This is a genomic window from Salinicola sp. RZ23, from assembly GCF_003206675.1.
Classification (GTDB): Bacteria; Pseudomonadota; Gammaproteobacteria; order Pseudomonadales; family Halomonadaceae; genus Salinicola; species Salinicola endophyticus.
This window is the reverse complement of record NZ_PZJK01000004.1, coordinates 172,237-229,685: the sequence shown is the minus strand read 5'-3', so window position 1 is coordinate 229,685 and position 57,449 is coordinate 172,237. Positions and strand designations below refer to the sequence as shown.

At 68.2% G+C, this 57,449-nt stretch carries 48 protein-coding genes (2 of these 48 only partly in view); 41 read left to right on the top strand and 7 right to left on the bottom strand.

Translation table 11 applies throughout. The annotated features are described in order from the left end of the window. The 12 genes from DOM67_RS03785 to DOM67_RS03730 form a co-directional block, all read left to right on the top strand. Nucleotides 1–200: the 3' end of an NAD(P)H-dependent glycerol-3-phosphate dehydrogenase gene (locus DOM67_RS03785; protein WP_110674334.1), read on the top strand. Its footprint begins 853 nt before the window's first position; 200 of the gene's 1,053 nt are visible here — the last part of the coding sequence; its start codon lies off the left edge, out of view; it ends in the stop codon at nucleotides 198–200. Next, a complete protein-coding gene (sixA, locus tag DOM67_RS03780) occupies nucleotides 197–670 on the top strand; it encodes a phosphohistidine phosphatase SixA (protein ID WP_110674333.1) in 474 nt (157 codons plus the stop codon). Before DOM67_RS03785 ends, sixA begins: the two co-directional genes overlap by 4 nt. 15 nt (nucleotides 671–685) lie before the next feature. Continuing rightward, entirely contained in the window at nucleotides 686–1,717 is a 1,032-nt protein-coding gene (locus DOM67_RS03775) for a LacI family DNA-binding transcriptional regulator (RefSeq protein ID WP_198651717.1), read from the top strand. Between the two features lie 268 nt (nucleotides 1,718–1,985). Then, on the top strand, nucleotides 1,986–3,116 hold the full coding sequence (locus DOM67_RS03770) for a mandelate racemase/muconate lactonizing enzyme family protein (RefSeq protein WP_188115143.1): 1,131 nt from the start codon (nucleotides 1,986–1,988) through the stop codon (nucleotides 3,114–3,116). A 169-nt stretch (nucleotides 3,117–3,285) separates the two neighbouring features. Further along, nucleotides 3,286–4,614: an enolase C-terminal domain-like protein gene (locus tag DOM67_RS03765; RefSeq protein WP_110674331.1), complete on the top strand. Its 1,329-nt coding sequence runs from the start codon at nucleotides 3,286–3,288 to the stop codon at nucleotides 4,612–4,614. Nucleotides 4,615–4,839: 225 nt separating this feature from the next. After that, nucleotides 4,840–6,693: a GGDEF domain-containing protein gene (locus tag DOM67_RS03760; RefSeq protein ID WP_110674330.1), complete on the top strand. Its 1,854-nt coding sequence runs from the start codon at nucleotides 4,840–4,842 to the stop codon at nucleotides 6,691–6,693. Nucleotides 6,694–6,912: 219 nt separating this feature from the next. Next, on the top strand, nucleotides 6,913–7,914 hold the full coding sequence (locus DOM67_RS03755; protein WP_110674329.1) for a TRAP transporter substrate-binding protein: 1,002 nt from the start codon (nucleotides 6,913–6,915) through the stop codon (nucleotides 7,912–7,914). Between the two features lie 77 nt (nucleotides 7,915–7,991). Then, nucleotides 7,992–8,510, top strand: a complete 519-nt coding sequence (locus DOM67_RS03750; RefSeq protein ID WP_232825122.1) for a TRAP transporter small permease — start codon at nucleotides 7,992–7,994, stop codon at nucleotides 8,508–8,510. 2 nt (nucleotides 8,511–8,512) lie between these two features. Further along, nucleotides 8,513–9,793, top strand: a complete 1,281-nt coding sequence (locus tag DOM67_RS03745) for a TRAP transporter large permease (protein WP_110674328.1) — start codon at nucleotides 8,513–8,515, stop codon at nucleotides 9,791–9,793. 60 nt (nucleotides 9,794–9,853) lie between these two features. After that, the gene (locus DOM67_RS03740) at nucleotides 9,854–10,654 is read left to right on the top strand and encodes an NAD(P)-dependent oxidoreductase (protein WP_110674327.1); all 801 of its coding nucleotides are present in this window, start codon (nucleotides 9,854–9,856) and stop codon (nucleotides 10,652–10,654) included. A gap of 126 nt (nucleotides 10,655–10,780) precedes the next feature. After that, nucleotides 10,781–11,524 carry a FadR/GntR family transcriptional regulator gene (locus DOM67_RS03735; RefSeq protein WP_110674326.1) on the top strand — a complete coding sequence of 248 codons (744 nt, stop codon included), beginning with the start codon at nucleotides 10,781–10,783 and terminating at the stop codon, nucleotides 11,522–11,524. Nucleotides 11,525–11,653: 129 nt separating this feature from the next. Next, on the top strand, nucleotides 11,654–13,234 hold the full coding sequence (locus tag DOM67_RS03730) for an aldehyde dehydrogenase (NADP(+)) (protein WP_110674325.1): 1,581 nt from the start codon (nucleotides 11,654–11,656) through the stop codon (nucleotides 13,232–13,234). Nucleotides 13,235–13,331: 97 nt separating this feature from the next. Here the strand turns inward: DOM67_RS03730 and DOM67_RS03725 are convergent, their stop codons facing one another. Further along, on the bottom strand, nucleotides 13,332–14,279 hold the full coding sequence (locus tag DOM67_RS03725) for an AEC family transporter (RefSeq protein ID WP_188115142.1): 948 nt from the start codon (nucleotides 14,277–14,279) through the stop codon (nucleotides 13,332–13,334). Between the two features lie 369 nt (nucleotides 14,280–14,648). Between DOM67_RS03725 and DOM67_RS03720 the strand changes: the two genes are divergently transcribed. The 3 genes from DOM67_RS03720 to DOM67_RS03710 all read left to right on the top strand — a co-directional run bounded on the left by DOM67_RS03720 (nucleotide 14,649) and on the right by DOM67_RS03710 (nucleotide 17,499). Beyond that, the gene (locus tag DOM67_RS03720; RefSeq protein WP_110674324.1) at nucleotides 14,649–15,458 is read left to right on the top strand and encodes an alpha/beta hydrolase; all 810 of its coding nucleotides are present in this window, start codon (nucleotides 14,649–14,651) and stop codon (nucleotides 15,456–15,458) included. Beyond that, a complete protein-coding gene (locus DOM67_RS03715; protein WP_110674323.1) occupies nucleotides 15,442–16,347 on the top strand; it encodes an alpha/beta fold hydrolase in 906 nt (301 codons plus the stop codon). The genes DOM67_RS03720 and DOM67_RS03715 overlap by 17 nt, the downstream gene beginning before the upstream one ends. A gap of 78 nt (nucleotides 16,348–16,425) precedes the next feature. Continuing rightward, nucleotides 16,426–17,499 (top strand): patatin-like phospholipase family protein, encoded by a 1,074-nt coding sequence (locus DOM67_RS03710; protein ID WP_110674322.1) that lies wholly within the window; start codon nucleotides 16,426–16,428, stop codon nucleotides 17,497–17,499. 64 nt (nucleotides 17,500–17,563) lie between these two features. On the opposite strand, the gene DOM67_RS03705 is transcribed toward DOM67_RS03710, so the two are convergent. Then, nucleotides 17,564–18,160, bottom strand: a complete 597-nt coding sequence (locus DOM67_RS03705; protein WP_110674321.1) for a Smr/MutS family protein — start codon at nucleotides 18,158–18,160, stop codon at nucleotides 17,564–17,566. Between the two features lie 189 nt (nucleotides 18,161–18,349). Here DOM67_RS03705 and prmB point away from each other — a divergent pair, with 189 nt between their 5' ends. Next, a complete protein-coding gene (gene prmB / locus DOM67_RS03700; protein WP_110674320.1) occupies nucleotides 18,350–19,297 on the top strand; it encodes a 50S ribosomal protein L3 N(5)-glutamine methyltransferase in 948 nt (315 codons plus the stop codon). A gap of 38 nt (nucleotides 19,298–19,335) precedes the next feature. Beyond that, nucleotides 19,336–20,427, top strand: a complete 1,092-nt coding sequence (gene aroC, locus DOM67_RS03695; RefSeq protein WP_110674319.1) for a chorismate synthase — start codon at nucleotides 19,336–19,338, stop codon at nucleotides 20,425–20,427. A 25-nt stretch (nucleotides 20,428–20,452) separates the two neighbouring features. Here the strand turns inward: aroC and DOM67_RS03690 are convergent, their stop codons facing one another. Further along, the gene (locus DOM67_RS03690; RefSeq protein ID WP_110674318.1) at nucleotides 20,453–22,069 is read right to left on the bottom strand and encodes a hypothetical protein; all 1,617 of its coding nucleotides are present in this window, start codon (nucleotides 22,067–22,069) and stop codon (nucleotides 20,453–20,455) included. 48 nt (nucleotides 22,070–22,117) lie between these two features. Further along, on the bottom strand, nucleotides 22,118–23,017 hold the full coding sequence (locus DOM67_RS03685) for a LysR family transcriptional regulator (protein ID WP_110674317.1): 900 nt from the start codon (nucleotides 23,015–23,017) through the stop codon (nucleotides 22,118–22,120). Nucleotides 23,018–23,217: 200 nt separating this feature from the next. On the opposite strand from DOM67_RS03685, the gene leuC reads away from it, so the two are divergent. From leuC to DOM67_RS03600, 17 genes are all read left to right on the top strand, one after another. Continuing rightward, a complete protein-coding gene (gene leuC, locus DOM67_RS03680) occupies nucleotides 23,218–24,678 on the top strand; it encodes a 3-isopropylmalate dehydratase large subunit (protein WP_110674316.1) in 1,461 nt (486 codons plus the stop codon). A 31-nt stretch (nucleotides 24,679–24,709) separates the two neighbouring features. Then, the gene (gene leuD / locus DOM67_RS03675) at nucleotides 24,710–25,354 is read left to right on the top strand and encodes a 3-isopropylmalate dehydratase small subunit (protein ID WP_110674315.1); all 645 of its coding nucleotides are present in this window, start codon (nucleotides 24,710–24,712) and stop codon (nucleotides 25,352–25,354) included. Between the two features lie 54 nt (nucleotides 25,355–25,408). Beyond that, the gene (gene leuB, locus DOM67_RS03670; RefSeq protein ID WP_110674314.1) at nucleotides 25,409–26,488 is read left to right on the top strand and encodes a 3-isopropylmalate dehydrogenase; all 1,080 of its coding nucleotides are present in this window, start codon (nucleotides 25,409–25,411) and stop codon (nucleotides 26,486–26,488) included. A 204-nt stretch (nucleotides 26,489–26,692) separates the two neighbouring features. Next, nucleotides 26,693–27,808 carry an aspartate-semialdehyde dehydrogenase gene (gene asd / locus DOM67_RS03665; protein ID WP_110674313.1) on the top strand — a complete coding sequence of 372 codons (1,116 nt, stop codon included), beginning with the start codon at nucleotides 26,693–26,695 and terminating at the stop codon, nucleotides 27,806–27,808. 271 nt (nucleotides 27,809–28,079) lie between these two features. Then, nucleotides 28,080–30,917, top strand: a complete 2,838-nt coding sequence (locus DOM67_RS03660; protein WP_198651716.1) for a FimV/HubP family polar landmark protein — start codon at nucleotides 28,080–28,082, stop codon at nucleotides 30,915–30,917. Between the two features lie 23 nt (nucleotides 30,918–30,940). Then, nucleotides 30,941–31,909, top strand: coding sequence for a tRNA pseudouridine(38-40) synthase TruA (gene truA, locus DOM67_RS03655; protein ID WP_110674311.1), 969 nt, complete (start codon nucleotides 30,941–30,943; stop codon nucleotides 31,907–31,909). Nucleotides 31,910–31,969: 60 nt separating this feature from the next. After that, entirely contained in the window at nucleotides 31,970–32,635 is a 666-nt protein-coding gene (locus tag DOM67_RS03650) for a phosphoribosylanthranilate isomerase (RefSeq protein ID WP_110674310.1), read from the top strand. Continuing rightward, nucleotides 32,589–33,860: a tryptophan synthase subunit beta gene (gene trpB / locus DOM67_RS03645; protein ID WP_110674309.1), complete on the top strand. Its 1,272-nt coding sequence runs from the start codon at nucleotides 32,589–32,591 to the stop codon at nucleotides 33,858–33,860. Before DOM67_RS03650 ends, trpB begins: the two co-directional genes overlap by 47 nt. A 14-nt stretch (nucleotides 33,861–33,874) precedes the next feature. Next, on the top strand, nucleotides 33,875–34,702 hold the full coding sequence (trpA, locus tag DOM67_RS03640) for a tryptophan synthase subunit alpha (RefSeq protein ID WP_110674308.1): 828 nt from the start codon (nucleotides 33,875–33,877) through the stop codon (nucleotides 34,700–34,702). Between the two features lie 106 nt (nucleotides 34,703–34,808). After that, entirely contained in the window at nucleotides 34,809–35,738 is a 930-nt protein-coding gene (gene accD / locus DOM67_RS03635; RefSeq protein ID WP_110674307.1) for an acetyl-CoA carboxylase, carboxyltransferase subunit beta, read from the top strand. Between the two features lies 1 nt (nucleotide 35,739). After that, on the top strand, nucleotides 35,740–37,011 hold the full coding sequence (locus tag DOM67_RS03630; protein WP_110674306.1) for a folylpolyglutamate synthase/dihydrofolate synthase family protein: 1,272 nt from the start codon (nucleotides 35,740–35,742) through the stop codon (nucleotides 37,009–37,011). Nucleotides 37,012–37,096: 85 nt separating this feature from the next. Beyond that, nucleotides 37,097–37,807, top strand: coding sequence for an SPOR domain-containing protein (locus tag DOM67_RS03625; RefSeq protein ID WP_110674305.1), 711 nt, complete (start codon nucleotides 37,097–37,099; stop codon nucleotides 37,805–37,807). Further along, nucleotides 37,807–38,418, top strand: coding sequence for a CvpA family protein (locus DOM67_RS03620; protein ID WP_110674304.1), 612 nt, complete (start codon nucleotides 37,807–37,809; stop codon nucleotides 38,416–38,418). The genes DOM67_RS03625 and DOM67_RS03620 overlap by 1 nt, the downstream gene beginning before the upstream one ends. A 28-nt stretch (nucleotides 38,419–38,446) precedes the next feature. Further along, complete coding sequence (purF, locus tag DOM67_RS03615) at nucleotides 38,447–39,976, top strand: amidophosphoribosyltransferase (RefSeq protein ID WP_110674303.1); 1,530 nt, start codon at nucleotides 38,447–38,449, stop codon at nucleotides 39,974–39,976. A 257-nt stretch (nucleotides 39,977–40,233) separates the two neighbouring features. Next, the gene (locus DOM67_RS03610) at nucleotides 40,234–41,424 is read left to right on the top strand and encodes an O-succinylhomoserine sulfhydrylase (RefSeq protein ID WP_110674302.1); all 1,191 of its coding nucleotides are present in this window, start codon (nucleotides 40,234–40,236) and stop codon (nucleotides 41,422–41,424) included. 151 nt (nucleotides 41,425–41,575) lie between these two features. Continuing rightward, nucleotides 41,576–42,130: a cytochrome b gene (locus DOM67_RS03605; RefSeq protein ID WP_110674301.1), complete on the top strand. Its 555-nt coding sequence runs from the start codon at nucleotides 41,576–41,578 to the stop codon at nucleotides 42,128–42,130. Nucleotides 42,131–42,201: 71 nt separating this feature from the next. Continuing rightward, a complete protein-coding gene (locus DOM67_RS03600; protein WP_110674351.1) occupies nucleotides 42,202–42,783 on the top strand; it encodes a YceI family protein in 582 nt (193 codons plus the stop codon). 111 nt (nucleotides 42,784–42,894) lie between these two features. On the opposite strand, the gene DOM67_RS03595 is transcribed toward DOM67_RS03600, so the two are convergent. Then, a complete protein-coding gene (locus DOM67_RS03595; RefSeq protein WP_157958786.1) occupies nucleotides 42,895–44,016 on the bottom strand; it encodes an FAD-dependent oxidoreductase in 1,122 nt (373 codons plus the stop codon). Between the two features lie 128 nt (nucleotides 44,017–44,144). On the opposite strand from DOM67_RS03595, the gene dkgB reads away from it, so the two are divergent. Beyond that, a complete protein-coding gene (gene dkgB / locus DOM67_RS03590; RefSeq protein WP_110674299.1) occupies nucleotides 44,145–44,957 on the top strand; it encodes a 2,5-didehydrogluconate reductase DkgB in 813 nt (270 codons plus the stop codon). Between the two features lie 114 nt (nucleotides 44,958–45,071). After that, nucleotides 45,072–45,521, top strand: coding sequence for an EF-hand domain-containing protein (locus DOM67_RS03585; protein ID WP_110674298.1), 450 nt, complete (start codon nucleotides 45,072–45,074; stop codon nucleotides 45,519–45,521). A gap of 99 nt (nucleotides 45,522–45,620) precedes the next feature. Here DOM67_RS03585 and DOM67_RS03580 read toward each other — a convergent pair whose 3' ends face one another. Both DOM67_RS03580 and DOM67_RS03575 read right to left on the bottom strand, forming a co-directional pair. Continuing rightward, nucleotides 45,621–46,811 carry an amino acid aminotransferase gene (locus tag DOM67_RS03580; RefSeq protein WP_110674297.1) on the bottom strand — a complete coding sequence of 397 codons (1,191 nt, stop codon included), beginning with the start codon at nucleotides 46,809–46,811 and terminating at the stop codon, nucleotides 45,621–45,623. Nucleotides 46,812–47,051: 240 nt separating this feature from the next. Further along, nucleotides 47,052–48,038, bottom strand: coding sequence for an aldo/keto reductase (locus tag DOM67_RS03575; RefSeq protein ID WP_110674296.1), 987 nt, complete (start codon nucleotides 48,036–48,038; stop codon nucleotides 47,052–47,054). A 223-nt stretch (nucleotides 48,039–48,261) separates the two neighbouring features. On the opposite strand from DOM67_RS03575, the gene DOM67_RS03570 reads away from it, so the two are divergent. The 5 genes from DOM67_RS03570 to DOM67_RS03550 form a co-directional block, all read left to right on the top strand. After that, nucleotides 48,262–48,522 (top strand): helix-turn-helix transcriptional regulator, encoded by a 261-nt coding sequence (locus DOM67_RS03570; protein ID WP_110674295.1) that lies wholly within the window; start codon nucleotides 48,262–48,264, stop codon nucleotides 48,520–48,522. A 48-nt stretch (nucleotides 48,523–48,570) separates the two neighbouring features. Further along, the gene (locus DOM67_RS03565; RefSeq protein WP_110674294.1) at nucleotides 48,571–50,271 is read left to right on the top strand and encodes a SulP family inorganic anion transporter; all 1,701 of its coding nucleotides are present in this window, start codon (nucleotides 48,571–48,573) and stop codon (nucleotides 50,269–50,271) included. Nucleotides 50,272–50,515: 244 nt separating this feature from the next. Beyond that, on the top strand, nucleotides 50,516–51,928 hold the full coding sequence (locus DOM67_RS03560) for a hypothetical protein (RefSeq protein WP_110674293.1): 1,413 nt from the start codon (nucleotides 50,516–50,518) through the stop codon (nucleotides 51,926–51,928). A 2-nt stretch (nucleotides 51,929–51,930) separates the two neighbouring features. After that, nucleotides 51,931–52,890, top strand: coding sequence for a hypothetical protein (locus DOM67_RS03555; RefSeq protein WP_232825121.1), 960 nt, complete (start codon nucleotides 51,931–51,933; stop codon nucleotides 52,888–52,890). Next, a protein-coding gene (locus DOM67_RS03550; protein ID WP_110674292.1) for a hypothetical protein crosses the window boundary here: on the top strand, nucleotides 52,887–57,449 show its 5' portion. 336 nt of this gene lie beyond the right edge of the window; 4,563 of the gene's 4,899 nt are visible here — the first part of the coding sequence; its start codon is at nucleotides 52,887–52,889; its stop codon lies off the right edge, out of view. The genes DOM67_RS03555 and DOM67_RS03550 overlap by 4 nt, the downstream gene beginning before the upstream one ends.

The window sequence follows — 57,449 nt, the reverse complement described above, 5'->3', positions numbered from 1 at the left end:
TGGTGTGTGCCAAGGCGCGTGAGGAGGGGATCTACATGCCGCTGGCCCAGGGGCTCCACCACGTGATGTTCGACGACGTGCCGGCACGTGACATGGCGCGGGCGCTGATGGAGAACGAGCAGAGCAGCGACGTCGAGTTCATGCTCTCGCGCGAGGCGGTGTCGCAGGCGCATCAGTTGGCGCCGGACGGTGACGCATGAGCTGGCTGGCGATCGTTCGACACGGTGAGGCGGGGCCCGGCATGCCCGACGCCGAACGCAGCCTGACCGCCCAAGGCGAGCTTGAGGCGCAGTCGGCGGCGCGCTGGCTCGCCGGCCGCCCGGAGCTGGCCGCGGCGACCCTGTGGGCGAGCCCGTTCCGGCGCGCCCAGCAGACCGCGATGCCGGTCGCCGCGGCGCTCGGCATCGCCCTCGATACCGCTGATGGCATGACCCCGGAGGATGACGTCGACGCCTTGATCGAGCGACTCAGTGCCCTGGGCGCCTCGCCGGCGCCGCTGATCCTGGTCAGTCACATGCCGCTGGTCGGCACCCTGGCCGGGCGTCTGGTCGATGGCGGGCCGCTTGCCGCCATGGGCTTCCCCACCGCCGGCGTGGCGCTGCTCGAAGCCGAGGTGTGGGCGGCGGGCTGCGCCAGGCTCGGCGCCTTCGTCGCACCTCCCCATGGCTGAGGCGCACACCCCGCAGTGAGTGATCATGACGCCAAGCCGCGCTCGGCCCGCGCCACCGGCAGTGCCCGTCTGACCGATGTGGCGCGGGTCGCTGGCGTGGCGCCGATGACGGTGTCGCGGGCGCTCAATCGCCCCGAGCTGGTCAGCGAGGCCACCCGGGAGCGGGTGCGTCGTGCGGTGCGCGAGACCGGTTACGTGCCCAATCAGGTCGCCGGCGCGCTGGCCTCCAGCCGCAGCCGAGTTGTCGCACTGCTGGTGCCGACGGTGGCCCACGCGCTGTTCGCCGAAGTCGTGCAGACGGTCATGGGCGTTCTGGTGCCGCGTGGCTACCAGGTGCTGCTGGGGCTGGTCGGCTACACCCCGACCGAGGAGGAGGGGGTGATCGAGACGGTGCTCAGCCGCCGCCCGGACGGTATCGTGCTCACCGGCTGCCACCACTCGGCCCTGACCCATCAGCGCCTGGCGGCCAGTCGGGTGCCGCTGGTCGAGATCTGGGACATGCACGAGGCGCCCATCGACATGCTGGTGGGCTTCTCCCATCACGCGGTGGGGCGCGCCGTGGCCGAACATCTGCTCGCCCGCGGCTATCGTCGGCTGGGGGTGATCAGCGCAGACGACGCCCGCGCCGAGCGGCGCATCGACGGCCTGCGCGAGCGCCTGGCGGAGGCAGGGCAGGAGGCGCTGCCGCTGCGCCGGGTGGGGACTCCCTCGAGCATGCCCTGGGGGCGCGAGATGGCGGCCGAGCTGCTCGATCATCACGCCCTCGAGGCGATCGTCTGCAGCTCCGACATCCTCGCCTTGGGGGTGATCGCCGAGGCCCAGAGTCGGGGGCTATCGATCCCCCATGATCTGGCCATCATGGGGTTCGGCGACAGCAGCTACGCCGCGGCCAGCTTCCCCGCCCTGAGCACGGTGCGCATCGATGGCGCCACCATCGGCCGCCGCGCCGCCGAGCAGCTGCTCGAACGCATGGCGCGGCCCCAGTTCGAGCGTAGCGGGGCGGTGGAGGACGTCGGCTTCAGCCTGGTCGATCGTGCCACCACCTGAGCGCTCGCTGGGCCGATAACCGCGGGAATCCATCACCTAACGGGGACGTTGCAGGCGCGTCTCGTGTCCGGAGCATCACCTAGTGCTTTGGTCGTAATTTACCCTCTGCCATCTTTGTCATACAAATGTGCCGCGCTACTATCCTTGGCCAGTGACCTCTGACGGCGCCTGAATGATAGCGCAATCATTGCTGGTTTCGATGACCCCGATAAATCCCGCCGCGGCCCTGTTCTTGGCCTGCGACGATGCCACAAGACAAGGTGACGCGATGAACAACGACGCCATCAGCTGGATCCGTTTCTCCCATGTGCTGTTGCCCCTGGCGACGCCGATCAGCGATGCCAAGGTGCTGACCGGGCGCCAGAAGCCGATGACCGAGGTGTCTTTTCTGTTCGCCGAGATCGAGACCCGTGATGGCCATCGTGGAATCGGCTTCAGCTATTCCAAGCGGGCCGGGGGCTACGGCCAGTTCGCCCATGCCAAGGAGATCGCGCCGGCGATCCTCGGCGAGGACCCCAACGACACCGACAAGCTGTGGCACAAGCTGGTGTGGGCCGGCGCCTCGGTAGGGCGCAGTGGCCTCTCGACCCAGACCATCGCCGCCGTCGACGTCGGCCTGTGGGATCTCAAGGCCAAGCGCGCGGGGCTGCCGCTGGCCAAGCTGATCGGTGCCCATCGCGACTCGGTGCAGTGCTACAACACCTCCGGGGGCTTCCTGCATACGCCGATAGAGGAGGTCAAGGAGAACGCCAGCCGGTCGCTGGAGAACGGGATCAAGGGGGTCAAGATCAAGGTCGGCCAGCCCGACATGAAGGCCGACCTGCAGCGCGTCGAGGCGGTGCGCCGCCACCTGGGTGACGACGTGCCGCTGATGATCGACGCCAACCAGCAGTGGGATCGCGCCACCGCACTGCGTTTCGGCCGTGCCATGGAGCCCTACCACCTGGTGTGGATCGAGGAGCCCCTCGACGCCTACGACGTCGAAGGGCACGCCGCGCTGGCCAGCGCCCTGGATACGCCCATCGCCACCGGCGAGATGCTCGCCAGCGTCGCCGAGCACCGCGCGCTGATCGAGCATCGCAGTGCCGACATCATCCAGCCGGATGCGCCGCGCATCGGCGGCATCACGCCGTTTCTGAAGCTGGCCACCCTGGCCAGCAGCGCCGGCCTGCAGCTGGCGCCGCACTTCGCCATGGAGATTCACCTGCACCTGGCGGCGACCTATCCCAGCGAACCCTGGGTCGAGCACTTCGACTGGCTGGAGCCGCTGTTCAACGAACGTCTCGAGACCCGCGATGGGCGCATGCTGGTGCCGGACCGCCCGGGGCTCGGCTTCACCCTGACCGAGCAGGCACGCCAGTGGACAGTGGATAGCGCAGAATTCGGCAAACGCGGCTAGGAAACACTGAATCAATGGCTGCGCAGATGAATCGCTGCGTTGCCCGGTGCGCGGAATCCTCACCTATACCCCATAGGCTCCGGATCCTGTGCGCCGGGCGCCTTGAGCTTCATCTTGCTCGCCGGTGCCTTCAGCGTCCCCGCAACGATCACATACCGAGGAGTGCGAGATGAGTTTTCCCAAGATCACCAAGATGTCGGTCGTGCCGGTGGCCGGCTATGACAGTTTCCTGCTCAACCTGAGCGGCGGCCATGCGCCCTGGTTCATTCGCTGTGTGCTGATCCTGGAGGATGACAGCGGCCAGCGCGGGGTGGGGGAGATCCCCTCCAGCGAGGGCATTCTCCAGGGGCTGGAAACGTGCCGGGCGCTGGTCGAGGGGGCGCGGATCGACCAGGTCAAGCAGGTCCTCAACCAGGCGCGGCTGGCACTGGCCAGTAACGGCCGTGAGGAGCGCGGGCAGCAGACCTTCGATCTGCGCGTGGCGGTGCACGTACTGACGGCCATCGAGTCGGCGCTCTACGATCTCTACGGGCAGGCGCTGGGCCAGCCGGTGGCGGATCTGCTGGGGCGTTTCGGCCGCCAGCGCGACGAGGTCGAGGCGCTGGGCTATCTGTTCCTGCTCGGCGATCCGGCCAAGACCGATCTGCCCTACCCGAAAGCCGACAACCCGGTGGACGCCTGGGACGAAGTGCGACGCCGCGAGGCGCTGACGCCGGAGTCGGTCGCCGATCTGGCCAAGGCTGCCCATGCCCGCTATGGCTTCAAGGATTTCAAACTCAAGGGGGGGGTGCTGCGCGGCGAGGAGGAGGCGGAGTGTATTCGCGCTCTGCACGACGCCTTCCCCGAGGCGCGGCTGACCCTCGACCCCAACGGCGCCTGGACGCTCGACGAAGCGGTGCGCGTGCTCGAGCCGATCAAGCATCTGCTCAGCTACGCCGAGGACCCCTGTGGTCAGGAGGCGGGCTGGTCCGGCCGCGAGACCATGGCCGAGTTCAAGAAACGCACAGGCCTGAAGACCGCCACCAACATGATCGCCACCGACTTCAAGCAGCTGCAGTACGCGGTGGCGCTCAACGCGGTCGACATTCCGCTGGCGGATTGCCACTTCTGGACAATGCAAGGGGCGGTGATGGTCGGCGAGCTGTGTCACGAGTGGGGCATGACCTGGGGCTCGCACTCCAACAACCACTTCGATATCTCACTGGCGATGATGACCCATGTCGCTGCCGCCTGCCCGGGGGAGATCACCGCCATCGATACCCACTGGATCTGGCAGGATGGCCAGCGCCTCACCCGCGAGCCGTTGGCGATCCGCGATGGCAAGCTGCGTGTGCCCACCACGCCGGGGCTGGGCGTCGAGCTGGACATGGCGCAGCTCGAGCAGGCCCACGCGCTCTACCGCTCCCTCGATGTGCGCAGCCGCAACGACGCCATGGCGATGCAGTATCTGATCGACGGCTGGCGCTTCGACCCCAAGCGTCCGGCACTGGTGCGCTGAGCCGGGCGTGACTGCGAGCGGCGGGCGAGCACCCGCCGCGATGCGTGCATGACCTAGGAGGCGTCAGCAGGATGGGGCATCAGGTGGCATAAGGGGGGCATGACCAGGAAGTCAGAATAGGGCACCGGAGGAGCAGCAATAGACTAGTTAAATCACCTTTGGATACTTATCTTGACACTTGGTTTCATGACACTATGAGCTTCCTTGAGCGAGGGGGAGCTCATAATGCGCGTGATCGGTGCCTTGACCGGCCTGTGCGTACTGCTGATCGGCATGTTCGTGGCCTGGAACTGGACCATGCGCGAACCCGAGGGCGAGGTACCGAGCGTCGAGCCCCGCGGCTGGGAGTATCGCTGGGGCGATTCGCCGCTGGATAGCGACGGGCTGCCGGTCTGGCTACACGCTGCTGGCTCCGGGTGGCAGCCGATTGCGTTTCCGGCCAATCCGCCGGACCGTGACGGCCGCGACAAGGTGTGGTTTCGCCTGCGCCTGCCGGACAATCAATGGCACGATCCGGTGCTGTTCATCCCCAGCATCGATCTGATCGCCCAGGTCTATCTCGGTGGCCGGCTGATCTACCAGTACGGCGACTTCGACGCGGGTGACAGGATCGCCTTTGCCGGCTGGCCCTGGCACATGATCGCGCTGCCCCGCGACTTCGCCGGCAAGACGCTCTGTCTGCGTGTCTTCTCCGATTACACCAGCATCGGCCTGTGGGGCCAGGTACGCCTGATTGATCGCGGGGAGGCCTACAGTCAGATCATCCGACGCTCGGCCTGGGACGTGGCGGTGAGCGCGCTGGCCCTGGCGCTCGCGGTATTCGCCGCGATCTTCGCCGTCAGCGGGGTCGAGCGGCGCAGCTTCGGTGCCATTGCGCTGTTCGGTGGCGCCTCGGGACTGATGCTGCTGGCGGAGGCGCCGGCGCGGCAGTTGATCGCCGACAATCCGCTGGGGTGGGATCTGCTGCGGGCCTTCAGCTACTACATGCTGCCGGTGGCGACCGGGCTGATCCTGGCCCACTGGCTCAAGGGGAGCGCGCGGCGCTGGATGCGGCGGCTGTGGGCGCTGCATCTCGGCTATGTGGTGCTGGTGGTGGGGCTGGTGCAGGGTGGCGTGATCAACCTGTCGCTGACCTTTCCCATCTTCGATGGGCTGCTGGTGGCAACGCTGCCGGCGATGCTGGCACTGGCGCTATGGCAGTGGCGCGCCCTGGATGGTTCCCAGCGTACCGTTGTGCTCTGCTTCGCGGTGTTCGCGCCGCTGCTGCTGGCCGATATGCTGGTGGCCCACGGCTTCCTCCCGTGGCAACCGATACCCCTTAGCTTCGGCTCGCTGGCTTTCTCGCTCTCCTGTGTGGCGATCTCGCTGCACCGCTACCATCGGGTCCATCGCGAGCTGGCACGCTCCCACGACACGCTGGAGCACCAGGTGGCGCTGCGCACCGCGGAGCTGGCGCAACTGGTCGAGGAACTCGAGGGGTTGTCCTATCGCGATGCGCTGACCGGGCTCTACAACCGGCGTCACTTCGATGCCGCCTACGCCCAGGCGTGCCGGCGGGCGGTATCCCGTGGCGAGTGTCTGACGCTGGCGATTCTCGATCTCGACCACTTCAAGCGTATCAACGACCGCTTCGGACATGACGCCGGCGACAGCGTGCTGGTGACCCTGGCCGGGCTGCTCAAGGCGCACCAGAACACCGGTGAGAGCGTCTGCCGCCTGGGTGGCGAGGAGTTTGCGCTGTTCTCCCACACCTCGCCGGCGGCGCTGGCCGCGCGTCTCGAACGGCTGCTGGGGCGGCTCTGTGCGACGCCGATCACGCGTGGCGAAGTGTGCCTGGGGCGCGTCACTTTCTCGGCCGGTATCGCCAGCTACCCGATGCACAGTGCAAGCCCCGACGGCCTGCTGCGACTGGCCGACGAAGCGCTCTACTGTGCCAAGCGCGGCGGGCGCAGTACGGTGGCGATCTATTCGGCCTCGGTCGAGCCCTGCCTGCAGCAGGCGCCGGCCGGGCCGGGCACCCGCCACGCGCCGCGCAGCGTGGGCGGTGACGCAGCCACGCCAGACGAAAGGCGCCAGTGAGCGCAGACGCCGGCAGCGTGGGGGCTTGGCACGGATGCCGATGGCTGAGGCCAAGGCGCGGTGTATCGAGAATGCCAAAGTCTAATGTCTGGATAAGTATGATGTATGGCAATGTTGCTGGCGACAACAACATTGCGGCCTGCACGGCGTCGCGATCGGTCTGGTGGAAATGCCAGGCGACGCCCTCGAAGGCTGCGCCCATTCAACATGGAGCGCGTCATGACCTCTCTCTTCTCTCCGCGAGTCTCGCGTACCTGTCTCTCCCTGGCGGCGGCCGGCGTGCTGCTGGGCGCCAGCCTGAGTGCCCAGGCGGCGACCTGGCGCGGGTGGAACGTGCACCCCGATGGCTACCCCAACTCGCTGGCGCTGAAATCGTTCGCCGAGGAGGTCGCCAAGACCACCGATGGCCGCGTCGAGCCCAAGGTCTACAACAATGGGGTTCTCGGCGATCAGCCGGATGCGATCGAACAGGCCCGCAGCGGCGCGCTCGACTTCGGTAACTTCAACATGGGGCCGATGGGCCCGGTGGTGCCGGAGACCGACGTGCTCTCGCTGCCGTTTCTGTTCAAGAACGTCGAGCAGATGTATCGGGTCATGGATGGTGACATCGGCAAGCGCTTCGCCGCCGCCCTGGCCGAGAAGAATCTGATCGCGCTCTCCTGGTTCGGCTCCGGCGCGCGCAGCTTCTACGACACCAAGCGACCCATCGAGACCCCCGACGACGTCAAGGGGCTCAAGCTGCGGGTGATGAACAACGATCTCTACGTGCAGATGGTCGATGCCCTGGGCGGCAACGCCACGCCGATGGCCTACAGCGAGGTGTTCCAGTCGCTCAAGACCGGGGTCATCGACGGTGCCGAGAACAACTTCCCTTCGTTCGAGTCGAGCAACCACTACGAAGTGGCCAAGTACTACTCGCTCACCGAGCACCTGATCATTCCCGAGTGCCTGTGCGTGGCCAAGTCGAGCTGGGAGGCGCTCTCCGACGCCGATCAGCGCGCCGTGCGCACCGCCGCCGAGAATGCCGCTCAGGAGCAGCGCCAGCTGTGGGCGGAGCGGGTGGCGAAGAGCCGTGCGATCGTCGAGAAGGCGGGGGTGAAGATCAACCAAGTGAAGGACAAGGCCGCTTTCCAGCAGCGCATGGAGCCGATCTACCAGGCGTTCACCGACAAGCATCCCGAGCTTGCCTCACTGATCGAAGAGATTCGTCAGACCCCCTGATTGCCCTCGCGAGGTCGGCGCGTCTCCGCCGGGAGGCGCGCCGGCCGCCTCTTCGCCGCAGTTGACAGGATCTCACCGTGAACGACTCTCAGCCGCCCATGGCCGCTGGCACCTCGGCGTGTGACAAGGTGCTCGATGCGTTGGCTCGACTCTGCCTGATCGTTGCTGGCGTGCTGCTGGTGTTTTTGATCTTCTCCTTCGGCTGGCTGGTCTTCGGCCGCTACGTGCTCAACGACACCCCGACCTGGATCGAGCAGTCGTCGCTGTTGATCGTGGTCTACATCACCTGTCTGGGGGCTGCCGCCGGGGTGAGATTCCACTCCCATCTGAGCATCGACTTCCTGCGCGAGGGTGCGCCGCGCCCGCTGCGCCTGCTGATGCAGCTGATTGCCGACGCCTTCGTGATCGCCTTCGGCAGCGTCATGGCCTGGCAGGGGTGGCTGATGATGGTCAACAACGCCGACCGTCCGATTCCCATGCTGGGCCTGTCGGAGAGCTGGCGCTCGGCGCCATTGGTGGCCTGCGGGGTGCTGCTGGTGATCTTTACCGGCGCGGATCTGATCCAACGCGCGATGTCGACACGCAAGGGGCGCTGACCATGGGGCTGATCATTCTGTTCGGAGTCTTCGCGCTGGGCCTGATCGTGGGCGCGCCGATCGCCTTCGCGGTGGGGCTGTCGGCGGTGGTGACCTTTCTCTACGAGGGGCTGCCGCTGTTCGTCGGCTTCCAGCGCATCGTCTCGGGGATCTCGGTGTTCTCGCTGCTGGCGATCCCGTTCTTCATCTTCGCCGGTGAGCTGATGCTCCACGGCGGTATCTCACGGCGACTGGTGCGCTTCGCCTCGGCGGCGGTCGGGCGCATGCGCGGCGGCCTGGGCATGGTCAATGTCACCTCGTCGATGCTGTTCGGCGGTATCTCCGGCTCGGCGGTGGCGGACACCTCGGCACTGGGGTCGATCCTGATTCCGGTGATGAAGGAGAAGGGCTACGACACCGACTATGCGGTCAATGTCACGGTCACCTCGTCGATCGCCGGGGTGGTGATCCCGCCCAGCCACAACATGATTCTCTATGCGGTGGCCGCGGGTGGCGGCATCTCGGTCACCCAGCTGTTCGTGGCCGGGATCGTGCCGGGCATCCTGATGTGTCTGGCACTGGCGGTGGCTGCCTACGTGGTGGCGGTGAAGCGCGGCTACGGCGGCGAACCTTTCCCTGGCTGGGCCGCACTGGTGATCAGCTTCTTCGCCTCGCTGCCGGGCCTGCTCACTGCGGTGATCATCGTCGGCGGCGTGCTCTCCGGGGTTCTCACGGTGACCGAGTCCGGCGCCTTCGGCGCGATCTACGCCATCGTGGTCACCGGGCTGGTCTACCGCGAGCTGCGCTGGGCGGCGTTCAAGACCGCGGTCTATCAGGCGGTCAAGACCACGGCGCTGGTGATGATCCTGGTCGGCTGCGCCTCGGCGTTCTCCTATCTGCTGGCGCTCTACAGCGTGCCCGAGATGCTCGCCAACGGTCTGACCTCGGTCTCCGACAATCCGGTCGTGGTGCTGCTGATGCTCAACCTGCTGCTGCTGGTGCTGGGCATGATCATGGACATGGCGCCGCTGATCCTGATCTGTACCCCGATCTTTCTGCCGGTGGCACAGCAGTTCGGCATGGACCCGACCCAGTTCGGCATCCTGATGATGATGAATCTGGGCATCGGACTCTGCACGCCACCGGTGGGGGGCTGCCTGTTCGTGGGCAGCGCGATCGGCGGGATCAAGATCGAGCAGACGGTGAAGACCATCTGGCCGTTCTATCTAGCGCTGTTCGCGGTGCTGATGCTGGTCACCTATGTGCCGGCGGTCTCGCTGACGCTGCCCCATCTACTGCAGTGAACCCGTGCCCGGTAGGCCGGGCACTCTCCGCTTTGCCATCGAACACGAGGGAGTTACGCCATGCTGAATCGATTACTGGTGACCGGTGCCGCCGGTGGCGTGGGGCAGGCGATTCGCCCCCATCTCGCGGGGCTGGCACACCAGGTTCGGCTTTCCGATATCGTCGATCCGGGCGCGGCCGCCGCCCACGAGGAGATCGTCACCTGCGAGCTTGCGGATGCCGCGGCGGTGGCGCGGCTGGTCGAGGGCTGCGACGGAGTGATCCACCTTGGCGGCATCTCGGTGGAGAAGCCGTGGGCCGAGATCCTCCAGGCCAATATCGTCGGCGTCTACAATCTCTATGAAGCGGTGCGCCAGCACGGCCGGCCACGGGTGGTCTTCGCCAGCTCCAATCACACCATCGGCTTCTATCCGCGCACCACGCGCCTCGACAGCCAGGTGCCGCACCGGCCCGATTCGCTCTATGGCGTCTCCAAGTGTTTCGGCGAGGATCTCGCCAGCCTCTATCACGACAAGTTCGGCATCGAGACGCTCAGCCTGCGCATCGGCTCCTGTTTCCCTCAGCCCAAGGACACCCGCATGCTGGCGACCTGGCTCGGGGTGGAGGATCTCGTCGACCTGCTGGGGCGCGCCTTCGCCGCGCCCCACCTGGGGCACACCGTGGTCTACGGCGCTTCCGACAACGCCGAGCAGTGGTGGGACAACTGCCATGCGCAGTTCCTCGGCTGGCGCCCGCGTCAGAGCTCGGCGCCCTGGCGCGAGGCGGTCGAGGCTGCCGACGGCCGGCTCGACCCGGGTGACCCGGCGGTGCGCTTCCAGGGCGGCAAGTTCGTTGCCCTGGGGCACCCCGACGAGGGGTGAATGACGCGCTTGTCGGGCGAGCTGGTATGCTAGCGGCCAGCGACAGTCAGGCCGCGGCCACGCCAGCGGGCCACGGGGTGGTGACATGCCACGGCGATATCCGGCACAGCAGAGGTAGAGGAAACGATGGAGCAGACCCAGGCCTTCAGCGTGCAGCGCATCTCGATGCAGGAGAGCCTGTCGCGCCAGATCGCGCGCCAGCTCGAAGCCCTGATCACCGAGGGCAAGATCCCGGTGGGCGACAAGCTGCCGACCGAGAGCAAGCTGTGCGACATGTTCGGGGTCAGCCGTACCGCGGTGCGTGAGGCGATCGCCCATCTCAAGTCGATGGGGCTGGTGGAGACACGTCGCGGCATCGGTACCCGGGTGCTGCGCTCGGCGCCGGCCAGTGCCTTCCCGGCGCGCCGCATCAGCGCCACCACGGTGGAGGACATTCTCCATGTGCTCGAACTGCGCCTGGCACTGGATTCGCAAGCCGCGGCGCTGGCCGCCGAGCGGCGCAGTGATGCCGACATCGAGGCGTTGACGCGGGCCCACGAGGCGCTGGTCGCTGCCAGCCGTGAAGGCGGCCAGGCGCGCCAGGAGGATTATCGCTTCCACCGCGCCATCGTCGAGGCCAGCCACAATCCCTTCTTCGTCACTCTGTACGATCAACTGCACGAAGGGGCCATCCCGCGCACCAAGCTGGTGGCGGTGGAACTCGACCCGGCAGCCATGACCCACTACCTTGAGCGAGTGGCGCGGGAGCACGCCGACGTGCTCGAGGCCATCGTGGCGGGTCAGCCGGCAGCGGCGCGCGACGCCATGCTGCGACATCTCCAGCGCGCGTACGATAACTACGCCGTCTATCTGGATCGCCCCAGCGGCTGACACCGCCGCCCCGCGGCCGTGGCGTCACCTGCCCGCGGCCGACGATCTCCACCCGCGCCGAGTCGACGCTGCCCCGAGGGGGCGCGCCGCTCGGCGTTATCACATCCGACCATCGGTGCAGGAGGCAACGTGAAGTTGACTGGCGAATTGTTGATTGGGCAGCAGGCGATCAAGGGCAGTCGCGATCCCATCGTGGCCATCGACCCGGCCAGCGGAGAGCGTCTGCCGACCGAATTCCAGGGTGGCAGCGTCGAGGACGTCGCCCGCGCCTGCGAACTGGCTGGCGCCGCTTTCGATAGCTATCGCGAGACTGCCAGTGAGGCGCGTGCCGCCTTTCTGGAAGCGATCGCCGAGGAGATCGAAGCCATCGGCGAGCCGCTGATCGACCGGGCGGTGGCCGAGAGCGGCCTGCCGCGGGCGCGCATCGAGGGCGAGCGCGGCCGCACCTGCGGTCAGCTGCGCCTGTTCGCGCGGGTGGTGCGTGACGGCGAGTGGCTGGACGTGCGCGTCGATCCGGCGCTGCCCCAGCGCGAGCCGCTGCCGCGGGCGGATCTGCGTCAGCGTCATATCGCCCTGGGGCCGGTGGCGGTGTTCGGCGCCAGCAACTTCCCGCTGGCGTTCTCGGTCGCCGGCGGCGATACCGCCTCGGCCCTCGCTGCCGGCTGCCCTGTGGTGGTCAAGGCGCACCCGGCCCACCCGGGCACCTGCGAACTGGTGGGGCGTGCGGTGCAGGCGGCGGTGGCGCGCTGTGGCCTGCCCGAGGGCGTATTCTCGCTGCTACACGATTCGGGGCTGGAAGTGGGGCAGGCACTGGTCGCCGACCCGCGCATCAAGGCCGGCGGTTTCACCGGCTCGCGCAAGGGCGGGCTGGCACTGCAGCAGATTGCTCAGCAGCGCCCCGAGCCGATCCCGTTCTATGCCGAGATGAGCAGCACCAATCCGGTATTCCTGCTGCCGGCGGCGCTTGCCGCCCGGGGCCGCGAGCTGGGCGCGGCGTTCGTTGGCTCGCTCACCCTGGGTGCCGGGCAGTTCTGCACCAACCCTGGGTTGGTGATCGCGGTCGAAGGCCCCGAGCTGGATGCCTTCGTCGAGGCGGCCGCCACGGCGGTCGAGGAGAGCCAGCCCCAGACCATGCTGACGCCGGGCATTCATGACGCCTACACCCACGGTGTGGCGACGCTCTCGGCGCATCCACAGGTGCACGAAGTGGCCCGCGGGGTAGCCGCCGAGGGTCAGCCCAACCGCTGTATCAGCGCGCTCTTCATGACCCGTGGCGAAGCGCTGCTCGATGATGCCGCGCTGCAGGGCGAGATCTTCGGCGCTGCGGGACTGGTGGTCGCTTGTCGCGACGCCGCCGAGGTCAAGCGGGTTGCCGAGGCGCTGGAAGGGCAGCTCACCGCCACCCTGCAGATGGATGACGCCGACGTCGACGCGGCGCGTGCGCTGCTGCCGACGCTGGAGCGCAAGGCCGGGCGCATCATGGCCAACGGCTGGCCCACCGGGGTCGAGGTGTGCGATGCGATGGTCCACGGTGGCCCCTTTCCGGCCACCTCGGATGCTCGCACCACCTCCGTGGGCAGTGCGGCGATCCAGCGCTTCCTGCGCCCGGTGTGCTATCAGAACCTACCCGATGCGCTGCGCCCGCGGGCGCTCGAGGAGAGCAATCCGCTGGCGCTCTCGCGCCTGGTCGACGGCCAGCGCGAGCACTGAGCGCAGTCAGCTTGATGTAGCGACACCCGAGGGCCGCCTTCGTGCGGCCCTCGGCGTTTCCCCAGTGGGGCTCGATGGGTGTCCGGGTGTCTAGTATCTACACCAGTCCCAGCCACTTCAGCACGATCAACCCCAGGCTCAGGCTGAACATCGAGCCGAAGGTGGTGATCACGATGATGTTGGCGGCCAGCTTGTCGTTGGCCTTGAACGCCTTGGCCATGACGAAGGAGGCGGCTGCGCCGGGGCTGCCCAGGAACAGGAACAGGATGCCCAGGGCCGGCCCGCGGATGCCCAGCGCCAGGGCGCCGAGGACACCCAGTAGGGGGACCCATGCCAGCTTCCACAGGCTGGCATCCAGGGCGATGGTGCTGCCGCGTTTGAACGCTGTGACCGATAGCGTGCCGCCGATGCAGATCAGGCCCAGCGGCAGCGACATCGAGCCCAGATAGCCGCCGGAGGTGAGCAGCCAGGCGGGGAGATCGAGCCCCAGCAGCGCCACCGGGATCGCCAGCACCACGCTCAGGATCAGCGGATTCTTGGCCAGGTTGCGTGCCAGCGAGCGCAGGTCGGTGGGCACGTCCTGGCTGTAGACCGAGAGCACGATCACCGAGACCACGTTGTAGACCACGATCACCGCGCCGGCCATGATGCCGCCCACCGACAGCCCATAGTCACCGTACTGGCTGGCCGCCAGCGCCAGACCGACGATGCCGTTGTTGGCGCGGCAGGCGCCCTGGGTGAAGATCCCGCGCTCGACGTAGGGGTGACGCCAGATCGCCCACAGCCAGGCGAGGCCGAAGCTCGCCAGGGTGAAGCCGACGAAGTAGAGGATCAGCCGTGGCTGCAGGGCGCTGTCGAGGTCCGCCTGGATGATGCTGAGGAACAGAAGCGTCGGCATGGTCACCCGGAATACCAGCGATGAGGCGGTATTGATGAAGGCGGCATCGATCCAGCCCAGGCGCTTGAGGCCCAGGCCGAGGAACACCATCAGAAAGACCGGCAGGGTGATTTCGAGGGTATGGGTAAATGCCGCCAGCAGGCCCATGGGTCACTCTCCGCCGCGAACCAGCCAGAAGCCGACCACCAGGGCGGCGACGATGACGGCCCAGAACAGCCGATTTCTCAGTCGAGTGTCGCGATGGGAACCTTTGCGGGACACGGTACAATCCTTTTTTAGACAACGAGAGCGGTGTGGAAGCGAGGGTCTGCGTCGACAAGCGGAAGCGGTGTAGACGACCAGCGCTTGTCGAGAGGCCCCGAGCTTGTGTAGAAAACGAGAACTCGCGCAGTCAGCGCGAGTCCAAACGTCGGCCCGCGGCAGCGCCCGGACAGGGGCGTGCCGGGGTGCGCCGTAGCGGCCCCGAGGCGGGGACGTTCGACGAAAAGGCGACAGTTTACGGGAATCCGACAATCGATGCTGCTTCAACCCCTGGTCTTTGCCCACGCCAACGGCTTTACCGGTGCCAGCTACCGTACCCTGCTGGCGCCGCTGGGCGAGCGCTTCGAGCTTCACCCCCTGGAGCGTCTGGCTCACCATCCCGATTTTCCGGTCGACCGCAACTGGCATTCGCTCTGCGACGAGTACCTCGATGCGGTCCGCGCGGTGGGCCGGCCGGTGATCGCGGTGGGCCACTCGATGGGTGGGGTGCTCTCGATCATGGGCGCATGCCGCGCGCCGGAACACTTCCGCGCGGTGATCGCCCTCGACCCGCCGCTGCTGATCGGGCGCGATGCGTGGATGCTCAAGCTGGCCAAGCTGACCGGTGTCATCGACCGTATCACCCCGGCCGGCAAGACCCTCAAGCGGCGCGAGCACTGGCCGAGCCGCGAGGCGATGCACCACTCGCTGCGCCAGCGCACGCTGTTCAAGGGCTTCACCGAGGCGGCGCTGGCGGATTACGTCAGCGGTGCCACCCGGCTCGACGAGCAGGGGGCGGCCCGTCTGCTGTTCGCCCCACGCCATGAAGCCGCGGTGTTTCGGCATCTGCCCGACCACCTCTCCGGTGTGCTCAAGCGTCTGGAGGTGCCGCTCACGGTGATCGCCGGCGAGACGTCGACCCTGCTGACCGCCGCCCGGCGGCGCCAGCTCGCACGGGCCGGGGTCACTCTCGGCTGCGTGCCCGGCGGCCACATGTTCCCGTTCGAGCACCCCGAGGCGACCCGGACGGCGCTGCTCGCTGCGCTCGACCGGATGCGGGAGGGGCAGCATGTCGTCGAGCGATAAGGCAAGCGAGGGGGCGATCGAGACGACGCTCGGAGAGGCGGGGCTGGCGGCGCAGGTGTGGGGCTCGGCGGAGGCCCCGGTGTGGCTGGCGCTGCACGGCTGGCTCGACAACGCCGCGACCTTCTCGCGCCTGGCGCCGCTGCTGGTCGAGGCGCTGGGCATCCGGGTGGTGGCGCTGGACCTGCCCGGCCACGGCCGCTCACCGCATCGCGGGGAGGGGGGCGATTACTCACCCTGGAGCTATCTGCCCGAGCTGGTCGGGGTGGTCGAGTCGCTGGGGCCGGCGCCGCTGACACTGCTCGGCCACTCCATGGGCGCGGGGGTGGCGAGCCTGCTCGCCGCCGCGCTGCCGGAGCGGGTGGCTCGGCTGGTGCTGCTCGATGGTCTTGCCCCGCTGACCACCACGCCACAACAGACCGCGGATCAGTTGCGGCTGGGACTGCGCGCGCGCCGACGGCCGCGGCGTGGCGAACGCGGATACGCCACCCTGGAAGCGGCGCTCGATGCCCGGGTCAATGGCGGCCGCACGCGACTGGATGCCGACACCGCACGGCCGATCGTCGAGCGCGCGCTGCGGCGTGGCGAGGATGGCCTGCTCTATTGGCGCAGCGACCGGCGCCTGGTCTGGCCCTCGCTGCTGCGGCTGAGCCCGGAGCAGATGCTGGCCATGCTCGATGAGATCGTCGCGCCGACGTTGCTGATTCAGGCCACCGCCGGGGTGCTGGGCGAACGTGAGCAACTGGCCGAGAGCTGCCGACGGGTGCGCCGGCTGCAGCGACGGGTGATGAGTGGCGGCCACCATCTGCATCTCGAGCGCACGCGGGTGGCGCAGGTGGCGGCGGAGGTCGTACGCTTCACCCAATTGGGCGCCGCCGCGGTGAGCGAGTGAGCGGCCGGTGTGGACAGCGGCAGTGGGCAAGGGCATGACGGAGCAGGACGTGCAAGCGACAGGCAGGAGAAGGGGACGATGAAACCACGTGTTTCACTGGTGCTGGGCAGCGGTGGTGCCCGCGGCTACGCCCATATCGGCGTGATCGAGGAGCTCGAGGCGCGCGGCTACGAGATCGTCTCGATCTCCGGCTGCTCGATGGGCGCGCTGATCGGCGGCATCCACGCCGCCGGCCAGCTCGAGGGCTACCGCGACTGGGTATGTCAGCTCGACTACTTCGATGTGCTGCGGCTGGTCGATATCACCTGGAGCGCGATGGGCGCGATGCGCGCCGGCAAGGTGATGACCAAGCTGAAGGCGCTGGTCGGCGATATCCAGATCGAATCGCTGCCGCTGCCGTTCACCGCGGTGGCCACCGACCTGACCCGCCAGCGCGAGGTGTGGTTCCAGAGCGGCTCGCTGCTGCGCGCGATCCGAGCCTCCATCGCCGTGCCCGGGATCATCACGCCGGTGCAGGAGCACGGCCAGGTGCTGGTCGATGGCGGGTTGCTCAACCCGCTGCCGATCATCCCTACGGTATCGGTGTCCGCGGATATCGTGCTCGCGGTCAACGCCACGGCGCAGACGCCACGCCCGATCAGCCTGGAGGCGCTGCTGCCGGCGGAGCGTGCCGCCGAGGAGGAGCAACGCGAGCGTGAACGCGAGGCCGCAGGCAAGAGTTTCAGTGGCTGGCTGGGGGGCGTGCGCAACCGTGTCCAGGGCATGATCTCCTCCTTCAGCGATGAGGAGGAGAGCACCGGCGACACCTGGTCGAGCCAGACCGAGCGCGCCTGGAGCAAGCTCGACATGATGCTGGCGTCGTTCGATATCACCCAGGCGGCGCTGGCCAAGTACAAGATCGCCGGCTATCCGCCGGACGTGCTGATCGAGGTGCCCAAGAGCGTCTGCGGTGCCTACGAGTTCCACCGCGCCGAGGCGTTGATCGAACTCGGCCGCTATCTCGCCGCCCAGGCGCTGGATCGCCACGAGGCGCAGCGCGATCACACCTGGGCCAGCGGCGAGCCGGTCGATGCACGCCGGCATCCGCGCAGCAGCGGGCTACCCCGGGTCGACATGCCGCTGCCGCTGTCGTCGCCCAAGCGCCAGGAGTGAGTGCCAGGCGTCAGTGCCAGGCATGATGTCCAGACGTGAGCGTCAGGCGTGAACGCCATGAGACTCACTCCGGCTCGCCGCCGCGGGTACGCAGCAGCACGTAGAGCGCGCCGGTGCCGCCGTCGATCTCGCTGGCGGAGCAGAAGGCGAGCACTCGCGACCAGTTCCTGAGCCAGGTGTTGACGTGACTCTTGATCACCGGATAGGTGCCACCGCCGGCGCTGGTGCCGCGGGCCTTGCCGTGGACCACCAGGACGCAGCGCAGGCGGTTGGCGACGGCGTCGTCGATGAACGATTCGAGTTCCAGGCGCGCTTCGTCCAGGGTGTAGCCGTGCAGGTCGAGCCCGCCTTCCCAGGGGATGCGGCCGCGCTTGAGCTGCGCGAAGGTGCGCGGCGGCAGATCGGGGATCGCGAACGCCAGCGACTGATGCGGGGTGACCGCCTCGACGCCGCCGTCGGAGAGTGAGGAGAGCGCCTGGGGTGGCGCCTGCTCGGCGGCCTCGCGGCGCGCCGTGGCGTTGAGCGTGTGCTGGCGGCGACGTCCGGTATCGGCGCGGTTGAGCTTGAGCCGTTTCACGCCGGCCGCCTCCAGCGCCTGACGAAAGGCGCCGAGATCGGTGTCGTCACCACCTGACGGATCGTCGCCCGAAATCTGCGTCATGCCGCTCTGCCTCTGTTTGCCGCCTTCGTTCGTGCCGGCCGGGGGTGTGCCATCGGGCCGCGTCTGGCGGACCCGCTCCGGGGGCGCCAGGGTAAAGGATTGTCGCCGCGGAAGCATGCCCGGCTGTGAAGCGCTGACCCTTGCGGGTACAATCGTCGTCCGTTTTTCAGCTATTTGCGAGCCCGACCCATGTCCAGTCCGTCGACGACCCTGACGCTCACCGATCACGCCCTCGCCAGCGAGCTGATCAGCGTTCGCGACTGCCTGCGCTGGGCCACCAGTGAATTTCTCGCCCATCGCCTGCATTTCGGCCACGGTACCGACAGCGCCTGGGACGAGGCGGTGGCGCTGGTGCTCGGGGCGCTGCACCTGCCGTGGGACGCTGACCCGGCGATACTCGACGCGCGACTGCTCGGCGTCGAGCGTTCCCGGATCGTGGGCCTGGCGCGGCAGCGCATCGAAACCCGGCGACCGCTGCCCTACCTGCTGGGGGAGGCGTTCTTCGCCGGCTATCCGTTCGAGGTCGACGAGCGTGTGCTGATTCCGCGCTCGCCGATCGCCGAGCTGATCGAGGCGGGCTTCGCGCCCTGGTTCGAAGCCGCGCCGCCGGCACGGGTGCTCGACCTGTGCACCGGCTCCGGCTGCATCGGCATCGCCACCGCGCTGACCCTGCCCACCTGTGTGGTGGATCTGGTCGATATCAGCCCCGAGGCGCTGGCGGTGGCCAAGGCCAATATCGTGCGTCACGACGTCGGTCGCCGGGTGCGTGCGGTGGCCTCCGACCTGTTCGACGGCGTCGCCGGGCAGACCTACGACCTGATCGTCAGCAACCCGCCGTATGTCGACAGCCGTGACCTGGCGGCGATGCCGGCAGAGTACCGCCACGAGCCCGACCTGGCGCTGGGCGCGGGTAGCGACGGGCTCGATATCGTGCGCCGCATCCTGCGCGAGGCGCGTGGCTATCTCAGCGACGACGGCATCCTGGTGGTCGAGGTCGGCAACTCCCAGCGCCATCTCGAGGCCGCCTTCCCCGAGGTGCCGTTCCTGTGGCTCGACTTCGAGCGCGGCGGCGAGGGCGTCTTCGTGCTCGACGCCGAGACTCTCGACGCCCATGCGGCTCGGTTCGCCGCCGCCTGACCGCTTCGCTTTCGCTCCCTTTTCTCCGAGGAACCCGCATGTCCGGCAACACCTTCGGCAAACTGTTCACCGTCACCACCTTCGGTGAGAGTCACGGCCCGGCGCTGGGCGCCATCGTCGATGGCTGCCCGCCGGGGCTCGCGCTCAGCGAGGCGGATCTGCAGCGCGATCTCGACCGTCGGCGCCCGGGCTCGTCGCGCCATACCACCCAGCGCCGCGAACCGGACCAGGTGAAGATCCTCTCCGGGGTGTTCGAGGGGCGCACCACCGGCACCCCGATCGGGCTGGCGATCGAGAACACCGACCAGCGCTCCAAGGACTACTCCAAGATCAAGGAGCAGTTCCGCCCCGCGCATGCCGACTACACCTATCACCACAAGTACGGCATTCGCGACTACCGCGGCGGTGGCCGTTCCAGCGCGCGTGAGACCGCGATGCGCGTCGCCGCCGGGGCCATCGCCAAGGCCTGGCTGGCGCAGCAGGGCGTGCGCGTGCGCGGCTACATGAGCCAGCTCGGCCCCATCGAGATCGATTTCAAAAGCTGGGACGGGATCGACGACAACCCGTTCTTCTGCCCCGATCCGGACAAGCTGCCCGAGCTCGAGGCCTACATGGATCAACTGCGTCGCGATCAGGACAGCGTCGGCGCCAAGATCACGGTGATTGCCGAGGGCGTGCCGGTGGGGTTGGGCGAGCCGGTCTTCGATCGCCTGGACGCCGACCTGGCCCATGCCCTGATGGGCATCAATGCGGTCAAGGGGGTCGAGATCGGTGACGGTTTCGGTGTGGTCGCCAGCCGCGGCAGCGAACATCGCGACGAGCTGACCCCGGAAGGGTTCCTCTCCAATCACGCCGGCGGCGTGCTCGGCGGTATCTCCACTGGCCAGCCGCTGGTGGCGCATCTGGCGCTCAAGCCGACCTCCAGCATCACCCAGCCCGGGCATTCGATCGATGTCCATGGGGCGCCGGTGGAGGTGATCACCAAGGGGCGTCACGATCCCTGCGTGGGAATCCGCGCCACGCCGATCGCCGAGGCGATGATGGCCTTGACGCTGATGGATCACTGGTTGCGCCACCGCGGCCAGAATGCCGATGTGCGGGTAGAGACCCCGCGCCTGGGCCAGCGCTAGACGCCGGCTTCAACCCTGGCGGCGATCATTCGTCGCCAGGGGGCCCGCCACGGCCTGCCTTGCCACCCTCGGCTGCGTCACCGCCACTCTCGTAGTCTTTATTCCCACCATTTCCGTTGTCACTTCCCTTGTCCGTGCCGCGTGTCTCTGCGCCGCCCTTGTTGGCGCCGTCTTGGCGCTCCTCACGCGCCTGCTGCTGGCGCTCCTTGACCTTGCGCTGGCGGAGCTGCTGGCGGTAGCCGTAGGTGGCGCCGCGGATGGTCTCGTCGCTCTCCAGGCTCGAGCCCAGGGCGCCGGCCACGGTCGCCACCGAGGTCGCCAGCCACGCCAGGGCGGGGAAGTTCCACCAGCCGGTGGAGGACTCCACCGTGGCTTCGAGCAGACTGGCGGGGACGAACAGGATCACCGCCACCAGAAACAGCGCGAAGAGAATGGCGTAGTAGCAGCCCACCCCCAACAGCAGGGTCATCAGCGTGGTCAGATTGTAGAGCCGGGTCAGGCGCGGCGAGCCGGTATAGCGCTGCGGCTCCCACAAGCCATGATCGAGAATCAGCCAGATCACCATGGCGGCGATCGCGGCGATCATCAGCAGCACGAAGCGATAGACCTCGTAGGCCGCGCTGAGGCGCCACAGGGTGGGGAAGATCAGACCGTAGGCGCCGGTGGCGAAGGCCACCGCGACGATACGCCGGAAGGCGGGCAGAATGGTCCACGGTCGGTTGGCGCGCACCATCCCCGCCAGCAGGCGTAGATGGGCGCGCACAGGGGCGGCGGAGACGAAGCGCACATCGACCACCGGCTGACGCTCGCCGCTCTGGCTGTCGCTGTCGTCGTCACCGCGGCTGTCGTCACCATCGCCGGCAGGGTGGCTGGCATCTGACGCCTCAGGCGCCGTATCGCACGTCTCAGCGGACGCTGCCTGACACCTCGTCTCGATCTCCTCGCGACGTTTTCCCTCACTTTCCTCGCCGCTCTCCTCATCGCCCTCGTGTTCCTGGCGGTCGTCCGGCGTGATCCGGCGGATCGGCGTCAGCCACTCGGCGAGACGCGAGCCCATCAACTGGCGTGCGCTGCCGTTGCGGATACCGTGGGCGCGGCGCGTCCGGCGGCTGCGGTCGACATGCGCCTGCTGGCGCTCGCGGTCGTCGGGGTCGCTGCCGTGGTGCATCTCGTTGATCAGGTGCAGCGTGGCTTCGCGCAGCCGGTCGTGCAGCGGCGAGGCGCCCAGTGCCGGCTGCGAGATCACCGCCACACCGCACGCCTCGCTGGCCTCGGCCACGGTCAGACGGCCGTCGCGGAACAGCGGCAGATCGGTGATGCACAGCACGTAGTCCCAGCCGTGCTCGCGTTTGAGGCGGGCGGCCTGCTGAATGAGTTCGGCACCGGTGCCGTCGGCACCGATCAGCGGGTCGGTGACGCACTCGACCCGCCAGGCGTGGCGGTCGTCGGTGTGGCGCGAGAGCAGTATCGGCAGCTCCTCGGCGAGCCCGGCGGCGATGCGTTCGGGCAGCTCCGGGGCGGGGATCAGGCCCAGGCGCTGCGCTGGGCGGCTGGGTTCGCGCTCGCTGGCGTTGTCACCACGGCTTTCCTGTTCTGGCTCGGTCGCGCCCTTTTGGGGCGCGGATGACGCTGGCGAGGCCATGTCGTGTGCTCCTCGTGTCTCGCTCTGCCTGGGGTGGCTCGCTCTAGCCTAGGCACGATCCGGCGTCTCGACGAGGTCGGCGCGCATCGACTCGAGCTGGGCGAGCATTGCGCGGCCGGCATTGGAGAGGGTGCGTTCGCGATGCACCAGATAGCCCAGGCGGCGCAGCAGGGGCGGGTGCTCGACGGCCAGGACCGTCACCTCGTCGTCGATCATGCTCTCCGGCAGCACGCTCCAGCCCAGGCCGATGCCGGCCATCATCTTGAGGGTCTCCAGATAGTTTGTGGAGAGTGCCACGCCGATCGTGAGGCCGCTGCGGGAGAAGGCGTCGACCACGATGTCGCGGGTGAAGGTGAGCGGGCCGGGGAGCACCGCCGGATGGCGGGCCAGCTCGCCGAGCGAGATGCGACTGGCGCCGGCCAGCGGGTGCTCGGGGGCCGCGACGAAGCGCAGGTGGTCGGTCCATACCGGCACCGACTCCACCTGCGGGTTGGGGCGTGGTGCCAGGGTCACCACGGCCAGTTCGATCGCCCCCGAGACGACTCCCTGATAGGCCTGTTCGGAGTCGAGGAAGCGCAGATCGAGATCGACCCCGGGGTAGCGCCGGGTGTAGGCCTTGAGCACCGGGGGCAGGCGGTGCAGGCCGACATGGTGGCTGGTGGCCAGCGTCAGACTGCCGGCGACCTGCCCGCTGAGGTCGTGCAGCTGGCGTCGGCTCTCCTCTACAAGTTGCAGGATCCGGCGCGCCTGGGGCAGCAGCAGGCGGCCGGCCTCGGTGAGGCTGACGCGGCGGTTGATGCGGTCGAACAGCTTGGCGTCTGTCTGCGCCTCGAGCGCGGCGATGCGCTTGCTGATCGCCGGCTGTGTCAGGTGCAGGCGCTCGCCGGCCAGCGAGAAGGAGGCGGTATCGGCAACGGCGATGAAGGCCTGCAGGCTCTGGGTGTCCATGGTGTGGCCCTCGCGGCGGGGCTGATGAATTCATCTATTCTGGTGTGGAATCCAAAGCATAATCAAGATGAATTGCTTTTATGCATGCCCCGGGCGTATCTTGGCTCTCCCAAGCTCGAGAGGCCCGTGGCCGGGCCCCTCGCGGCATACCGACAGCGTCGCGCAACCGCGTCGAGACGGGCGACGGAGGAGATCGAGACATGGCAGGCCAAACGCTCTACGACAAGCTGTGGGCGCAGCATCTGGTGACCAGCCGCGATGACGGCTCGGCGTTGATCTACATCGACCGTCATCTGCTGCACGAAGTCACCTCGCCGCAGGCGTTCGAGGGGCTGCGTCTGGCCGGGCGCAAGCCGTGGCGCCGCGATGCCAACCTGGCCACGCCGGACCACAACGTGCCGACCACGATCAAGGAGCGCAGTGCCGGCAACGCGGGCATCGTCGATGACGTCTCGCGCATCCAGGTCGAGACCCTCGACGCCAACTGCGAGAGCTTCGATATCGAGGAGTTTCGCATCAATGACGAGCGTCAGGGCATCGTCCATGTGGTGGGGCCGGAGCAGGGCGCCACGCTGCCCGGCATGACCGTGGTCTGCGGCGACTCGCACACCGCCACCCACGGCGCCTTCGCCGCGCTCTCCCACGGTATCGGCACCTCCGAGGTCGAGCACGTGCTCGCCACCCAGTGCCTGATCGCGCAGAAGATGAAGAACATGCAGGTGCGCGTCGAGGGCCAGCTGGGTCTCGGCGTCACCGCCAAGGATATCGTGCTGGCGATCATCGGCCGTATCGGCACCGCCGGCGGTACCGGCTACGCCATCGAGTTCGCCGGGAGTGCGATTCGCGAGCTGTCGATGGAAGGTCGCATGACCATCTGCAACATGGCGATCGAGGCCGGTGCCCGGGTCGGTCTGGTGGCGGTCGACGACCACACCATCGAGTACCTGCGCGGCCGCCCCTTCGCCCCCAGTGCCGAGCAGTGGCCGGCGGCGGTCGAGGCGTGGCGTGAACTGGTCTCCGACGACGACGCCCACTTCGACAAGGTGGTCGAACTCGACGCCGCGGCCATCGAGCCCCAGGTGACCTGGGGCACCAGTCCCGAGATGGTGGTCAATGTCTCCGCCGCGGTGCCCGACCCGGCCACCGCCGACGACGAGACGGTGGCGCGCGGTATGCAGCGCGCGCTCGAGTACATGGGGCTCGAGGCGGGGCAGAAGATCACCGATATCCGCCTCGACAAGGTGTTCATCGGCTCCTGCACCAATTCGCGGATCGAAGACCTGCGCGAAGCGGCCAAGGTGGCCCAGGGGCGCAAGGTCGCCGACAATATCCAGCTCGCCATGGTGGTGCCGGGCTCCGGTCTGGTGAAGCGTCTGGCCGAGGCCGAAGGGCTCGACAAGATCTTCGTCGAGGCCGGCTTCGAGTGGCGCGAGCCGGGCTGCTCCATGTGTCTGGCGATGAATGCCGACAAACTGGGCGCTGGCGAGCGCTGCGCCTCGACCTCGAACCGCAACTTCGAGGGGCGCCAGGGCTACGGCGGGCGCACCCATCTGGTGAGTCCGGCGATGGCCGCCGCCGCCGCCATCGAAGGGCACTTCGTCGACGTGCGCGACTACGACCCGGGCAGCGCGCGGGATCGTGACGACGCGCTCAGCGCCTGAGCCCCGGCCCCCTTCACGAGGAGTGACGACGATGAAGAAATTCGAACACCTGCAGGGATTGGTCGCGCCGCTCGATCGGGCCAATGTCGACACCGACCTGATCATTCCCAAGCAGTTCCTGAAATCGATCAAGCGCACCGGCTTCGGCCCCAATCTGTTCGACGAGCTGCGCTATCTCGACGAGGGTTACCCGGGCCAGGACGCCTCCAGCCGTCCGCTCAACCCCGATTTCGTCCTCAACCAGCCGCGCTACCACGGCGCCCAGGTGCTGCTGGCGCGGCGCAACTTCGGCTGTGGCAGCTCGCGTGAGCACGCGCCCTGGGCCCTGGATGACTTCGGCTTCCGCGTGGTGATCGCGCCCAGCTTTGCCGATATCTTCTACAACAACTCGTTCAAGAACGGCATTCTGCTGATCCCCCTCGACGAGGAGACCGTCGAGCGCCTGTTCCAGGAGACCGAGGCGACCGAAGGCTACCGTCTCGACGTCGACCTCGAGCGCCAGCAGCTGACCACGCCGAGCGGCGAGACGATCGCCTTCGAGGTCGACCCGTTCCGCAAGCACTGCCTGCTGGAAGGGCTCGACGACATCGGCCTGACGCTTGCGCAGTCGGGGGCGATCAGCGACTTCGAACGCCGTCATCGCCAGGCGCAGCCGTGGCTGTTCCGCGACGTTTGAGTCGCTGATACCCGTATCGACACCGCTCTCCAGGCGGGTTTTCAAGGATTACGCATGAGCAAGAAGATTCTGGTATTGCCCGGTGACGGTATCGGGCCGGAAATCACCGCCGAAGCGGTCAAGGTGCTCGACGCCTGCCGCGCCGCCGGGCTCGACGCCGAGCTCGAAGAGGGGCTGGTCGGTGGCGCGGGTTACGACGCCGAAGGGCATCCGCTGCCTGAGTCGACCCTGGCCAAGGCCAAGGCCGCCGACGCCATTCTGCTGGGCGCGGTGGGTGGCCCCAAGTGGGATACGCTGGAGGATCTCACCAAGCGCCCCGAGAAGGGCCTGCTGGGGCTGCGCAAGCACCTCAACCTGTTCGCCAACCTGCGTCCGGCGCTGCTCTACCCGCAGCTCGCCGAGGCCTCGACGCTGAAGCCGGAAGTGGTTTCCGGGCTCGACATCATGATCGTGCGCGAGCTGACCGGGGGGATCTACTTCGGCCAGCCGCGGGGCATCGAGACGCGTGACGGCGAGCGCGTGGGCTACAACACCTACGTCTATTCGGAGTCGGAGATCGAGCGCATCGGCCGGGTCGCCTTCGAGATGGCGCAGAAGCGCGGTGGCAAGCTCTGCTCGGTGGACAAGGCCAACGTGCTCGAGGTCACCATACTCTGGCGCGAGGTGATGAACCGGCTGGCGCCCGAGTATCCCGACGTCGAGCTGTCGCACATGTACGTCGACAATGCCGCCATGCAACTGGTGCGCGCGCCCAAGCAGTTCGACGTGGTGGTCACCGGCAACATGTTCGGCGACATTCTCTCCGACGCGGCGGCGATGCTCACCGGCTCCATCGGCATGCTGCCCTCGGCGTCGCTCAACGAGCGCCAGCAGGGTATGTACGAGCCGTGTCACGGCAGTGCGCCGGATATCGCCGGTCAAGGGCTGGCCAATCCGCTGGCGACCATTCTGTCGGTGGCGATGATGCTGCGTTACTCGCTCGGCGAGAGCGCGCTGGCCGAGCGCATCGAACGCGCCGTGGGACAGGTGCTGGATGCCGGTCTGCGCACGGCGGACATCGCCTATCCCGGCACCCGCCAGGTCTCCACCGCGGAGATGGGCGATGCCGTCGTGGCAGCGTTCGCCGACGTCTGAGGCGCCAGCCGTCCGCCGATGAGCGAGTGTCACGCGCCCGGCAGGAGATCGGCGCCGGCCTCGGCGGGCTGCTAGACTGACACGCTTTTGAGGGGGCCGTGACGCGCGCGTCACGGCAGACGTTCATGGAAGCGGAGCCGTGCCGGCCGGGAGATAACCGCCTTGGTCGGCTGTGGCTTCCTCCACCTTCGGGGTAACCAATCTATGTTGAAAGTCGGATTCGTCGGTTGGCGCGGTATGGTCGGTTCTGTGCTGATGCAGCGCATGCTGGATGACAACGATTTCGCCGGTCTCGAGCCGGTATTCTTCTCCACCTCCCAGACCGGGCAGCCGGGGCCGGACATCGGCATGGACGTGCCGGCACTCAAGGACGCCAACGATATCGCCGAACTCAAGGCGATGGACGTGATCGTGACCTGCCAGGGGGGTGACTACACCACCGCCGTCTACCAGCCACTACGCGAAGCGGGCTGGAAGGGCTACTGGATCGACGCCGCCAGCACCCTGCGCATGGCCGACGATTCGGTCATCGTGCTCGATCCGGTCAACCGTCACGTGGTCGACGCCCAGCTGGCCAAGGGTACCCGCACCTTCGTCGGTGGCAACTGCACCGTCAGCCTGATGCTGATGGGCCTGGGCGGGCTGTTCGAGGCCAATATGGTCGAGTGGATGACCTCCATGACCTATCAGGCGGCTTCCGGCTCCGGCGCCAAGCACATGCGCGAGCTGCTGGCCCAGATGGGGGCGCTCAACGGTGCTGTGGCCCAGGAGCTGGCGACTCCCTCCAGCGCGATTCTGGACATCGACCGCGAGGTCACCGCGACCCTGCGCAGCAGCGCTTTCCCCACCGACAACTTCGGGGCGCCGCTCGCCGGCAGCCTGTTGCCGTGGATCGACAAGGCGATGGAGAACGGGCAGAGCAAGGAGGAGTGGAAGGGCGGCGTGGAGACCAACAAGATCCTCGCCACCGGCAGCCAGCCGATCCCGATCGACGGCCTCTGTGTGCGTATCGGCGCCATGCGCTCGCACAGCCAGGCGTTCACCATCAAGTTGCGCCAGGACGTGCCGCTCGACGAGATCGAGGAACGTCTGGCCAAGCACAACGAGTGGGTCAAGGTCGTGCCCAATGACAAGGATCAGACGATCGAGCAGCTCACGCCGGCGGCGATCAGCGGCACCCTGAGCATCCCGGTGGGGCGGCTGCGCAAGCTCGCCATGGGCGGCGAATATCTGACCGCCTTCAGCGTCGGTGACCAGCTGCTGTGGGGGGCCGCCGAGCCGCTCAAGCGCATGCTGCGGATCGTGCGCGAACACGCCTGAGGTCACACGCTGACACTGACTGCCGCGCGTCAGCCGCGTGGCCCAAGAACCCCGCCCGCGCCTGCGCCGGCGGGGTTCTTGCGTGGAGGCGCATGCCTCTCCGGCGCGCGAGTTCATGGCGCTTTCTGTAACCTGATGTTAAAGATTGTGTCGTAACGGCCGATCATGCTTGCGAATACATCGCGCAGTTGGGGACAGCATGCGGTCATGGGTCACGCTCTTCATCGGCGGTTGCGGGCTGCTGCTGGCTACTCGGGTCCAGGCGCTGGGGGTGGGTGAGCCGCTGACGGTGTCACCGCTCAACCGGCCGCTGCATGTGGTGCTGCCGCTGACCGAGAGCGCCAGGCTGGAGCCTGCGCAGGTCTCGGTGACGCTGGCCGACGCGGCGGCCTACCGGCGTGCCGGACTGACGCCGGATGCCCTTGGCGATGGCATCACCGCGCGAGTCGAGAAGCGCCGCGGTGGGCTCGCCATCGTGCTCGACAGCGACCGGCGTGTGCGTGAACCCTTTCTCGATCTGCTGCTGAAGATAAGCTGGCCTCAGGGGCAGTGGCAGCGTGAGGTCTCGCTGCTTTTCGATCCGCCCGATTACGCTGCGACGCAGCCGCTGCTGGCAGCCGCCGACTCGACGCCGCACTCGGCGGCCACTGCCGCTTCGCCCTCATCCGTCTCGACCTCTGCGTATCCGACTGCCGCTGCCGGCTGGCCGCAGGCGCTCACGGTCGCCCCCGGTTCCACGCTCTCGACTCTGGCGGCATCGTTGCCGCCGCACCAGGGGGTCTCCCTGGCGGCGGCCATGCTGGCGCTCTATCGCGCCAATCGCAGTGCCTTCGTGGCCGGCAATATCGATCGGCTGCGCGCCGGCGTGCGTCTGGAGGTGCCGCCGGTGGCTACGGTCGCGGCGCTGGCCGATCAGGCCCCGGCTGCACTGCGAACATTGCGCAACGCCGCCAATGGCGCCGATGTCGAGGGGGCAGCCGCACGTGGGCGCGCGGGGCAGGTGTCATCTGCCTCGGTGTCGGGGGCGGCGGACAGCGCGACGCTGGCGCGGCAGGTGGCAGCCCTGACGCAGCAGATCCAGCGTCAGCAGGCGACCATTGCCGAGCTCGAGGACCAGCGTGAGCGGCTGCGCGCGGCGCTCGCCGCAGGCGCAACGCCGGTCGACAAGGGCGACGTGTCGGCCTCCGACCCGAGCGGCGGTGTAAGCGAGTCCGCCGTGGTGGCGGCCCTGGGGGCATCGGCGCCGCCCGGCGCCGCCTCGACTTCCTCGCCTACGACTTCATCGATTTCGACTGGCTCGACCTCGGCGACCGCCGATTCATCGGCCGCGGGTGATGGGATTGCGGCTTCTGGATCGACACCCGCCGGCCCCGTGACGTCGGCTGGCGATACCACGCCAGCTGCCTCCACGGCGGCCGCGGCCTCGTCGACGGCGCAGGCGACGCCGCTGGACAAGCCCACGCCGCTGCCCAAATCGGCGTCCTCCACGCCCAAGGTATCCGCCGCGAAAAACGGCAGCGCTGCTGCGCTGTCCCTATGGCAGCGTGCCGTGTCCTGGTCGCCGCTGCTCGGCGCCCTGGCGCTGCTCGGCCTGCTCTGGGCCCTGCTGCGGCAACGTCGCCGTTACCGGGAGCAGGCCCAGATTACTGTCCATGACGAGTCGAGTGACGGCCGCCCCGGTGCGCCGGACCAGGCCCCGCGCAAGCCCCGCCGCCGGGCGCCGAGGGGGCTCTTGAAGTGTCTGAAGAGAGGTGTGAAACGCCGCGGCGCGCGGCGCGACCCTGCTGAGGTCGAGATGGGGGCCGCGGCGATCAGTCAGGCCGATATCTATATCGCTTATGGCCGTTATGCTGCCGCCCGTGACTGGCTCGAACCGCGGCTGGAGGAAGATCCGCGCCATCGGCTGAGCCTGATCCGAGCCCTGGGTGAGCTGCGCGAGATCGAGGCCATGGAGCAGGTGCTGGCCGGGTTCGACGACAGTGCCAGCCGCGAACAACGGCGCACCGCGGAAGCCCTGGTCGCTGACTACCGCGCCCGCTATGTCGATGAGAGCTGGGCCGTTGCCACCGATCACGCAGAGGCCGCGGCAGCCGACACCGCCGCGGCGACTCTGCTGGCGGAGGACGAGGGGGCGCTCTCTCTGGCGCGGGTCGAGGATGTGGATGCGCTGTTCGATGCCGCGCTGGGTGGCGAGGCGGCGCCCTTGCCCCAGTCACCGCTGCCTGACACTTCGTCCTCGTCCGCAGCGCCATCCTGCTCCGACACGACGCCAGCGCCTGAAAAGACGCCTTCAGCCGAGTCGGTGTCCACTGGGGATGCCACGGCGCCGCACACCATCGACGGCGCCGAGGTAGAGGACACCGAGACACCGCCCGATGCCGCGCCGACGCTGGCGCTCGAACCCTTGCCTCATGCATTCGATGTGGCCCCGGAGACGTTGGGTGCGGGTCCGTCAGCCACGGCGCACCGGGATGAGGCCGGACCTGACGAGCATCGGTCGTCTGGTGCGCATGCGCGTGGATCGGAAGCGGAAGAAAAATTGGAAGCGGGAGAAAAATCGGAAGCCGGGACGCAGCAGGGCGAGGCAGCCGCCGCCGAGCCCCCGCAAGAGCGCCGCGCGCGACCCTGGGAGCGCGACGACGCGACCGCCGCGCCGCTGGCCTTTCCCGATGATCCGGCGCCGCAGGCGCTGCGTATCGACTACCAGCCGCCGACGCTGGAGCTCGATGACGCGACACCGTCGCCCACGGCGCCGCTGAGCGACGCTTCGTCCGAGATCGAGATGCCGCCGCTCGACCTCGATGCGCGCACCTGGCGCCCGATGGGCGAGCCGGTGTCCGCCGAGACGCCTCACCGGAGCGTGGGTTTGGCCTCTCCGGACAGCGCGTCTGCGCCAAGCAGCGCATCGGGAAGCACGGCTGCCGCAAACACGTCGTCTGAAAATGCGTCTCCGGGAAATACCTCGCCTGGACACACCTCATCTGGAAACGCGTCGCCTCAGCATCCCGTCTCCCCGGGGGACACCTCGCTGCAGCGTGGGATTCCCGTCGGCTGGGAGGTCGAGGAGGTGGAATTCGAGCCGCCGCATCGGGATAATGGTCGGCCCTAAGTTTCCCCGCGTTGCAGGTTTCGATGGCGTTTTTTACCCGGCAGGACGATACCCAGACGCTGAGTGGCCGCCTGGCCCTCGGCGTGGAGTATGACGGTACCCGCTACTGCGGCTGGCAGCGCCTGAGCCACGCCGAGTCGGTCCAGGGCACCCTGGAGGCTGCGTTGTCACGTATCGCCGCGGCTCCGGTCAAGGTGCTGTGCAGCGGTCGTACCGACAGCGGCGTTCATGCCGCGCGCCAGATCGTGCACTTCGATGCGCCCGCGGCGCGCACCCAGAAGGCGTGGCTGTTCGGTGCCAACGCGACCCTGCCGCGGGATATCGCGGTGCGCTGGCTGGTACCGGTGAACGACGATTTCCACGCCCGCTTCTCGGCGCTGGCCCGGCGCTATCGCTATGTCATCCTCAATCAGCCGACGCGCCCGGTGATGGAGCGCCATCATGCCACCTGGTGCCGCGAGCCACTGGACGCCGAGCGCATGCATCGTGCCGCCCAGGTGCTGGTGGGGGAGCACGACTTCTCCAGCTACCGCGCGGCGGGTTGCCAGTCGAAGACCCCGATCCGCCATCTGCACGCCATCGAGGTGTGCCGTTACGGGACCCTGGTGGTGATCGACGTGCAGGCCAACGCCTTCCTGCACCATATGATCCGCAACATTGCCGGGGTGCTGGTGGCGGTGGGGCGCGGCGACAAGTCGGAGTCCTATCCTGCCGAGCTGCTGGCGCTCAAGGATCGGACCCTGGGTAACGTCACCGCGCCGGCCTGCGGGCTGCACTTCGTCGACGTGCGTTTCGACGAGCGCTTCGCCCTGCCCGAAGAGCCGCTGGGCCCGCAGATGCTGGCGTTCCGCGGCGACTGGACCGGCGACCGTGACCTGATTCCCGATACCCCCTTGATGCGCCGGCGGCGGGTATGGCCGAAATGGATCGACGCCGATGGCAACGTGGTCGATACCCACCCCGACGCCCGCGCGGCCGAATCCGCACCGTGACATCAGCGGCGCGACCGGCGGTAGAGACGCCCTGTCCGGGGCGCCAGGAGAGATGACCCCATGAGCCAGGTGAGAATCAAGATCTGCGGCATGACCCGGCGCGAGGATATCCACGCGGCGGTGGCGTGCGGCGCCGACGCCCTGGGGTTCGTGCTGTGGCCGGGCAGTGGCCGGGCGATCGAACCGGCAAGGCTGGCCGCGCTCAGCGCCGAGGTGGCTCCCTTCGTCACCCGGGTGGGGCTGTTCGTCGATGCCGATGCGGCCAGCGTCGAGGCGGCGCTGCCCTATCTCGACCTGCTGCAGTTCCATGGCGATGAGTCGCCCGAGTTCTGCGCGCGCTTTGCCAAACCCTGGATCAAGGCGCTGCGCATGCGTGACGGCCTCGACCTTGAGCAGGCCGTCCGGCGCTACGCCGGCGCCGGCGCGCTGCTGCTCGATGCCTACCGCCCCGGCGTCCCGGGTGGCACCGGCGAGACCTTCGACTGGTCGCGCATTCCCGGTGACCTGGGCAAACCTGTTATTCTTGCCGGTGGTCTGACGCCAGACAACGTCGCCACCGCCATCGCCCGCGTCGCGCCCTATGCGGTCGACGTCTCCGGTGGTGTCGAGGCCCGTGCGGACGACGGCGCGCTGCGCCATGGCATCAAGGATCCCGCGCGCCTGCGCGCCTTCTGCCATCATGTCCGCGCCGCCGGCGCCACCACCATCCACGCAGCGACACCATGAGGGTCCACTCGTGAGCCGATTCTTTGACCTGACGCAACTGCCCGATGCGAGCGGCCACTTCGGCCCTTACGGAGGGCGTTTCGTCTCCGAGACGCTGAGCTTCGCGCTGGAAGAGCTCGACAAGATCTACGCGAGCCTCAAGCACGATCCCGATTTCCAGGCCGAATTCGATCGTGACCTGACCCACTACGTGGGCCGGCCGTCGCCGCTCTACCATGCCGAGCGCTGGTCGCGGGAGATCGGCGGTGCCCAGATCTGGCTCAAGCGCGAGGATCTCAACCACACCGGCGCGCACAAGGTGAACAACACCATAGGCCAGGCGCTGCTGGCCAAGCGCTCGGGCAAGCCGAGAGTGATCGCCGAGACCGGCGCCGGCCAGCATGGTGTCGCCACCGCCACGGTGGCCGCGCGTCTGGGGCTCGAGTGCGAGGTCTACATGGGCGCCGAGGACGTCGAGCGTCAGAAGCTCAACGTCTATCGCATGCGTCTGCTCGGGGCCAAGGTGGTGCCGGTGGAGTCGGGCTCGCGCACCCTCAAGGACGCCATGAACGAGGCGCTGCGTGACTGGGTCACCAACGTCGACAATACCTTCTACATCATCGGTACCGTGGCCGGGCCGCACCCCTATCCGATGCTGGTGCGCGACTTCAATGCCGTGGCCGGCCGCGAAGCGCGGCGCCAGTCGCTGGAGCAGATCGGGCGCTTGCCGGATGCGCTGGTCGCCTGCGTCGGCGGTGGCTCCAACGCCATGGGCCTGTTCTATCCCTTCGTCGAGGATGACGAGGTGGCGATGTACGGCGTCGAAGCCGGCGGCGATGGCTTGGCTACCGGCCGTCATGCCGCGCCGCTGACCGCCAACGCGCCGCGTGGCGTGCTCCACGGCAACCGCACCTATCTGATGTCCGACGAGGGCGGCCAGATCGCCGATACCCACTCGGTCTCGGCGGGCCTGGACTACCCTGGCGTGGGCCCGGAGCACGCGCTGTGGAAGGATGTCGGGCGGGTCGAGTACGTGGCCGCCGACGACCACGAGGTGCTTGCCGCCTTCCGCGAGCTGACCCGGGTCGAGGGCATCATGCCGGCGTTGGAGTCCGCCCACGCACTGGCCCATGCCAAGAAGCTGGCGGCCAGCCTGCCGCGGGACAAGCACATCGTGGTCAACCTGTCCGGGCGTGGCGACAAGGACATCCATACCGTGGCCAAGATCGACGGCATCGAATTCTGACGGCGGGGACCGACATGAACCAACACGCGAATCGTATCGACCGGCGCTTCGCCGCGCTCAAGGCAGCGGGGCGCAAGGCGCTGATTCCCTACATCACCGCCGGTGATCCGGCCCCGGCCCACACCGTCGACTTCATGCACGCCTGCGTCGAGGCGGGGGCCGACGTGATCGAGCTGGGCGTACCGTTCTCCGACCCGATGGCCGACGGCCCGGTGATCCAGAAGGCGTGCGAGCGCGCGCTCCTCCACGGCACCCGGCTGAGCCACGTGCTGGAGATGGTGGCGGCGTTCCGCGAGCGCGATGCCGAGACCCCGGTGGTGCTGATGGGCTACCTCAACCCGATCGAGCGCATGGGCTATGCTGCCTTCGCCCGCCAGGCCCGGGATGCCGGCGTCGATGGCGTGCTCGCGGTCGACATGCCGCCGGAGGAGATGGGCGAGAACGCGGCGCTGTTCGCCGACCACGGTCTGCAGTCGATCTTCCTGCTCGCGCCGACCACCTCCGAGCAGCGCGCGACGACGATCTGTCACCACGGCCAGGGCTATCTCTACTACGTCTCGCTCAAGGGCGTCACCGGCGCGGCGACCCTCGATGCCGAAGCCGTGGGGTCGCAGTTGGCGAGCCTGCGTGCGCTCACCGAGCTGCCGCTGTGCGTCGGCTTCGGCATCCGTGATGGCGCCACGGCGGCGGCCATCGGCCGTGTCGCCGACGGCGTCATCGTCGGCAGCGCCCTGGTGGGGCGTATCGCCGAGCGCGCCGATGCCCCCGAGACGATCCCGCAGGCGCTGCGCGAGATCCTCGGCGAGATGCGCACGGCGCTGGACCGAGATGCGCGCGCCTGAGCCGCGCGGGGCATTCTGGTATCATCTGCGCTTTCCGTGTCGCGCCGGCATGTGGCTGACCGCCGGCGCGGACCCGTTTCCTTAAACTGATGGAATCTCTCCCGACATGAGCTGGCTAGACAAGATCGTCCCGTCGATGAGCCGCACCCAGCGTAACGACCGCCGCGCCAGCGTGCCCGACGGCCTGTGGCGCAAGTGCCCGAGTTGCGATTCGGTGCTCTATCTCCCCGAGCTGGAGAAACACCAGAACGTCTGCCCCAAGTGCCAGCACCACCTGCGACTCACGGCACGCAAGCGGCTCAACTGGTTCCTCGACGCCGAAGGGCGCGAGGAGATTGCTGCCGACCTGCAGCCGAGCGATCGGCTCAAGTTCCGCGATTCGAAGAAGTACAAGGATCGCCTCTCGGCGGCGCAGAAGGCGACCGACGAGAACGACGCCCTGATCGCCATGCGCGGCACCCTCGACGGTCTGCCGGTGGTCGCGGTGGCGTTCGAATTCTCGTTCATGGGCGGTTCGATGGGCGCGATCGTCGGCGAGAAGTTCGTGCGCGCGGCGAGCCTCGCGCTGGAGCAGGAGATCCCGCTGGTGTGCTTCGCCGCCTCCGGCGGCGCGCGCATGCAGGAGGCGCTGTTCTCGCTGATGCAGATGGCCAAGACCTCCGCCGCGCTGGAGAAGCTCAAGCAGGCCGGGGTGCCCTACATCTCGGTGCTGACCGATCCGGTGTTCGGTGGCGTCTCGGCATCGCTGGCGATGCTCGGCGATCTCAATGTCGCCGAACCCAACGCGCTGATCGGCTTCGCCGGCCCGCGGGTGATCGAGCAGACCGTGCGCGAGAAACTGCCGGAAGGGTTCCAGCGCAGCGAGTTCCTGCTCGAGCACGGCACCGTCGACATGATCGTCGCGCGTCCCGAGCTGCGGACGCGGCTGGGCAATGTGCTGCGTATCCTCACCCATCAGCCGTCACTCGCTGACGAAGCCGAGGCGGACTTCTCGCCGCTGCCGGACGAGGCCGACGCTTCCCAGGCGTCGCGCTGAGATGTCCGCGGCGCTGGATGCGTGGCTGGCGCGACTCGAGCGCCAGCATCCCGTCGCCATCGAGCTCGGCCTCGAGCGGGTCGCCACGGTGGCGACCCGCCTGGGGCTGAGTGAGCGGCCGCTGGCGGGGCAGGTGGTCACCGTGGCCGGCACCAACGGCAAGGGCTCGACGGTGGCGCTGCTCGAGCGCCTGGCCGCGTGCCACGGCCTCTCCACCGCCTGCTATACCTCTCCCCATCTGCTGCGCTACAACGAGCGCCTGCGCCTCGACGGCCAGCCGGCGGAGGATGCGCTGCTGGTCGAAGGCTTCGAGCGGGTCGAGGCGGCGCGCCTGGCGGGTGAGGCGGTAAGTCTCACCTACTTCGAGGCGGGCACCCTGGCGGCGCTGTGGGCGATCGCCGAGCGCCAGCCACAGCTGGCGATTCTGGAGGTCGGGCTGGGTGGGCGCCTCGATGCGGTCAATGTGATCGACCCCGATATCGCGGTGATCACCACCATCGCCCATGACCATGCCGACTTCCTCGGCGACGATCTCGACGGCATCGGCTTCGAGAAGGCGGGCATCCTGCGCCCGGCGCGTCCGGCGGTGCTCGGCAGCCGCCAGTTGCCCGCCAGTGTCTCGGCCCGTCTCGACGCGCTGGCAGCGCCGGCCTACTGGCTGGGACAGGCGTTCGCGCCCCAGGACCAGGGCGGCAGTTGGCAATGGCAGGGCAGCGACGCCCAGGGGGCGCGCTATGAACTCGATAGCTTGCCCGATCCGGGCCTGCCGCTGGACAATGCCGCGGTGGCGCTGCAGGTATTGACGCTGCTGGGCATCACCCCGCGACTCGAGGCGGTGCGCGAGGCCCTCGCCACGGTGGCGCTGCCCGGGCGCCTGCAGTGGCTGGACAACTGGTGTCTGGACGTGGCCCACAACCCCCATGCGGCGGCCTACGTGGCCGAGCGGCTGGCGGCCCGCCCGCGACCCACGCGGCGCATCGGCCTGCTCGGCGTGCTCGGCGACAAGGACGCCGGGGCGCTGATCGCCGCGCTGGGCCCGGCGGTCGACGCCTGGGTGGCGGTGGGGCTCGACGGCCCCCGCGGGCGTTCGGCGGCTGCGCTGGGCGAATCGATCGAGGCCGCCGGGGCGTCGCTGCTGGCCAGCTGCGACTCGCCGGCGGCCGGCGTGGCGTGGCTGCGCGAGCGGCTCGGTGCCGACGAGGAGGTGCTGGTGTGCGGCTCCTTTCTGACCGTCGCCGGGGCGCTCGAGGCGCTGACGGCGGCGGCCGTCTGACAGGTGCGATGCATCGAATCGGCATTTTTCATCGCCCCGGCCAATGGATGACCGGGGTTCGAACAGGCCCGCTTGAGGAGGTCTTATGAAGTACGGATGGCGTGAACGGATCAGTGGTGCGGTCATTCTGGTGGCCCTGGGGGCGATCTTCGTGCCGATGCTGTTCGACGACCCCGAGCCGCGTCAGCAGGGGCCGGAGCCGGTGATGGTGATCGAGCAGCCGGTAGGCGGGGGCGAGGCGCGCCAGCGCATCATCGAAGCGCCGCAGCCGCCGGCCTCGGTGGCCCAGCGCGACAGTGGCGGCAACACCAGCGCAGTGCCCGAGCCCGATACCTCGGCCCAGCTGGGCGGTGGTGGCGAGAGCTTCGGCCAAGGAGCTGGGAGCACCAGCGAGGAGAAGAGCGGCAACTCCCAGGCGACCCAGCCACGCACCGACCCGATCGCCGAACTGGCCCAGTCGGATACCAGCCAGCCGGCCAAGCGCCAGGCGACGGCGTCTCAGGCAGCCCCGGCCAAGCCCGAGCCGGCGCCCAGCACCCCCACGCGTACCGCGGCCAGCAAAGATGGCGGCTGGGTGGTGCAGGTCGGCAGCTTCGGCCAGAAGGACAACGCCACGCGGCTCGCGGCCAAGCTCAAGAACCAAGGTTTCGCTGCTTATTCGCAGCCGCGGGACAACAACCTGACCTCGGTCTATGTCGGGCCTTTCGCTTCCTCGGAGGCGGGCGAGAAGGCGCGTGCCGAACTCAAGCAGTCCGCCAACCTGTCGGGACTCTTGATTCGCAAACCGGGTAGCTGATGACTCTCACCTGGCTCGACTACGCCTTCCTGCTGGTCTTGACGATCTCGATGCTGGCAGGTTTCATGCGCGGCCTGGTACGCGAGGCGCTGGGCCTGGGGGCGTGGATCGTCGCGCTGCTCGCGGCGCGGGTCTTCGCCCAGCCGTTGGGCGAAATGCTCGAGCCCTACATCTCACACCCGGACGCACGCCTGGTGCTCGGCTTCGTTCTGGTGATCTTCGTCGTGGTGATGGTGTGCGGCTTCGTCATCCGGCTGCTCAACGCGGCGATCGAGTGGGTCGGCATGGGGTTTTTCAACCGGGTCGCCGGCGCCTGCTTCGGCCTGGCCCGGGGGGCGGCGATCCTGGTGATCGCCACGGTGGTGATCGGGCTGACGCCCCTGGCCCAGTTGAGCGCCTGGCAGCAGGCGCAGCTGCGTCCCGCCTTCGAGTCGCTGCGGGCCTGGGCGGTGGTCCAGCTCGAGGACTGGAACGTGGACGCATCGCAGGCGGAGGACGCCATGCGGCGTCTGCCGTTGACGCTGCCGGGTACGACGACTTCGACAGTCGAGCAGAGCGGCCGTGCCGCGCCACCCCCGGGTGGCGCAGCGGCCGCGCAACCGGCGCCCTGAGGGGCGCAATCAAGCGAGGTAAGGCGGCATGTGCGGTATCGTGGGCCTCATGGCCAATGAAGCGGTCAATCAGTCGATCTATGACGCGCTGACGGTTTTACAACACCGCGGACAGGACGCCGCCGGCATGATGACCTGGGATGACGGTCGGTTTCTGCTGCGCAAGAACAACGGGCTGGTGCGGGATGTCTTCCACACCCGCCACATGAAGCGTCTCCAGGGCAACCTGGGGATCGGCCACGTGCGCTATCCCACTGCGGGGTCGGCGAGCGAGGCGGAGTCGCAGCCGTTCTACGTCAACTCGCCCTACGGAATCACGCTGGCGCACAACGGTAACCTGACCAATTCCGACCAGCTCAAGCAGGAGCTGTTCTCCTCCGATCTGCGCCATATCAACACCAGCTCCGACTCGGAGGTCCTGCTCAACGTGTTTGCCCACGAGCTGGGCAAGCAGGGGCTCTACCTCACCCCCGAGGACATCTTCGACGCGGTGCGCCGGGTGCATCGGCGCTGCCGCGGCGGCTACGCCGCGGTCGCCATCATCAGCGGCTTCGGGCTGGTCGCCTTCCGCGACCCCCACGGTATCCGCCCGGTGGTCTACGGCACCCGCGAGGGCGTCGATGCCGAGGGACGCCCGGGGCAGGAGGTGATGATCGCCTCCGAGTCGGTGGCGCTCGATGTCAGTGGCTTCGAACTGGTGCGCGATCTGGCCCCGGGCGAGGCGATCTTCGTCGACATGCACAAGAACGTGCACACCCAGCAGTGCGCCGATCGCCCCAGCCTGACCTCGTGCATCTTCGAGCACGTCTACCTGGCGCGTCCCGACTCCAAGCTCGACGGTGCCTACGTCTACGGCACCCGCATGCAGATGGGGCGCAAGCTCGGCGACCGCATCCAGCGCGAATGGCCGGAGCACGACATCGACGTGGTGATCCCGATCCCCGACACTTCGCGCACCACGGCGCTGGAGCTGGCGCAGCACATCGGGGTGACCTTCCGTGAAGGGTTCATGAAGAACCACTACATCGGCCGTACCTTCATCATGCCGGGGCAGACCCAGCGCAAGAAGTCGGTGCGTCAGAAGCTCAACGCTATCGGCAGCGAGTTTGCCGGCAAGAACGTGCTGCTGGTGGACGACTCGATCGTGCGCGGCACCACCTGCAAGCAGATCATCCAGATGGCCCGGGACGCCGGCGCCAACAAGGTCTACTTCGCCTCTGCTGCCCCCGCCGTGCGTTACCCCAACGTCTACGGCATCGACATGCCGGTGGCATCCGAATTGATCGCCCATGGCCGCAGCGACGCCGAGGTGGGTGAGCTGATCGGCGCCGACCGTTTGATCTATCAGGACCTGGAGGATCTCAAGGCGGCCTGCCGCGAGGTCAATCCGGCCCTCGACGACTTCGACTGCTCGGTGTTCGATGGCAGCTACGTCACCGGCGACATCGACGAAGCCTATCTCGCCGCGCTCGAGGCCGCTCGCAGCGATGCGGCCAAAGAGGGGCGCGAGCGGGTCAATGCCGTGGTCGACCTGCACAACGACAGCTCAGACGACTGAGCCGGTGCGCCCCGCCGCCGGCGGGGCCGCCTCAGTCTGGACTTGGGCTTTGTACGAAAAGTCAGCGAGCGAAGGAAAGACCGGGGCGCGTAGCTAAGGCAAAAATCGGTGAAAACGGACCGGGCTGGCGTTCCAGTTTACGGTGTGTAAATGAGCATTTTTGACCGGGCTGGCGCTCCAGCCGATTTTTAACGCCGTATTGCCGAGCGCAGGGATTTTTCGTGCATAGCCTAGACGATATTCAGGAGTTTACCCGCATGCCCCTAGACGACGATCTCTCGCTCGGTCTCGAGACCCTGGCGATCCGTGCCGGCCATGAGCGCACCCATGAGCAGGAGCACGGAGAGCCGATCTTCCCCACCTCGAGCTTCGTCTATGGCAGCGCCGCCGAGGCCGCGCGCAAGTTCAAGGGCGAGGAGCCGGGCAACGTCTACTCGCGCTTCACCAACCCCACCGTACGCAACTTCGAGCAGCGCCTGGCCGCGCTCGAGGGCGGTGAGCGCTGCGTCGCCACCAGCTCGGGCATGGCGGCGATCCTCTCGACCGTGCTGGCGCTGCTGCAGGCCGGTGACGAGGTGATCGTATCGCGCTCGGTGTTCGGCTCCACCATCGCGCTGTTCGACAAGTACCTGGCCAAGTTCGGCGTGGTGCCGCGCTATGTGGAACTCAACGATCTCGCCGGCTGGGAAGCGGCGATCACGCCCAAGACCAAGCTGCTGTTCGCCGAGACGCCCTCCAACCCGCTCAACGAGCTGGTCGACATTGCCGCGCTGGCGGACCTGGCCCACCGCCACGGTGCCTGGCTGGCGATCGACAACTGCTTCCTGACTCCGGCACTGCAGCGCCCGCTGGCGCTGGGCGCCGACCTGGTGATCCACTCGGCGACCAAGTATCTCGATGGGCAGGGGCGGGCGATCGGCGGCGCCGTGGTCGGCCGCGATCAGGAGCTGGAGCAGCTGTTCGGCGTGGTGCGCACCTGCGGCCCCTGCATGAGTCCATTCAATGCCTGGATATTCCTCAAGGGGCTGGAGACGCTGAGTCTGCGCATGCACGCGCACAGTCGCAATGCCCAGGCCCTGGCCGAGTGGCTGGAGCAGCAGCCGGCGGTGGCGCGGGTCCACTACAGCGGCCTTGCCAGCCATCCCCAGCACGCCCTGGCCCAGCGCCAGCAGCTTGGCTTCGGCGCGGTGATGGGGGTCGAGATCGTCGGTGGGCGCGAGGCTGCCTGGCATGTGATCGACCACACCCGGGTGATGTCGATCACTGGCAACCTGGGTGATGTCAAGACCACCATCACCCATCCGGGGACCACCACCCACGGCCGTCTGAGCGACGCTCAGCGCGCCTCGGCGGGGATCAGCGACGGTCTGATCCGTCTCGCGGTAGGGCTGGAGACGCTGGAGGATCTGCAGGCGGATCTGGCCCGGGGCCTCGATACTCTCATGTGAAGTATCTTGCTCGGTTGACCGAAAAGCCCGCTCAGGCGGGCTTTTTCGTCTCTATTATTTCCTTTTCGTCACTAATCGATTTCCACCACCCTGGCTGTCGCCGCCGTCCGTTATCCGTATGCTGAGGTGAAACGGGAGCAGGGGCAGGGTGATGTGGCGCAATTCTCACAGCGGCTGGGGCAGGATCAGCATCGCGCTGCACTGGTTGAGCGCGCTGGCGGTGTTCGGCCTGTTCGCGCTGGGCTGGTGGATGACCGGCCTGGGCTACTATGACACCTGGTACCACCTGGCGCCTTGGTGGCACAAGTCGATCGGTATCCTGCTGCTGGCGGCGAGTCTGGCGCGGGTGGCCTGGCGCCTGACCCAGCCCACCCCGCGCGCCCACGGCAGCGTGCTCGAGCGGCGTGCCGCCCATGTCGGCCATGGGCTTCTGTATCTGCTAATGTTCGTGGTGCTGTTCTCGGGCTATCTGATCTCCACCGCCGAGGGCCAGGGCATCAGCGTCTTCGGCTGGTTCAGCGTGCCGGCGCTGGTCTCGGGGCTGCCGGACCAGGCGGTGGTGGCGGGTAGCGTGCACTGGTATGCCGCCTGCGCGCTGGTGATTCTCGCCTGTGGCCACACCCTGGCCGCGCTCAAGCACCATTGGCTCGACCGCCAGGACACCTTGACCCGAATGCTGACGACGCGCGCCGCGCGGCGTCGCTGAGTGTTTCCGAGCGCTGGCCGCCACCGGTGCTCGCGCCCCCCAAGAGCTCAATCCACGAGGAGTTTCGCATGCTGCTGAAGAAGACCGCCCTGGCTGCCCTGGTCGCCGCCGCGCTGCCGCTGACCCAGGCCCAGGCCGCCGACTACAAGATCGACAGCGAAGGCCAGCACGCCTTCATCCAGTTCAAGATCAGCCACCTCGGCTACTCCTATATTCTGGGTGACTTCAAGCAGTTCAGTGGCGACTTCAGCTACGACCCCGAGGCGCCCGAGGAGTCCAGCGTCGCGGTCAAGGTCGACGTCGACAGCCTCGACAGCAATCACGCCGAGCGCGACAAGCACATCCTGAGCGGTGACTTCCTCGACGCCAGCAAGTATCCGCAGGCGAGCTTCAAGTCCACCGGCTTCCAGATCGACGACGACGGCGAAGAGGGAGAGATGACCGGGGAGCTGACCCTGCACGGCGTGACACGCAAAGTGACCTTCGACGTCGATCACATTGGCGGCGGCGACGACCCCTGGGGTGGCTATCGTCAGGGCTTCGAAGCGACCACGACCCTGGATCTGGCCGACTTCGACATCGACATGAGTCAGTTCCCGGCGCCGATGCACAGCGTGGATCTCTACGTGGTACTCGAAGGCATCCGCCAGTAGTGCCGCACCGCCGCGCTGACGCGCGGCGGTTGTGTGCGCTAGCGACGCGACCCCGGCCGGGTGCCGGGGTCGCGTTTTTGTGCACGCCGACGTGCGTGGGCGTGGGTTAGGTCAGGTGTCGTCCAGGTAGCGTGCCACCTCACGGCGGTCGCGGCGATGCTTGAGCCGGCGTACCCAGCGCCCGCGGCACCATAGCGAGCCGCGCCATGCGATATCGCGCAGGTCGCCGAGATTGAGCGCCTTCCAGTGGCTATCGTGGGTACTGGCCGGGGTGGGAGCATCGCCCAGCGCCAGCAGCGCTGAGAGCAGGCCGGTGGCACGCTCACGGGTGGCGCGACGCGTGGTCTGTCCGGGGGCGCTGGGCTGGTTGACGAACACCCGTGGATCTTCGCGGCAGCGCTGGCGCGGGTCGACCTCGACCCGCCCCTGGGCGTCATGGGCCAGCCCGAAGACGTCGAAGGCCGGCGGCGGGCGCAGCGCTTCGACCACCAGCAGCAGGTCGGCGTCGACGGCGGTACCGTCGTCGAGGATCAGGCTGTCGCGCTCGTAGCGCGCTGCCGTGGCCACCAGCTCCAGGCGCAGGCCGCGCCGCTGCAGCCGCCGGGTGAGCCAGCGGTTGGCGCGACGGCAGGCGTCGGGCAGCGGCTGGCGCTCGTTGCCGATCAGCGCCACCGGCAGCGGGCGGCCGTAGCGTTCCCCCAGCGCCAGAAGGTTGGCTGCCAGCTCCACCCCCAGGGCGCCGCCGCCCAGCACCGCCACGTTGGATAGGCGTCGGGCGGGGTCGGCCAGCTCGCTCTCGAGCTGCTGGCGCAGCGCCCACAGGGAATCGGCGCTGGCGCCATAGATGCCCTGGGCGGTGTAGAAGCCGGGAATGGCCTGGGCGTCGACCACCGGTGGCAGATCGATCGAAAGCCAGTCGTAGTCGAGGCGCTGGCCGTTATCCAGAGTCACTCGGCGATTGCTGCGGTCGGCGGCGACCACGCTGGCGGCCACATGGGTGGCGCCGTGGGCGGTAATGCGTGACGCGGGCAGATGCACGTCGTCGAGTTGCCACTCGCCGCCGAGCATACCGCCGAGCCAGTCGGCGAAGGCGAACGGCTGGGGCGTGATCAGGGTGACGTCGATACCCGCCTGCGCCAGCTGGCGGGCGTGGCTGGCGACATGCAGGTGGGCATCGCCGTTGCCGACGAGAAGTAGCTGCTGGCGGTGCGGGGAGGGCGTGGCGTCTGACATGCCTCGATCCGGGCAGAAAATCGAACTTGAGTCTAGCATGGACAGGGGCGGCGCCCGAGCGCGGGGAGGCGGGCGCTGCCTATCGGTACGGTTTTTTTCACCTCTCCGCACGATCGAGGAGCAGCTTCATGTCACGTCATTTTCTGCCGCAGCCGGGCCTGGGTACCTATCGTCTCAAGGAGCAGGCGGTCATCGACTCGGTGACCTCGGCGCTCGACCTCGGCTACCGCCACCTCGATAGCGCCCAGATGTACGGTAACGAGGTCGCGGTGGGCAAGGCGGTGCGCCAGAGCGGTATCGCCCGCGACGAGCTTTTCATCACCACCAAGATTTGGTGGGATCAGCTCGAGCCGGCGGCGCTCACCGCCAGCCTGGAACAGAGCCTCGACGCGTTTGGCCTCGAGCAGGTCGATCTCGCCCTGATCCACTGGCCCTCGCCCAACGACGAGGTGCCCATGGCCGACTATCTGGGTGCGCTCGACGCCTGCCGCCAGCGCGGCCTGACCCGGCATATCGGCGTCTCCAACTTCACCATCGCGCAGATCGACCAGGCGCTGGCGCTGCCCGGCGGCGAGCATCTGGTGACCAACCAGATCGAGGTCCATCCGTTCCTGGCCAACCGTGCGCTGGTCGAGCACTGCCAAGCCAAGGGGCTCGAGGTGACCGCTTACATGCCGCTGGCGGTGGGGCGGGTGATGGAGGATGCCGTGCTCAAGCGCATCGCCGAGCATCACGCGGTGACCCCGGCGCAGATCGCGCTGGCCTGGGTCGCCGCGCGGGACATCATCGTCATTCCGTCGTCGACCAAGCCGGAACACCAGAAGGCCAATCTCGAGGCGCTGGAGATTCGCTTGAGCGACGCCGAGATCGCCGAGATCGATGGGCTCGACCGCGGTGAGCGTATCGCCGATCCTGATTTTGCCCCGACCTGGGACGAGTAAGTTCACCTTGGACAGCGACACTCCCTCGGGCCGCTGGGCCCGAGGGAGTGTCGCTGCGCGAATTTTTTTGCTCGGCAGCGGTCTCAAGAGCACATCGTCTTGAGAGGATCTGCCATGCGTTCTTGGACACGTCCCTGGGCTCTGCGTCTGGGTATCGGTTTGCTGGCTGCGGGCAGTGCGCTGCCCGCCCTGGCACAGACGGCCGATGGCGCCGCGGACGGCGACGACTCGAGCCTGACGGTCAAGGCCGATAGCGGCCAGCCGCAGCCGCCGGCCAACGCCTCCCAGGTCGACCGTGAGTCGATCGAGAAGTCCGGCGGGGTGGGGCGCGACAACGCCGCCTTCACCGACGGTGGTGCCCAGACGCCGGTGGATCAGCGCCCCAACGCGCTGAGCTTCGACCAGCTCGACGTCAACGGCGATGGGGTCATCGACCGTGACGAAGCGGTCAGTGCCAAGCAGCAGGCGCTGTTCGAGCGGCTCGCCGACCCCGAGTCCGGCGGCATCACCCACCAGCGCTTTCGCGAGGCGATGGGCTCGGATACCCTCGCGCCCTCGGAGTAACTCGCCAAACGGGTGCCGTATCGCCTACGCGAAACGCCCGGCCAGTGGCCGGGCGTTTTGCGTCAATGCACTGTCGGTAGCGCTGCTATCTCAGCCCCGTCAGTCGACCACGGCAGCGATCGCCTTGGCCACGTAGGGCAGGTTCTCGCTGGTAAAGCCGGCCACGTTGGCGCGGCCGGAGCCGACCATGTAGATGCTGAACTCGTCGCGCAGGCGCTTGACCTGCTCGGCGCTCAACCCGGTGTAGGAGAACATGCCGCGCTGGGCGGCGACGTGGGCGAAGCGCTTATCGAGGCCGTAGGGCGCAAGCGCGGCGACCAGGTCGCTGCGCAGACCGTTGATGCGGTCGCACATCTCGGTCAGCTCCTCGCGCCACACCCGTGCCAGCTCCGCCGACTCGAGGATCTCGGTGACGATGGCAGCGCCGTGGGAGGGCGGGTTGGAGTAGTTCTCGCGCGCCACGATCGCCATCTGCGAGCGCACGTTCTGCATCTGTTCGGCATTCTTGGCGATCACGATCAGACAGCCGGTACGCTCGCGGTAGAGGCCGAAGTTCTTCGAGCAGGAGCTGGTGATCAGCACCTCGTCGAGGTTCTCGGCCATCAGCCGCACCCCGTAGGCGTCCGCTTCCAGTCCCTCGCCGAAGCCCTGGTAGGCGAAGTCCACCAGCGGCAGCAGGCCGCGCGACTTGACCACTTCCAGCACCTGTTGCCACTGCTCGCGGTCGAGATCGAAGCCCGACGGGTTGTGACAGCAGGCGTGCAGCAGCACCACGTCACCCTGCGGTACTTCCTTGAGCGTCGCCAGCATGGCGTCGAAGTCGAGGCGGTTGTCGGCGCTGACGTAGGGGTACTTGCGCATCTCGATGCCGGCGGCGTCGAAGATGCCCAGATGGTTGGGCCAGGTCGGGTCGGAGAGCCAGATGCGCTTGCCCGGCAGGTTCGACTTGATGAAGTCCGCCGCCAGCCGCAGCGCGCCGGTGCCGCCCGGTGACTGGGTGGCGCTGGCACGGTCGGCCGCCAGGACCGCAGAGTCGGCGCCCAGCACCAGCGGCAGCAGCACCTTGCCGTAGCGCGGATCGCCGTGGGAGCCGATGTAGCTCTTGGTCTGCTCGTGCTCCAGCAGATACGCCTCGGCCTGCTTCACGGCGCGCATGATCGGCGTGTGGCCGTGGGCATCGCGGTAGACGCCGACGCCGAGATCGACCTTCTGCGGATTGCTATCCTGGTTGTAGGCTTCGATCAGCCCGAGAATGGCATCCCCGGGAACGCGCTCGATCTTCTCAAACATTGGCGTGCACTACCTCGTCGATTCTGGCGGCCATGGTGGTAGGCCGGGCGCGACACGCTAACGTCTCTGCGCATCGCGCTGTCGCCCGGCCTGGCGTGTCTCACAAACTCTGGTCTGGTTCGGCGGCCCCGCGGGCCGCCAGGCTTCATGATGCCACCGCGCCTGCGCCCGCGCCACTCGCTGGCGCTGCCTGGAGCGCTCGCCGGTGCGGCCCGCACCGGGCGCCGCCAGCACTCCGGCTCAGCTGAAGCCGACCACCTCGTGGGGCACGTAGGGGGCTTCCAGCGTGGCGATCTCGTCTTCGCTCAGGGTGATATCGAGTGCGCCCAGCGCCTGGTCGAGATGATGCGCCTTGCTGGCGCCGACGATCGGGGCGGTGATACCGGGCTTGTGCAACAGCCACGCCAGGGCGATCTGCGCCGGCGACACGCCGCGGGCCTTGGCCACCTGGCCCAGCGCCTCGATCACCGGGGCGTCTCGATCCTGGCCCAGGTTCCAGGCGCGCATCTGCTCGTCGCTGCGCGCGCGGGTGGTGGTGCCCTCGCTGTCCACCGCCTTGCTGCCGGCGAGAATGCCACGTGCCAGCGGGCTCCACGGGATCACGCCGACCCCCTGGTCGCGGCACAGCGGCAGCATCTCGCGCTCCTCCTCGCGATAGATCAGGTTGACCATCGGCTGCATGGTGATGAAGCGTGTCCAGCCATTGCGCTCGGCGACGTGCTGGGCCTTGGCGAACTGCCAGGCGTGCATGCTGGAGGCGCCGATATAGCGAGCCTTGCCCGCCTTGACCACCTCATGCAGCGCTTCCATGGTCTCCTCGATAGGGGTGTCGTAGTCCCAGCGATGGGTCTGATAGAGATCGACATACTCCATTCCCAGCCGGCCGAGCGAGGCATCGATGGCGTGGTGGATATGCTTGCGCGAGAGCCCGCGCTCGTTGGGCGAGCGGTTGCCGGTGGGGTTGTAGACCTTGGTCGCCACCACGACCTCCTCGCGCCGGGCGAAGTCGTTGAGCGCCTGGCCCACCACGCGCTCGGACTCGCCGTCGGAGTACATGTCGGCGGTATCGAAGAAGTTGATCCCGGCCTCCAGTGCCTGCTGGATGAAGGGGCGGCTCTGCGCCTCGTCGAGCACCCAGTCGCGCCAGCGCGGCGTGCCGTAGGTCATGGTGCCGAGACACAGCGGAGAGACCTTGAGCCCGGTCTGGCCGAGGCGACGTAGTTGCATGATGCGACTCCCGAGAATGAGCGTACGCCTTCTAACTTAGCAGGTAGCGTAGGGAACGCCGCGCGGGACGCGCTCGGCGGCTGCCTGCGCGGGCGCTTCTTGCCCCTTGGGTGATATTTGAAAATATCTATTTTGATATCTGAGATATCACTTGAGATGTTTAGAAACGACTATCGATGCTTTAGACTGAGTGGGTGCCAAGTCTCACCTGGTGGAGCGTGCAATGATCACTGGTCCTCAAATGCGTGCCGCCCGCGCCCTGCTGGGCATCGATCAGCGCGCCCTGGCGGCGCTGGCGGGCGTCTCGGTACCCACCATTCAGCGTATGGAAGCCAGCCCCGGCACCGTGCGCGGCGTCATCGACAGCCTGACCAAGGTCGTGGAGGCGCTGGAGCGCGCCGGTGTCGAGCTGATCGGCGATGAGGCGATCAGCCATGCCACCGGGCGCGGAGTGCGTCTCAAGACGGCGCCCGGCAAGTCGTAACGCCGCCGATATCACCGCCCACACTCGACTCGAAAGGCCTCGCTCGTCATGAAGCATGTCCGCACCGCCAATGCGCCGGGTTTCGCGGCGCTCTTCACCCCCAAGCTGGTGACCGTCCTGCGCGAAGGGTATGGGCTCGCCAAACTGCGCGCCGATCTGATCGCCGGGCTGACCGTGGCCGTCGTCGCGCTGCCGCTGTCGATGGCCATTGCGATGGCCTCCGGCGCCTCTCCCGCCCAGGGACTTTATACCTCCATCATCGGTGGCTTTCTGGTATCGCTGCTGGGCGGCAGCCGCTTCCAGATCGGCGGTCCGGCGGGCGCCTTCATCGTCTTGGTGGCGGCGACCGTGCAGGCTCACGGCATGGCAGGGCTGCTACTCGCCACTCTGCTCTCGGGGGTAATGCTGACACTGATCGGCTGGCTGCGGCTGGGCAGCCTGATCCGCCTGATCCCCTATCCGGTGACGGTCGGTTTTACCGCCGGGATCGCGCTGATCATCTTCGCCAGCCAGCTCAAGCCGCTGCTGGGGCTGACCTTCGCCGGGCAGGAGCCCGGCCCGCTGCTGGAGAAGTTGCCGGCGATCTGGCAGGCGCTGCCCACGGCCAGCCCTGTCACCATGGCGCTGGCCCTGGCGACCATCGCCACCATCGTACTGGTCAAGCGCTTACGACCGCGCTGGCCGGGCATGCTGGTGGCGATAGCGGTGACCGCGGGGGCGACGGCGCTGCTGGATCTGCCGGTGGCCACCATCGGCTCCGCTTTTGGCGGCATTCCGGAAACCCTGCCGATGCCATCGCTGCCGGCGCTCTCCTGGCACAAGGTCATCGAGGTCCTGCCCAGCGCCGTGGCCTTCACGCTGCTGGGGGCGATCGAATCGCTGCTGTCGGCGGTGGTGGCGGACGGCATGAGCGGGCGCCGCCACCGCGCCAACTGCGAGCTGGTGGCTCAGGGGGTGGCCAACGTCGCCTCGGCACTGTTCGGCGGTATCTGTGTCACCGGCACCATTGCGCGCACGGCCACCAACGTGCGGGCCGGCGCCGTGAGCCCGATCGCCGGCATGCTGCATGCGCTGTTGTTGTTGCTGTTCATTCTGTTGGCGGCCCCGCTGCTGGACTATATCCCGCTGGCGAGCCTGGCCGGGGTGCTGGCGGTGGTGGCCTGGAACATGATCGAGAAGCACGCTTTCGTCAGTCTGCTGCGGGCGTCGCGGGGCGATGCCGCGGTACTGTTGATCACGCTGTTACTGACGGTCTTCCGCGATCTGACCGAGGGGATTCTGGCCGGCACGCTGCTGGGCGCGCTGCTGTTCATCCAGCGCATGTCGCGCACCGTGGGGGCGGCGCAGATGCCCTGGGTGCCGGAGGATGTGGCGGATACGAGCTTCGACTACCGTGACACAGGGCTGTCACCCGCCGATCCCGAGCTGGTGATCTATCGGCTCTCCGGCGCCTGGTTCTTCGGTGCCGCCACCTCGATCGAGTCGATCCTGGCGCGGGTGTCCGACCGCCACCGCGGGCTGATTCTCGACTTCACCGAGGTGCCCTTCATCGATGTCAGTGCCGCCCGCGCCCTGGAGGGCATGCTGAGCGCCTCGCGGCGTGCCGGTATCCGCATGGCGCTGACCGGCACCCACAGTGACATGCGGCGGATGCTGTTCGCCAATGGCGTGCGCCCACCGCTGGTCAGCTACGAACGCTCCATCGAGGCGGCGGTGAACAAATTGCGGCGTGCGTCGGCCGAGACGTAGTCCCGTCAAGATTCAGGCCGGCCAGCACTAGGGCGATCAGGGCATCGGGCGTAGCGCTGGGGGCCGAGGTTGCGCGGCGCACGACGTCAGATCCCGCGCCGAGCGTGCCGTCGACTTGTCGCAGGTGTCTCGCTGTTACCCGGATCGTCATGACCTGAAACCGTAACCTTGGCATAATGCTGCGCTTCACGAGCACCCGCGGCAGCGCCATGGGCGGGTGCGGTTTTTCCTGTCTGGAGTCGACATGACCGCCTGGAACAAGCTGCTGGTCGCGACGACGCGGCTGCTCGATCTGCATGACAGCGCCCATGAGCCGGGTTCGCCCTTCGTCCAGGTCAATCAGGAGCAGCGGCGCGGCCTGCGTGACGGCTACTGGCTCGACCTGGGCTGTCTGCTGCTCGACTACCTGCTCGAGGTGGATTTCGCCACCAACAGTGCCTTCGTCACCCAGCGCCGCTGCCTTTCGCATCTGCGCGGCGAGTACCCGGCGCTGCCGGCGGACGACCTGAGCTTCGTGATCAATCTGCTCGCCACCCCCAGCGAGATCCACTACCGCGAGTGGCAGGCCGGCCCCGCCGATGACGAGCTGGCGCCGGGCGAGCGCAGCGGGCGCAGCACCAAGCGCACCGCGCTGATCGAGAAGCAGGGCCAGACCGGCCAGGTGCGCCTCACCCCGAGCGGACGGCAGGCGGTGACCCTGGCCAGCCAGGTCGAGGACCTGCTCTATTCCGAGTACGACGCGGCCAAGGTGATGGCGGCGCTGTCGCGGGGCGACTACGCCCGGGTGCCCGATATCACCCAGCAGATCCTGATGGCGATCCGCGCACTGACTCAGGAGCTGCGCCGGGTACGCGAGAACCCCACCCATGAAGGCAAGCTGGCGGCGCTGGAGGAGAACGAGCGCCACTACCACAACGCCCTGAGCACGATCCAGAACACTCTGCTCAGCGCCCGTGCTCAGCTCTCTGCCCCCGGGGTCGCCGAGCACTTCGCCCACTGGGCCGAGCAGCAGGAGACGGAGTGGGACCTGCGCATGCTCTCGGGGGCGATCGGACGCGTGCTCAACGCCATCGAGAACCTGTCACGGCGTCTCTCCGAGCTGCTCTCCGATATCGCCGAGGGGCGCATCCAGTCGATGGGGGTGATCGACTTCGCCGGTCTGGCCCAGCGCCTGCTGCTGGCGCCGCCGCCACAGCGCCTGCAGGACGCGGTGGTGGCGCGCATGATGCCGCTGGGCACGCGGGTGGCGATACCCCGGGTGGAGACGCTGCTGCCGTTGGTGGAGACCCGCCGCGCCGAGCGCAGCGGTGCCGCGCTGGTGTTCGACGAGGCCGGCGACCGGCCCGGTGCCGATCCGCTGCTGGCGCGCTATCTCAAGGCGCGGGGCCCGGCGCTGCGCCAGCGTCTGCGCGAAGCGCCGCTGTCGCTGCCCGAGGCGCTGCGCGAGGGCTGGCACCGCTTCGATGACGAAGCGCTCGACTGCCTGCCCCAGCTGCTCAACACCTTCGTCGACACCCAGCTGCTCGACGAGCATCTCAGCGTGGGGATCGACGACACTCCCTTCACCATCGAATTGCCCGACGGGCGCCGGATCGAAGGCGCCGTCACACCGTCGCTGCGCGTGCGCGAGACGACGGTGCCAGACCAGGACGTTTGACTATGAACATGATGGAAATGGGCGAGGTGGTCGCCTATCTGCTGCGCTATCGCACCGCCGAGCGCGTCCCCAGCGGTGGCCGCAAGCGCCGCGCCGCGCGCGATGGCCAGCTCTCCGAGCGCGACGTCTGTGCGCTGATCGACGATGCCCAGGAGAGCGAGCGCGAGGCGCTGCGCGACTTCCTCGCCGGCCAGGGCATGCGGCTCAAGGTGTTCGAGGCCGGGGACTATCCCGGTATCGCGCCGGGCTCGCGCTTCTTCGCGCTGCTGCCGGACCCGGAGCTGGAGCAGCCACCGCTCTATACCCGCGATGCGGTGTTCGAGGCGCTCAAGCTGCGCCAGGAGAGCCGCGCCGAGCTGGCGCTGTGGTATCTGCAGCTGTGGCTGCTGCTGCACACCCTGATCTATACCCGCTTGAACCGTGCGCTCTCCGATGTCAGCCGCTATCAGGAGGCGACCTTCGTCACCCGCGAGCTGGTCGAGCTGGTGCGCGATCAGCTCGAGATCCTGCGCGGGCTGGGCGAGCGTGCCCCGGAGAACAGCCGGGTGCTGCTCGATGAGCGTGGTGAGGATATCCCGCGCCGGGTCAAGGCGTTCATCGATCTGCTGGTGCGGGCCGGGCATCTCGACCTGGTGCGCGAGTCCGGCGACGAGGACGTGTGGCAGCAGACCCTGCTCGGGGCCCTCGAAGCCGAGCAGATCGGCGTGCACCACCTGACCCACCTGATCGAGCTGACCTCCGCCGAGGGCAGCGACGGCGAGCGCTTGCTGGCGCAGACGCCCGACGCCGAGGCAGCTACCCAGCCCAGTGGCGAAGAAACACCGCCGCCGAGCGACGCGCAGGCCCAGCAGCCCGACGCCGAGCAGACACCGCAGCCGAGCGCTGCGGAACAGCAGGGCGCGGCCACCGGGGCGGAAGATGACGCCCCCCGCGCCGAGGAAGACGAGGAGCCGCGCGCATGAGCGTCATTCATCGCATCGAGATCGCCAACCTGCTCAACAAGCACGGCGACATCGCCTCGCCGTGGGAAGCCAAGATGCGCCACCTGCTGATCGACCTGCGCGGGCAGTCGAGCGCGATCAGCATGGAGAACGGTTTCGGCAAGACCACCATGGCCGAGGCGCTGATCGGCATGCTCTCGCGTGACCGCCAGCTGCTCACCCGCACGCGGCGCAAGTGCTCGCCCTCCAAGGTCGCCGGCGAAGCGCGCAGCTGGACCCATCTGCGGGTCGAGTTCCGTGCCCAGCAGGGCAGCACTCAGCAGGACGACATGCTCGCGGTGGCCGGCGAGGAGGTTGCCGGCGAGACCTTCGTCTTCGGCATGTACGGCTACAGCGACGGCAGCGGGCTGGTGTTCTACCACTATCCGGGTCAGCTCTCCGACGTGCCGGTGCACCATATCACCCGCGACGGCAAGCTGGCGCTCTACGCCAACGCCGATTTCCAGAGCCTGATGCGCGCCCACGGGGTCACCCGCGCCACCAACCGCGAAGAGTGGCTGGAGGCGGTCGGGGTGCACATCTCACGGCGCGAGCTGGCCCAGCTGGCGGCGTTCCAGAAGGAGGGCGGGGCCGACAAGAGCCAGATCTTCAACGCGATCAAGCCGCGGGCCGGCGAAAAGGCCGATCAGGCGTTCTTCTACGAGGTGCTGGCGCCGCAGATCCTCTCCGGGGCCACCCGTGGCGAGACCGACGAGGAAGAGGATCTGATCGAGGACGTCATCCTCAACTCCGGCACTCGTATCACCGAGCTGCGTCACCGCCTGGCCGAGGCCGAGAGCGACCAGCAGCGCGCCGACGACAAGGTCGAGCGTCTCGCCACCCTCAACGAGGAGGGCGAGAGCCTGCTCGAGTCGCGGCGTCAGTTGGCCGCGCTCGACGCCTCGCTGCTCGAGGCCGAGCGTCTGCTCGGTGGCCAGGCGCTGGCGCCGCTGCCGGGGCTGCCAGGCCAGCGCGACGGCACCGAGACGCTGGAAGCCGGGGTCGCCGAGGCGACCACCGGGCTGGCCTGGGCGATCGGCGACACCGAACGTCCGCGGGTCTCCACCTGGCTGCTGGCCAAGCTGAGTCGGCAGGCCGAGCGCAATGTGCGGCTGGCACTCTCCGAGCGCGGGGCGCGGGTCGACACCCACCGCCGCCTGGTGCATCTGCCCCAGGCGAGCTGGATCGTGGCGCGGGACATCGGCCATGTCGCCTTCGACCAGGCGCGTGCCTGGCTCGCCGACAGCCACGCCTTCGCTGATGACGCCGCGCGCTACCGCGCCCTGGGTGTGCTCGACGAAGCCGCCGAGGCGTTCGAGGGGCTCGACGGCAACCGCTTCCGCGAAGAGGTGATCGCCGACCGCGAATATCGCCGCTCGCTGCGTCTGGATGCCGAGCAGCTCGACGAGTCTCTGGAGCGCCTTGAGCAGGAGCGCGAACAGCTGGAGTCGCGCCAGCGCGACTTCATCGACAACCAGAGCGTCTACACCCAGGCGCTCGCCGAGGGGCTGTTCAGCGAAGCCGAGCTGGAGACTCCCGAAGCGACCCGTGATGCCACCCGCGAAGCTCTCGAACAGGCGCGCCGCGAACATGCCGAACACCTCGGGCGCATGGGCGAACTCAAGCAGCCGGCGCAGTGGTATGCGGCTTTCGAACGCGAGCACCCTGACACCACGCCGGAAGCGGTGCTGGCCCTCAAGCAGGAACGCCAGGAGACGCTGGAGGCGGAGCTCGGCGAATGGGATGCCCAGGCCGCCAATCTCAACGCTCAGCGCGAGCGTACCCTCGCGGCGCTGCAGGCGCGGCGCGAGCAGCGCCAGCGACTCGAGGGCGAACTGGCGCCGCTGGCCGCCGGACGCCAGGCGTGGCAGGCGTTCAATGCGCAGTGGCCGGAGCACTCGGCGATCGGCTTCTGGAGTGCGCGGCGTAGTGCGCTGAGCGAACACGAGCAGATCCTGGCCGATGCGCGGCGCGAGCTGGCCGATATCGATGCCCGCCTCGAACGCCTGGCGCCACTGGAGGACGCCGCCGAACGCTACCGCCACTGGCACGCCGACGCTGCCCCGGTACACCTGCGCGACACCCTCTACCGCCAGTCGCGGGAGTGTCAGGACCGACGGCATGAACTGAGCCAGCAGCGCAGCGAGCTCGAGCGCCTGGTCCAGGCGCAGGCGGACTTCGGCGACTGCAGCGAGCAGTCGCCGGAGGCGTGGCTCAAGGATGCCAAGGCGCGCTATCCGCGGCTGCTGCGCGAGCGCGATGGCCTCGACGGTGCGATCGAGGCCCGCGAGCGCTATCTGGAGAGCCTGAGCGGGGACCCGCTGGCGCGGCTGGCGGCGGAGAGCGATGCGCAGCGCCTGCTGACGGCAAGCGAGATCGCTTTCCAGCCGCTGCACGAGGTACTGGCCGCGGTCGAGGCCGACACCCAGGTACGCCGGGAGTGGCTGGCCCAGGCCGCCGGGCAGCTGTTCGCGCCGGTGGTCGAGGGCGAGGCGCAGGCGCGAGACGCCGCGCAGTGCTTGATCGACGCCGGCTGCGGGGTGCCGGTCCTCGAAGGGGAGCGGCTGCGTACCACGCTGGCCCGCGGCGAGCTGCCGCTGGGCGCGATCCAGGGCGTGGAGACGCTGGCGGTCAAGGCCGCCCTCGACCCGGCCTATCTCACCGCGCTGCGCGACGAGACCCAGCAGCGCCTCGAGGTCGACCGCCAGCGGCTGTTGGCGCTGAGCGCGGAGATCGAGCGTCTCGACCCGCACGGCGAGCGCTTCGCGCTGGCGCTGCGCGCGGCCGAGGCGGTGAGCCGCGAGGCAGAGGTGGAACTGGCAGCCGTCGAGGAGCGCGAGACCCGGCTCGCCGCTGAACAGGCGGCGCTGACGCCACGCCTCGGCGAGGCGGCGCTGAAGTCGATCGATGACTACCAGCGCTTCCTCGAAGAGGGAGGCGAGGCGGCACTCACCGCGGCGCGCCAGGCGCGTGTCCAGGTCGAGCAGCGGCTCGCCGAGTACACCCCCGAGCGCGAACGTCTGGCGCGGGAGTTCGAGAGCCATGGCGAGGCGTGGCTGGCGGCGGAGCGTTTCGCCAGCGCCGGTGGCGTCGAGCGCCTGGAGGAGATCGATGCGAGCCTCGCCGCGGTGGCCGAGGAAGCGGCGGAACTCGAGGAGACGCTGGCCGAGCTGGCGCTGGAGAGTGAGGCGCTGGACGCACGCCGTGAGAGCCACCGCGAGCAGCTGCGCCAGCTGTTCGCCGACGGCGAGCGCGAGCGGCTGCGCCGGTTGGCGGCGTTCGTGGCCGACGCGGGCCCGGCCTTCATGCAGCAGGCCGAGCAACGCGAGGCGGCGCTGCAGGCAGCCCTGACCGCCGCCAGCCGACGCGCCGACTTCGATTTCGAGCGCATTCGTGCCTTCCTCGACGTGCGCGATGAGAAGGGCGGCAACCGCACCCTGGAGCGCGACATCGGACGGCTCAAGCAGACGCTCAAGGAGACCCGCGACAAGCGCCGCCACAACGGCCGCGAGCAGGAGGGACTGGAGAGCCGTCTGATGCGCCATCAGCAGGCGCTCAATATTACCGACCAGCTCGCCGTGGCCTGGCTCGAGGTGCTGCGCCAGCTGCCCGAGGGCTGGGCCGAGCGCGCCCTGGCCGATGCCGGCGCCGGCTGGCCGGCGGACCACGCCGAGGCCGAACGCCTCGATGCTGCCCTGGCCGACTGGCGGCGCTGGGCGCAGGCCTCCCTCGACCCTGAAGATAGCGATGCCTTCGACCCGGCGGCGTTCGAGACCTGCCAGCAGACCCTGCTCGATGGGCTGGGCGGGCTCAATCTGGGCGAGCGCGCGCGTAACCGCGAGCGCCAGGCCCGCGATGTCACCGCCCGCGAGAAGGCGCTGGCACTGTCGCTGGAGGCGGCGAGCGCCAGCCGGCTATTCAACGAATCCGAGCGCGCTCGTCTGGGCACCCTGGAAGGGGTCAGCCACGAGGCGCTGGAGTCGTTGCGTGGTCTCCACCGTCAGTTGCAGGGGCAGCTCGACGAGCACCGCACCCGGGTGGCCCGGTTGCACACCTCGCGTGAGCAGATCGAGGACACCCTGGTCGAGCGCCTGAGCTCGATCATTATCGATGCCGCCGGCAACCTCGAGATCCTCAAGCGGGTGGCGAGCCGCTCGAGCGATGGCGGTGCCTACTTCGAGGTCAAGGCGGCGCTGATCGCCGACGACGCCGTGCGCGAGCTGATCCAGCAGCTGCTGGCGGATATCGATGCCCATCTGGCGGTGCAGCGGCGGCGCCTGGAGCAGTCCGGCGAGACTGCCCAGAACAAGGGCGGGCGCGACGACGAGCTGACCCGGCAGATCCGCCGGCGCATCTATCGCGGCCTGTTCCAGACGGTGAGCATTCGCATCAAGCACGATGCCATCCGCCCGCATGGACGGCTGTTCTCGCTCAACGAGGATATGTCGGAAGGGCAGCGTGAGGCGGTGTCGCTGATGTGGCTGGTCAAGCTCTCGGAGTTCGCCATCGAGCGCGAGCTGCGCGAACTGCCGGGAACTCAG

Bases quoted from the DNA above. Each gene is read 5' to 3' on its own strand.
- sixA (WP_110674333.1), top strand. From the start codon at position 197: ATGAGCTGGCTGGCGATCGTTCGACACGGTGAGGCGGGGCCCGGCATG.
- DOM67_RS03770 (WP_188115143.1), top strand. From the start codon at position 1,986: ATGAACAACGACGCCATCAGCTGGATCCGTTTCTCCCATGTGCTGTTG.
- DOM67_RS03765 (WP_110674331.1), top strand. From the start codon at position 3,286: ATGAGTTTTCCCAAGATCACCAAGATGTCGGTCGTGCCGGTGGCCGGC.
- DOM67_RS03760 (WP_110674330.1), top strand. From the start codon at position 4,840: ATGCGCGTGATCGGTGCCTTGACCGGCCTGTGCGTACTGCTGATCGGC.
- DOM67_RS03755 (WP_110674329.1), top strand. From the start codon at position 6,913: ATGACCTCTCTCTTCTCTCCGCGAGTCTCGCGTACCTGTCTCTCCCTG.
- DOM67_RS03745 (WP_110674328.1), top strand. From the start codon at position 8,513: ATGGGGCTGATCATTCTGTTCGGAGTCTTCGCGCTGGGCCTGATCGTG.
- DOM67_RS03740 (WP_110674327.1), top strand. From the start codon at position 9,854: ATGCTGAATCGATTACTGGTGACCGGTGCCGCCGGTGGCGTGGGGCAG.
- DOM67_RS03735 (WP_110674326.1), top strand. From the start codon at position 10,781: ATGGAGCAGACCCAGGCCTTCAGCGTGCAGCGCATCTCGATGCAGGAG.
- DOM67_RS03725 (WP_188115142.1), bottom strand. From the start codon at position 14,279: ATGGGCCTGCTGGCGGCATTTACCCATACCCTCGAAATCACCCTGCCG.
- DOM67_RS03720 (WP_110674324.1), top strand. From the start codon at position 14,649: ATGCTGCTTCAACCCCTGGTCTTTGCCCACGCCAACGGCTTTACCGGT.
- DOM67_RS03715 (WP_110674323.1), top strand. From the start codon at position 15,442: ATGTCGTCGAGCGATAAGGCAAGCGAGGGGGCGATCGAGACGACGCTC.
- DOM67_RS03710 (WP_110674322.1), top strand. From the start codon at position 16,426: ATGAAACCACGTGTTTCACTGGTGCTGGGCAGCGGTGGTGCCCGCGGC.
- DOM67_RS03705 (WP_110674321.1), bottom strand. From the start codon at position 18,160: ATGACGCAGATTTCGGGCGACGATCCGTCAGGTGGTGACGACACCGAT.
- prmB (WP_110674320.1), top strand. From the start codon at position 18,350: ATGTCCAGTCCGTCGACGACCCTGACGCTCACCGATCACGCCCTCGCC.
- aroC (WP_110674319.1), top strand. From the start codon at position 19,336: ATGTCCGGCAACACCTTCGGCAAACTGTTCACCGTCACCACCTTCGGT.
- DOM67_RS03690 (WP_110674318.1), bottom strand. From the start codon at position 22,069: ATGGCCTCGCCAGCGTCATCCGCGCCCCAAAAGGGCGCGACCGAGCCA.
- DOM67_RS03685 (WP_110674317.1), bottom strand. From the start codon at position 23,017: ATGGACACCCAGAGCCTGCAGGCCTTCATCGCCGTTGCCGATACCGCC.
- leuC (WP_110674316.1), top strand. From the start codon at position 23,218: ATGGCAGGCCAAACGCTCTACGACAAGCTGTGGGCGCAGCATCTGGTG.
- leuD (WP_110674315.1), top strand. From the start codon at position 24,710: ATGAAGAAATTCGAACACCTGCAGGGATTGGTCGCGCCGCTCGATCGG.
- leuB (WP_110674314.1), top strand. From the start codon at position 25,409: ATGAGCAAGAAGATTCTGGTATTGCCCGGTGACGGTATCGGGCCGGAA.
- asd (WP_110674313.1), top strand. From the start codon at position 26,693: ATGTTGAAAGTCGGATTCGTCGGTTGGCGCGGTATGGTCGGTTCTGTG.
- truA (WP_110674311.1), top strand. From the start codon at position 30,941: ATGGCGTTTTTTACCCGGCAGGACGATACCCAGACGCTGAGTGGCCGC.
- DOM67_RS03650 (WP_110674310.1), top strand. From the start codon at position 31,970: ATGAGCCAGGTGAGAATCAAGATCTGCGGCATGACCCGGCGCGAGGAT.
- trpB (WP_110674309.1), top strand. From the start codon at position 32,589: ATGTCCGCGCCGCCGGCGCCACCACCATCCACGCAGCGACACCATGAG.
- trpA (WP_110674308.1), top strand. From the start codon at position 33,875: ATGAACCAACACGCGAATCGTATCGACCGGCGCTTCGCCGCGCTCAAG.
- accD (WP_110674307.1), top strand. From the start codon at position 34,809: ATGAGCTGGCTAGACAAGATCGTCCCGTCGATGAGCCGCACCCAGCGT.
- DOM67_RS03630 (WP_110674306.1), top strand. From the start codon at position 35,740: ATGTCCGCGGCGCTGGATGCGTGGCTGGCGCGACTCGAGCGCCAGCAT.
- DOM67_RS03625 (WP_110674305.1), top strand. From the start codon at position 37,097: ATGAAGTACGGATGGCGTGAACGGATCAGTGGTGCGGTCATTCTGGTG.
- DOM67_RS03620 (WP_110674304.1), top strand. From the start codon at position 37,807: ATGACTCTCACCTGGCTCGACTACGCCTTCCTGCTGGTCTTGACGATC.
- purF (WP_110674303.1), top strand. From the start codon at position 38,447: ATGTGCGGTATCGTGGGCCTCATGGCCAATGAAGCGGTCAATCAGTCG.
- DOM67_RS03610 (WP_110674302.1), top strand. From the start codon at position 40,234: ATGCCCCTAGACGACGATCTCTCGCTCGGTCTCGAGACCCTGGCGATC.
- DOM67_RS03605 (WP_110674301.1), top strand. From the start codon at position 41,576: ATGTGGCGCAATTCTCACAGCGGCTGGGGCAGGATCAGCATCGCGCTG.
- DOM67_RS03595 (WP_157958786.1), bottom strand. From the start codon at position 44,016: ATGTCAGACGCCACGCCCTCCCCGCACCGCCAGCAGCTACTTCTCGTC.
- dkgB (WP_110674299.1), top strand. From the start codon at position 44,145: ATGTCACGTCATTTTCTGCCGCAGCCGGGCCTGGGTACCTATCGTCTC.
- DOM67_RS03585 (WP_110674298.1), top strand. From the start codon at position 45,072: ATGCGTTCTTGGACACGTCCCTGGGCTCTGCGTCTGGGTATCGGTTTG.
- DOM67_RS03580 (WP_110674297.1), bottom strand. From the start codon at position 46,811: ATGTTTGAGAAGATCGAGCGCGTTCCCGGGGATGCCATTCTCGGGCTG.
- DOM67_RS03575 (WP_110674296.1), bottom strand. From the start codon at position 48,038: ATGCAACTACGTCGCCTCGGCCAGACCGGGCTCAAGGTCTCTCCGCTG.
- DOM67_RS03570 (WP_110674295.1), top strand. From the start codon at position 48,262: ATGATCACTGGTCCTCAAATGCGTGCCGCCCGCGCCCTGCTGGGCATC.
- DOM67_RS03565 (WP_110674294.1), top strand. From the start codon at position 48,571: ATGAAGCATGTCCGCACCGCCAATGCGCCGGGTTTCGCGGCGCTCTTC.
- DOM67_RS03560 (WP_110674293.1), top strand. From the start codon at position 50,516: ATGACCGCCTGGAACAAGCTGCTGGTCGCGACGACGCGGCTGCTCGAT.
- DOM67_RS03555 (WP_232825121.1), top strand. From the start codon at position 51,931: ATGAACATGATGGAAATGGGCGAGGTGGTCGCCTATCTGCTGCGCTAT.